The organism is Streptomyces sp. NPDC079141 (assembly GCF_040686775.1).
Taxonomy (GTDB): domain Bacteria; phylum Actinomycetota; class Actinomycetes; order Streptomycetales; family Streptomycetaceae; genus Streptomyces.
The window spans coordinates 835,102-891,326 of record NZ_JBFBLP010000002.1 but is presented as its reverse complement, the minus strand read 5'-3'; the positions used below and the strand labels follow the sequence as shown (position 1 = coordinate 891,326).

52 protein-coding genes (2 of these 52 only partly in view) are annotated in these 56,225 nt (G+C 70.7%); 22 read left to right on the top strand and 30 right to left on the bottom strand.

What is annotated here, in order from left to right; all coding sequences use genetic code 11:
* The 3 genes in view from ectB to thpD are tightly spaced (at most 19 nt apart) and all read left to right on the top strand, a layout consistent with a single transcriptional unit that may run on beyond the window.
* Positions 1-837: the 3' portion of a diaminobutyrate--2-oxoglutarate transaminase gene (gene ectB / locus AB0Q90_RS09165; RefSeq protein ID WP_363164831.1), read on the top strand. The gene continues 435 nt to the left of window position 1, outside the view; 837 of the gene's 1,272 nt are visible here — the last part of the coding sequence; its start codon lies beyond the left edge, outside the window; its stop codon occupies positions 835-837.
* A 19-nt stretch (positions 838-856) separates the two neighbouring features.
* A complete protein-coding gene (locus AB0Q90_RS09160; RefSeq protein WP_188291488.1) occupies positions 857-1,261 on the top strand; it encodes an ectoine synthase in 405 nt (134 codons plus the stop codon).
* A 6-nt stretch (positions 1,262-1,267) separates the two neighbouring features.
* A complete protein-coding gene (gene thpD, locus AB0Q90_RS09155; protein WP_363164832.1) occupies positions 1,268-2,152 on the top strand; it encodes an ectoine hydroxylase in 885 nt (294 codons plus the stop codon).
* A gap of 3 nt (positions 2,153-2,155) precedes the next feature.
* Here thpD and AB0Q90_RS09150 read toward each other — a convergent pair whose 3' ends face one another.
* From AB0Q90_RS09150 to AB0Q90_RS09130, 5 genes are all read right to left on the bottom strand, one after another.
* Positions 2,156-3,145 (bottom strand): maleylpyruvate isomerase family mycothiol-dependent enzyme, encoded by a 990-nt coding sequence (locus AB0Q90_RS09150; RefSeq protein WP_363164833.1) that lies wholly within the window; start codon positions 3,143-3,145, stop codon positions 2,156-2,158.
* 25 nt (positions 3,146-3,170) lie between these two features.
* Positions 3,171-3,788 (bottom strand): sigma-70 family RNA polymerase sigma factor, encoded by a 618-nt coding sequence (locus AB0Q90_RS09145; protein WP_363164834.1) that lies wholly within the window; start codon positions 3,786-3,788, stop codon positions 3,171-3,173.
* Between the two features lie 63 nt (positions 3,789-3,851).
* Positions 3,852-4,904 (bottom strand): aminotransferase class V-fold PLP-dependent enzyme, encoded by a 1,053-nt coding sequence (locus AB0Q90_RS09140; protein WP_363164835.1) that lies wholly within the window; start codon positions 4,902-4,904, stop codon positions 3,852-3,854.
* 97 nt (positions 4,905-5,001) lie between these two features.
* Positions 5,002-5,718 carry a DsbA family oxidoreductase gene (locus AB0Q90_RS09135; protein ID WP_363164836.1) on the bottom strand — a complete coding sequence of 239 codons (717 nt, stop codon included), beginning with the start codon at positions 5,716-5,718 and terminating at the stop codon, positions 5,002-5,004.
* 62 nt (positions 5,719-5,780) lie between these two features.
* Positions 5,781-6,752 (bottom strand): helix-turn-helix domain-containing protein, encoded by a 972-nt coding sequence (locus AB0Q90_RS09130; RefSeq protein ID WP_363164837.1) that lies wholly within the window; start codon positions 6,750-6,752, stop codon positions 5,781-5,783.
* A 70-nt stretch (positions 6,753-6,822) separates the two neighbouring features.
* On the opposite strand from AB0Q90_RS09130, the gene AB0Q90_RS09125 reads away from it, so the two are divergent.
* Complete coding sequence (locus tag AB0Q90_RS09125) at positions 6,823-8,202, top strand: MFS transporter (RefSeq protein WP_363164838.1); 1,380 nt, start codon at positions 6,823-6,825, stop codon at positions 8,200-8,202.
* Here the strand turns inward: AB0Q90_RS09125 and AB0Q90_RS09120 are convergent.
* Both AB0Q90_RS09120 and AB0Q90_RS09115 read right to left on the bottom strand, forming a co-directional pair.
* A complete protein-coding gene (locus AB0Q90_RS09120) occupies positions 8,162-8,770 on the bottom strand; it encodes a DUF1349 domain-containing protein (protein WP_363164839.1) in 609 nt (202 codons plus the stop codon). The two genes, AB0Q90_RS09125 and AB0Q90_RS09120, sit on opposite strands and share 41 nt — an antisense overlap.
* A gap of 12 nt (positions 8,771-8,782) precedes the next feature.
* Complete coding sequence (locus tag AB0Q90_RS09115) at positions 8,783-10,321, bottom strand: aldehyde dehydrogenase (NADP(+)) (RefSeq protein ID WP_363164840.1); 1,539 nt, start codon at positions 10,319-10,321, stop codon at positions 8,783-8,785.
* Positions 10,322-10,454: 133 nt separating this feature from the next.
* On the opposite strand from AB0Q90_RS09115, the gene AB0Q90_RS09110 reads away from it, so the two are divergent.
* The 6 genes from AB0Q90_RS09110 to AB0Q90_RS09085 all read left to right on the top strand — a co-directional run bounded on the left by AB0Q90_RS09110 (position 10,455) and on the right by AB0Q90_RS09085 (position 16,272).
* Positions 10,455-11,228 carry an IclR family transcriptional regulator gene (locus tag AB0Q90_RS09110; protein WP_037743746.1) on the top strand — a complete coding sequence of 258 codons (774 nt, stop codon included), beginning with the start codon at positions 10,455-10,457 and terminating at the stop codon, positions 11,226-11,228.
* A 3-nt stretch (positions 11,229-11,231) separates the two neighbouring features.
* Entirely contained in the window at positions 11,232-11,702 is a 471-nt protein-coding gene (locus tag AB0Q90_RS09105; protein ID WP_363164841.1) for a GNAT family N-acetyltransferase, read from the top strand.
* A gap of 81 nt (positions 11,703-11,783) precedes the next feature.
* Positions 11,784-12,782 (top strand): hypothetical protein, encoded by a 999-nt coding sequence (locus tag AB0Q90_RS09100; protein ID WP_363164842.1) that lies wholly within the window; start codon positions 11,784-11,786, stop codon positions 12,780-12,782.
* The gene (locus AB0Q90_RS09095; protein WP_363164843.1) at positions 12,779-14,101 is read left to right on the top strand and encodes a histidine kinase; all 1,323 of its coding nucleotides are present in this window, start codon (positions 12,779-12,781) and stop codon (positions 14,099-14,101) included. The genes AB0Q90_RS09100 and AB0Q90_RS09095 overlap by 4 nt, the downstream gene beginning before the upstream one ends.
* A complete protein-coding gene (locus AB0Q90_RS09090) occupies positions 14,098-14,760 on the top strand; it encodes a response regulator transcription factor (protein WP_363164844.1) in 663 nt (220 codons plus the stop codon). Before AB0Q90_RS09095 ends, AB0Q90_RS09090 begins: the two co-directional genes overlap by 4 nt.
* A gap of 54 nt (positions 14,761-14,814) precedes the next feature.
* The gene (locus AB0Q90_RS09085) at positions 14,815-16,272 is read left to right on the top strand and encodes a penicillin-binding transpeptidase domain-containing protein (protein ID WP_363164845.1); all 1,458 of its coding nucleotides are present in this window, start codon (positions 14,815-14,817) and stop codon (positions 16,270-16,272) included.
* Positions 16,273-16,308: 36 nt separating this feature from the next.
* On the opposite strand, the gene AB0Q90_RS09080 is transcribed toward AB0Q90_RS09085, so the two are convergent.
* The gene (locus AB0Q90_RS09080; RefSeq protein WP_363164846.1) at positions 16,309-17,760 is read right to left on the bottom strand and encodes an NCS2 family permease; all 1,452 of its coding nucleotides are present in this window, start codon (positions 17,758-17,760) and stop codon (positions 16,309-16,311) included.
* A 259-nt stretch (positions 17,761-18,019) separates the two neighbouring features.
* On the opposite strand from AB0Q90_RS09080, the gene AB0Q90_RS09075 reads away from it, so the two are divergent.
* From AB0Q90_RS09075 to AB0Q90_RS09065, 3 genes are all read left to right on the top strand, one after another.
* Positions 18,020-18,580: a SigE family RNA polymerase sigma factor gene (locus AB0Q90_RS09075; protein WP_363164847.1), complete on the top strand. Its 561-nt coding sequence runs from the start codon at positions 18,020-18,022 to the stop codon at positions 18,578-18,580.
* Positions 18,577-19,440, top strand: a complete 864-nt coding sequence (locus AB0Q90_RS09070; protein ID WP_363164848.1) for a hypothetical protein — start codon at positions 18,577-18,579, stop codon at positions 19,438-19,440. Before AB0Q90_RS09075 ends, AB0Q90_RS09070 begins: the two co-directional genes overlap by 4 nt.
* An 84-nt stretch (positions 19,441-19,524) precedes the next feature.
* Positions 19,525-20,355, top strand: a complete 831-nt coding sequence (locus AB0Q90_RS09065) for a pectate lyase (RefSeq protein WP_363164849.1) — start codon at positions 19,525-19,527, stop codon at positions 20,353-20,355.
* 142 nt (positions 20,356-20,497) lie between these two features.
* On the opposite strand, the gene AB0Q90_RS09060 is transcribed toward AB0Q90_RS09065, so the two are convergent.
* Positions 20,498-21,652 (bottom strand): right-handed parallel beta-helix repeat-containing protein, encoded by a 1,155-nt coding sequence (locus AB0Q90_RS09060; protein WP_363164850.1) that lies wholly within the window; start codon positions 21,650-21,652, stop codon positions 20,498-20,500.
* Between the two features lie 200 nt (positions 21,653-21,852).
* Between AB0Q90_RS09060 and AB0Q90_RS09055 the strand changes: the two genes are divergently transcribed.
* Positions 21,853-24,051 (top strand): family 43 glycosylhydrolase, encoded by a 2,199-nt coding sequence (locus AB0Q90_RS09055; RefSeq protein WP_363164851.1) that lies wholly within the window; start codon positions 21,853-21,855, stop codon positions 24,049-24,051.
* A 1-nt stretch (position 24,052) separates the two neighbouring features.
* Here AB0Q90_RS09055 and AB0Q90_RS09050 read toward each other — a convergent pair whose 3' ends face one another.
* From AB0Q90_RS09050 to AB0Q90_RS08965, 18 genes are all read right to left on the bottom strand, one after another.
* On the bottom strand, positions 24,053-25,165 hold the full coding sequence (locus AB0Q90_RS09050; protein WP_363164852.1) for a chondroitinase-B domain-containing protein: 1,113 nt from the start codon (positions 25,163-25,165) through the stop codon (positions 24,053-24,055).
* Between the two features lie 62 nt (positions 25,166-25,227).
* A complete protein-coding gene (locus AB0Q90_RS09045; protein WP_363164853.1) occupies positions 25,228-26,253 on the bottom strand; it encodes a pectinesterase family protein in 1,026 nt (341 codons plus the stop codon).
* 1 nt (position 26,254) lies between these two features.
* Positions 26,255-27,382: a pectinesterase family protein gene (locus tag AB0Q90_RS09040; RefSeq protein WP_363164854.1), complete on the bottom strand. Its 1,128-nt coding sequence runs from the start codon at positions 27,380-27,382 to the stop codon at positions 26,255-26,257.
* Between the two features lie 99 nt (positions 27,383-27,481).
* On the bottom strand, positions 27,482-28,792 hold the full coding sequence (locus AB0Q90_RS09035; RefSeq protein ID WP_363165652.1) for a pectate lyase: 1,311 nt from the start codon (positions 28,790-28,792) through the stop codon (positions 27,482-27,484).
* Positions 28,793-28,824: 32 nt separating this feature from the next.
* Positions 28,825-29,622: a rhamnogalacturonan acetylesterase gene (locus AB0Q90_RS09030; RefSeq protein ID WP_363165651.1), complete on the bottom strand. Its 798-nt coding sequence runs from the start codon at positions 29,620-29,622 to the stop codon at positions 28,825-28,827.
* Positions 29,623-29,727: 105 nt separating this feature from the next.
* Positions 29,728-31,074: a sugar ABC transporter substrate-binding protein gene (locus AB0Q90_RS09025; RefSeq protein WP_363165650.1), complete on the bottom strand. Its 1,347-nt coding sequence runs from the start codon at positions 31,072-31,074 to the stop codon at positions 29,728-29,730.
* A gap of 48 nt (positions 31,075-31,122) precedes the next feature.
* Entirely contained in the window at positions 31,123-33,081 is a 1,959-nt protein-coding gene (locus AB0Q90_RS09020) for a pectinesterase family protein (RefSeq protein WP_363165648.1), read from the bottom strand.
* A gap of 36 nt (positions 33,082-33,117) precedes the next feature.
* Entirely contained in the window at positions 33,118-34,620 is a 1,503-nt protein-coding gene (locus AB0Q90_RS09015) for a glycoside hydrolase 43 family protein (protein ID WP_363165646.1), read from the bottom strand.
* A complete protein-coding gene (locus AB0Q90_RS09010; protein WP_363165656.1) occupies positions 34,617-35,462 on the bottom strand; it encodes a PmoA family protein in 846 nt (281 codons plus the stop codon). The genes AB0Q90_RS09015 and AB0Q90_RS09010 overlap by 4 nt, the downstream gene beginning before the upstream one ends.
* A complete protein-coding gene (locus AB0Q90_RS09005) occupies positions 35,462-36,616 on the bottom strand; it encodes a Gfo/Idh/MocA family oxidoreductase (protein ID WP_363165645.1) in 1,155 nt (384 codons plus the stop codon). Before AB0Q90_RS09005 ends, AB0Q90_RS09010 begins: the two co-directional genes overlap by 1 nt.
* Positions 36,613-37,893, bottom strand: a complete 1,281-nt coding sequence (locus AB0Q90_RS09000; RefSeq protein ID WP_363165644.1) for a pectate lyase — start codon at positions 37,891-37,893, stop codon at positions 36,613-36,615. Before AB0Q90_RS09000 ends, AB0Q90_RS09005 begins: the two co-directional genes overlap by 4 nt.
* The gene (locus AB0Q90_RS08995) at positions 37,890-38,756 is read right to left on the bottom strand and encodes a carbohydrate ABC transporter permease (RefSeq protein WP_363165655.1); all 867 of its coding nucleotides are present in this window, start codon (positions 38,754-38,756) and stop codon (positions 37,890-37,892) included. Before AB0Q90_RS08995 ends, AB0Q90_RS09000 begins: the two co-directional genes overlap by 4 nt.
* A 23-nt stretch (positions 38,757-38,779) precedes the next feature.
* Positions 38,780-39,715: a sugar ABC transporter permease gene (locus tag AB0Q90_RS08990; RefSeq protein ID WP_363165643.1), complete on the bottom strand. Its 936-nt coding sequence runs from the start codon at positions 39,713-39,715 to the stop codon at positions 38,780-38,782.
* An 88-nt stretch (positions 39,716-39,803) separates the two neighbouring features.
* Entirely contained in the window at positions 39,804-41,534 is a 1,731-nt protein-coding gene (araD, locus tag AB0Q90_RS08985) for an L-arabinonate dehydratase (protein WP_363165642.1), read from the bottom strand.
* Entirely contained in the window at positions 41,531-42,439 is a 909-nt protein-coding gene (locus AB0Q90_RS08980) for a dihydrodipicolinate synthase family protein (protein ID WP_363165640.1), read from the bottom strand. The genes araD and AB0Q90_RS08980 overlap by 4 nt, the downstream gene beginning before the upstream one ends.
* Positions 42,436-43,104, bottom strand: a complete 669-nt coding sequence (locus AB0Q90_RS08975; RefSeq protein WP_363165639.1) for a GntR family transcriptional regulator — start codon at positions 43,102-43,104, stop codon at positions 42,436-42,438. The genes AB0Q90_RS08980 and AB0Q90_RS08975 overlap by 4 nt, the downstream gene beginning before the upstream one ends.
* Before the next feature lie 140 nt (positions 43,105-43,244).
* Entirely contained in the window at positions 43,245-43,997 is a 753-nt protein-coding gene (locus tag AB0Q90_RS08970; RefSeq protein WP_363165638.1) for an MBL fold metallo-hydrolase, read from the bottom strand.
* A 40-nt stretch (positions 43,998-44,037) separates the two neighbouring features.
* The gene (locus AB0Q90_RS08965; RefSeq protein WP_363165637.1) at positions 44,038-44,628 is read right to left on the bottom strand and encodes a TIGR03086 family metal-binding protein; all 591 of its coding nucleotides are present in this window, start codon (positions 44,626-44,628) and stop codon (positions 44,038-44,040) included.
* Between the two features lie 144 nt (positions 44,629-44,772).
* Here AB0Q90_RS08965 and AB0Q90_RS08960 point away from each other — a divergent pair, with 144 nt between their 5' ends.
* Positions 44,773-45,978, top strand: a complete 1,206-nt coding sequence (locus tag AB0Q90_RS08960; RefSeq protein ID WP_363165636.1) for an MFS transporter — start codon at positions 44,773-44,775, stop codon at positions 45,976-45,978.
* Here the strand turns inward: AB0Q90_RS08960 and AB0Q90_RS08955 are convergent.
* Both AB0Q90_RS08955 and AB0Q90_RS08950 read right to left on the bottom strand, forming a co-directional pair.
* Positions 45,924-47,072, bottom strand: a complete 1,149-nt coding sequence (locus AB0Q90_RS08955; protein ID WP_363165635.1) for a hypothetical protein — start codon at positions 47,070-47,072, stop codon at positions 45,924-45,926. The genes AB0Q90_RS08960 and AB0Q90_RS08955 overlap by 55 nt on opposite strands.
* Positions 47,069-48,013 (bottom strand): 5-dehydro-4-deoxyglucarate dehydratase, encoded by a 945-nt coding sequence (locus tag AB0Q90_RS08950; RefSeq protein ID WP_363165634.1) that lies wholly within the window; start codon positions 48,011-48,013, stop codon positions 47,069-47,071. The genes AB0Q90_RS08955 and AB0Q90_RS08950 overlap by 4 nt, the downstream gene beginning before the upstream one ends.
* Before the next feature lie 175 nt (positions 48,014-48,188).
* Here AB0Q90_RS08950 and AB0Q90_RS08945 point away from each other — a divergent pair, with 175 nt between their 5' ends.
* The 7 genes from AB0Q90_RS08945 (at position 48,189) to AB0Q90_RS08915 (ending at position 55,733) form a co-directional block, all read left to right on the top strand.
* The gene (locus AB0Q90_RS08945) at positions 48,189-48,998 is read left to right on the top strand and encodes an NAD(P)-dependent oxidoreductase (protein ID WP_363165633.1); all 810 of its coding nucleotides are present in this window, start codon (positions 48,189-48,191) and stop codon (positions 48,996-48,998) included.
* Positions 48,999-49,311: 313 nt separating this feature from the next.
* Positions 49,312-50,094 carry a DeoR/GlpR family DNA-binding transcription regulator gene (locus tag AB0Q90_RS08940; protein WP_363165632.1) on the top strand — a complete coding sequence of 261 codons (783 nt, stop codon included), beginning with the start codon at positions 49,312-49,314 and terminating at the stop codon, positions 50,092-50,094.
* A gap of 77 nt (positions 50,095-50,171) precedes the next feature.
* On the top strand, positions 50,172-51,533 hold the full coding sequence (locus AB0Q90_RS08935) for a sugar ABC transporter substrate-binding protein (protein ID WP_363165631.1): 1,362 nt from the start codon (positions 50,172-50,174) through the stop codon (positions 51,531-51,533).
* Between the two features lie 2 nt (positions 51,534-51,535).
* On the top strand, positions 51,536-52,483 hold the full coding sequence (locus tag AB0Q90_RS08930) for a sugar ABC transporter permease (RefSeq protein WP_363165630.1): 948 nt from the start codon (positions 51,536-51,538) through the stop codon (positions 52,481-52,483).
* Positions 52,483-53,337, top strand: a complete 855-nt coding sequence (locus AB0Q90_RS08925) for a carbohydrate ABC transporter permease (protein WP_363165629.1) — start codon at positions 52,483-52,485, stop codon at positions 53,335-53,337. Before AB0Q90_RS08930 ends, AB0Q90_RS08925 begins: the two co-directional genes overlap by 1 nt.
* Positions 53,334-54,323: a zinc-dependent alcohol dehydrogenase family protein gene (locus tag AB0Q90_RS08920; protein WP_363165628.1), complete on the top strand. Its 990-nt coding sequence runs from the start codon at positions 53,334-53,336 to the stop codon at positions 54,321-54,323. The genes AB0Q90_RS08925 and AB0Q90_RS08920 overlap by 4 nt, the downstream gene beginning before the upstream one ends.
* Positions 54,324-54,533: 210 nt before the next feature.
* Positions 54,534-55,733, top strand: coding sequence for a TerD family protein (locus AB0Q90_RS08915; RefSeq protein ID WP_363165654.1), 1,200 nt, complete (start codon positions 54,534-54,536; stop codon positions 55,731-55,733).
* Between the two features lie 59 nt (positions 55,734-55,792).
* On the opposite strand, the gene AB0Q90_RS08910 is transcribed toward AB0Q90_RS08915, so the two are convergent.
* Positions 55,793-56,225, bottom strand: the 3' end of a protein-coding gene (locus AB0Q90_RS08910) for a TROVE domain-containing protein (RefSeq protein WP_363165627.1). 1,151 nt of this gene lie beyond the right edge of the window; only the last 433 of its 1,584 coding nucleotides appear in the window; its start codon lies beyond the right edge, outside the window; it ends in the stop codon at positions 55,793-55,795.

Here is a 56,225-nt window from a genome sequence, read left to right as displayed (position 1 = left end):
ATGTCGCTGGGCTCGCTCGCCGTGACCGGCAACGCCTTCAAGCGGGCCGGGGCCGGAATCCCGCTGGTGCACGGCACGCCGATGCCGTTCGACAACTACTTCGACGGGACCGTGCCGGACTTCCTGTGGTTCGAGCGGCTGCTCGAAGACCAGGGGTCCGGGCTCAACAAGCCCGCCGCCGTGATCGTGGAGACCGTGCAGGGCGAGGGCGGCATCAACGTGGCCCGGCCCGAGTGGCTGCGCGCGCTCGCCGAACTGTGCGAGCGGCAGGACATGCTGCTCATCGTCGACGACATCCAGATGGGCTGCGGGCGGACGGGCGCGTTCTTCTCCTTCGAGGAGGCCGGCATCACCCCGGACATCGTCACCGTGTCCAAGTCCATCAGCGGCTACGGACTGCCCATGTCGCTGTGCCTGTTCAAGCCCGAGCTGGACATCTGGGAGCCGGGCGAGCACAACGGCACCTTCCGCGGCAACAACCCCGCCTTCGTCACGGCCACCGCGGCCCTGGAGACGTACTGGGCCGACGGTTCCGCGATGGAGAAGCAGACCCGGGCGCGCGGCGAACAGGTCGAGCAGGCGCTGATCTCCATCACGGAGGAGAACCTCGCCGATGTGAAGGAGTACCGCGGCCGCGGGCTGGTGTGGGGCCTTGAGTTCCACGACAAGGACCGCGCGGACCGGGTCGCGAAGCGCGCCTTCGAACTCGGGCTGCTCATCGAGACGTCCGGCCCCGAGAGCGAGGTCGTCAAGCTGCTGCCCGCGCTCACCATCACCCCCGAAGAGCTGGACGAGGGCCTCAGCGTCCTCGCCCGCGCCGTACGAGAAACCATCTGAGCAGGAGGCGTCCCCAACCGTGATCGTCCGTTCGTTCAAGGACATCGAAGGCACCGACCGCCATGTGAAGGCCGCATCCGGCACGTGGGAGAGCAAACGCATCGTCCTCGCCAAGGAGCGGGTCGGCTTCTCGCTGCACGAGACGATCCTGTACGCGGGTACGGAGACGTCGATGTGGTACGCGAACCACATCGAGGCCGTCGTCTGTGTCGAGGGCGAGGCCGAGCTGACCGACCACGAGACCGGGCTGACCCACACGATCACACCCGGGACCATGTATCTGCTGGACGGTCACGAGCGGCACACGCTGCGGGTCAAGGAGGACTTCCGCTGCATCTGCGTGTTCAACCCGCCCGTCACCGGCCGGGAGGACCACGACGAGAACGGCGTCTACCCGCTGCTCACCGAGCCCGAGGAGGTGTGAGGCATCATGACGATGACTGATCTGTACCCCAGCCGCGGCGCCACCGAGGTGTCGACCCCGCGCCAGGACCCGGTGGTGTGGTCCCCGCCGGGCGCGCCCGGCCCGATCTCCGTCCCCGAGCTGGGGTCGTACGAGCGCGACGGCTTCCTCGCCGTCGACCAGCTGATCACCGACGACGAGGTGGCCGTCTACCGGCAGGAGCTGGAGCGGCTCGTCGCCGATCCGGCGATCCGTGCCGACGAGCGGTCGATCGTCGAGCCGAAGTCGAAGGAGATCCGGTCCGTCTTCGAAGTGCACCGGATCAGCGAGGTGTTCGCCGCGCTGGTGCGCGACGAGCGGGTCGTCGGGCGGGCCCGGCAGCTCCTCGGCTCGGACGTGTACGTCCACCAGTCGCGGATCAACGTCAAGCCGGGCTTCGGTGCCAGCGGCTTCTACTGGCACTCGGACTTCGAGACCTGGCACGCCGAGGACGGCCTGCCCAACATGCGCACGGTGTCCGTCTCGATCGCGCTGACCGAGAGCTACGACACCAACGGCGGGCTCATGATCATGCCGGGCTCGCACCGGACGTTCCTGGGCTGTGCGGGGGCCACCCCGAAGGACAACTACAAGCAGTCCCTGCAGATGCAGGACGCGGGGACGCCGTCCGACGAGGCGCTGACGGCGATGGCCTCGCAGTACGGCATCAAGTTGTTCACCGGCCGGGCCGGTTCGGCGACCTGGTTCGACTGCAACTGCATGCACGGGTCGGGCGACAACATCACGCCGTTCCCGCGCAGCAACGTCTTCATCGTGTTCAACAGTGTGGAGAACGCCGCCGTGGAGCCGTTCGCTGCTCCGGTACGACGGCCCGAGTTCATCGGGGCACGTGACTTCACCCCGGTGAAGTAGCCCTCACAGCCACGCCAGCGACGCGGCCCGCTCCAGTACGTTCCGTACGGCGGCCGCGTCGCCCGTGGCGCCCCGCGGCACCTCCTCGGGTGCGTACCGTCCGCCCACCAGCAGGCAGAAGTCGACGGGATCCAGGGCGAGTTCGGCCCGTACGGGATCGTCGGTCGAACCCAGCACCCACCGCTCGCCGCCGGTGACCTCGAACAGCACGGGCGGCGCGGCCGGACCGAGCGCCAGGCCCAGGATGCGCACGGCGAGCCGGACCAGCTGCTCCAAGTGCGCCTCGGGCGGCGGCGGTACGGCCAGGCCCAGGGCGCGGCCGATGTCGTCGGTGTGGATCCACGCCTCGAAGGCGCGCACCACGAAGTGGTCGGCGACCGGCAGCCGCACCCCCATCAACGTCTCGGCGCGCGCGGCGAGTTCGGCGTCACGGGCCTCGGGCGCGGCGAGCAGCGCGTCCGCCTGCGCCGCCCAGTCGGCGACCGTCTCCTCCGGCGTACGGCCGTGTTCGTGGGCGATCACTTCGGCGGTGCGCCGGCTCCAGGCGTCCTCCCAGCGGGTGCCCTCGGCGATCCGGGAGGGCGGCACCCGGGCGCCGATCCCGAGCAGCCCGGCGAGCGCCTCGTCGGCGGCGAGGAGGTGGGCGACCGTAGCGTGCACGTCCCAGTCGTGCACCACCGGGGTGGCCCAGCGGCCCTCCGCCTCGGGCAGCAGCGCCTTCAGGCCGCGGACGGCCGCGGCGTAGGGGGCGGCGTGCGCGGCGGTGCGGGGTACGGCGGACAGGCCGCGCAGGAAGCCGGGGGGCGGCACGGCGGGCAGGCCGCCGAGCGGCGGGCCGTCGAGCAGCCGTACCGTCTCGCGCAGCCGGTGTGCCTCGGCCGCGCAGCTGTCGCAGCCGGCCAGGTGCAGCGCGGTCCGCTGCTCTTCGGCCGGTTCCAGGGCGCCGAAGGCCCAGGCGGCCAGCAGGTCGCGCATCTCCTCGTGCTCGGTCACCGGAGGCCTCCTTCCCCTACCGTCATCATGCGCCTCTTTCCAGCGCGGGGTCCGGTGGGTCGGCCAGGGATTCGGCGAGGGTGCGCAGCGCGGTGCGCAGCCTGGTCTTGGCGGTGCCCTCGGGAATGCCGAGTTCGATCGCGGCCTGTCGGTAGGTGCGGCCGGCGAAGTAGGCCAGGTGCACGACCTCCCGCTGCGGCTGCGGGAGCTCGGCGAGCGCGCTGTGCAGCAGCAGGGAGCGCTCCCGGTCGACGACCGTCTCGTCGGGGCCGGGTCCGGGCTCGGGGATGGCGTGCAGCGCCGAGTCGTCGGCGCGGGCGGCCTTGCGGTGCCGGGCCTCGCTGCGCACCCAGTCCACGGCCCGCCGGTGGGCGAGCATCGACAGCCAGGTGCGCAGCGTGCCGCGGCCCGCGTCGAAGGCGTACGGCCGGCTCCACAGGTGGGCGAAGACCTCCTGCGCCACCTCCTCGGCCGCGCCGGGGCTGCGGGTGACCCGTACGGCCACCCGGTGCACCAGAGCGCCGTACGCCGCATAGGCCTCGGCCAGCGCGGACTCGTCTCCGTACACCAGCCGCCGGTGCAACTCCGCGTCGGCGGGCGGCTGTACGGACGTATCGCCCGTGAACTCCACCGGCACCACCACCCCTGGTGCCCTTCCTAGCGTCCCGGCCGGGCCTGCGCCAGTGGTTCAGGAAGACAGGGCCCTTCAGGAAGACAGGGCCTTCAGCAGACGGTCGACATCGGCCGCCGTGTTGTACAGGTGGAAGGACGCCCGCAGGTTGCCCGCGCGGTCGGAGACCTCGATGCCCGCCTCGCTCAACTCGGGCTGGCGGTGGCCCAGTCCGGGGACGGAGACGATGGCCGAGCCGGGTGACGGGACGGGTTCGTGGCCGAGGTCGGCGAGCCCGGCGCGGAAGCGGTCGGCGAGCGCGAGGTCGTGGGCGTGCACGGCGTCCACGCCGAGTTCCTCGACGAGGGAGAGGGAGGCGCGCAGTCCGGTGAGGGTGAACAGGGCGGGGCTGACGTCGAACCGCCGGGCGGAGTGGGCGAGTTCCTCGACGGGGCCGTAGCAGCTGTCCCAGGGCGCCTCTCCGGCGACCCAGCCGGCGAACAGCGGGATGAGCCCGCCGAAGTCACGCGGGACGACGAAGAAGGCGGTGCCGTGCGGGCCGAGGAGCCACTTGAAGCCCACGGTGGCGACGAAATCGTGGGCGTCGGCCGCCAGGGGCAGCCAGCCGGCCGACTGGGAGGCGTCGATGTAGGTCCGGGCGCCGTGCCTGCGGGCCGCCTCGCGCACCGCGGGCAGGTCGGCGACGCGGCCGTCGGCCGACTGGACTGCACTGACCGCGACGAGCGCGGTGCCGGGGCGGACGGACTCGGCGATCCGCTCCAGTGGGACGGCCCGCACCTTGAGGTCGCCGCGCATGTGGAAGGGGTTCACCAGCGAGGCGAAGTCGGCCTCCGCGGTGAGGACTTCGGCTCCGGCGGGCAGCGAGGCGGCGATCAGCCCGCCCAGCTCGGCGACCGAGGCGCCGGCCGCGACCCGCTCGACCGGCACCCCTGCCAACCGGGCGAAGACGGCCCGGGCGGCCTCGATGTCCTCGTACAGGGACCCGATCGGACGCCCTTCGGCCCGCATCCGCACCGCGCGCTGTACGGCGGTCACGGTGCGGGCCGGGAGCAGGCTGTTGCTCGCGGTGTTGAGGTAGGTGTTCTCCGGGGCGAACTCGGCTCGGACGAGGGTCTCGAAGGTCTCCATGGGACCACTCTGCGACCCCGTGGAACTCCCCGTCCATTGCGAATTTTTACGTGGTTTCGCTAAGCAGCCCTTATAGATCCGCCCCGACCTGCGGCTTTCAGCTCTGCTGGGGTACCGCGCACCCGTCGGGACCGCAGGCGTCCGCCTCGCCCTGGTCGATCAGCGTGAGCGGGGAGCGCTCGCCCCACGCCTGGGCCAGGGCCTGGGTGAAGACGTCGGCGGGCTGGGCGCCGGAGACGCCGTACTTGCGGTCGATGACGAAGAAGGGCACGCCGGTCGCGCCGAGCTGGGCGGCCTCGCGCTCGTCGGCGCGGACGTCGTCGGCGTAGGCGGTGGGGTCGGCGAGCACCTTGCGGGCGGCGGCCTCGTCCAGGCCGACGGCGACGGCCAGCCGCACGAGCCGCTCGTCGTCCTCGAAGACGGAGGCCTCCTCGGCGAAGTTCGCCTCGTACAGGGCCTGGATCAGCTCGCCCTGGCGGCCCTGCTCCTTGGCGAAGTGCAGCAGGCGGTGCATGTCGAAGGTGTTGCCGTGGTCGCGGCCGTGGGTGCGGTACGTGAGGCCCTCGGCGGCGGCCTGGGTGCCGAGGTTGTCCTCGGCGGCCTGGGCCTGCGCCTCGCTCATGCCGTACTTCTTGGCGAGCATCGGGACGACGGGGCCGGTGTCGCCCTTGGCGCGGCCGGGGTCCAGCTCGAAGGAGCGGTGCACCACCTCGACCTTGTCGTGGTGCGGGAAGGCCGCGAGCGCCTTCTCGAAGCGGGCCTTGCCCACGTAGCACCAGGGGCAGGCGATGTCGCTCCAGATCTCGACGCGCATGTTCTCGGCTCTCTCCAGGTCGGACGGATACGGAGACTGCCTCCGCAAAGGTAGGTGAACGTTCAAGCTGCCGGGTTCATTCCCTGGAGGCCCCCGAGGCGGCTGAACTGCGTCCGGTAGGCGCTCGGGGTCAGCCCGGTGCGCCGGACCAGGTGGACCCGGAGCGAGTCGGCGGTGCCCAGACCGCTGGCGCGGGCCACCTGGTCCATGGGGAGCGCGGTGGTCTCCAGCAGCTCCCTGGCCCGCTCGATGCGCTGGTGGAGCAGCCACTGCAGCGGGCTCACCCCGCTCTCGGCGTGGAAGCGGCGGGTGAGGGTGCGCACGCTCACCCCCGCGTGCCGGGCCAGGTCGGTGAGGGTGAGCGGCTTGTCGAGGTTGCGCATGGCCCAGCCGCGGGTGTCGGCGCAGGCGGTGCCGCGCTCGGGCGGCAGCGGGGTGTGGGCGAACTGGGTCTGGCCGCCGGGCCGCACCGGGGCGACCAGGGCGAGCCGGGCCACCTCGTTGGCCACGGCGGCGCCGTAGTCGGTGCGGATGATGTGCAGGCACATGTCGATGCCGGCGGCGTAGCCGGAGGCGGTGAGGATCTGGCCGTCCTGCACGTAGAGGACGTCGCCCTGGACGTCGAGCGCCGGGTACCGCTCGCGCAGCTCCTGGGTGAGCTGCCAGTACGTGGTGGCGCTGCGGCCGTCGAGCAGGCCCGCCTCGGCGAGCACGAAGGCGCCACTGCAGATGGAGGCGACGCGCTTGCCGGCCGCCGCGGCCTCACGGACGGCCACGACGGTGCGCGGCTCCGGCTCGTACCGCTCGCCGGTGCCCGCGACGAGCACGGTGTCGGCCTCGTCGAGGATCTCCAGCCCCTTGCCGACGTGCAGGTCCAGTCCCCCGGTCGTGACGATCACCCCGGGCTCGGGCGTGCAGACGGTCACCTCGTACCCGGGCCGGCCGTCGACGTGCGCCCGCTCGAAGAAGAGCTCCGGGATGGCGAGGTTGAACATCGACACCCGGAAGGGCGCGATGACGGCGACACGGTGCATGGCCAGAACCTCCGGACGTATGGCATTCCGGCCACTACTGTACGCCGGGCCTGATCCGCAGCATGAGGGCATGTCGACGAAACAGGCCTCCCAACTGCCCGGACGTGACCTCCCGTTGGACGTCAGGCAGCCCTCCGCCGCACTCACCCTCACCGCCGCCCTCCTCGGCTTCGGGCTGATCTGCCTCGACGCCTCCGTGGTGAACGTGGCCCTGCCCGCGATCGGCGACTCCCTCGGCAGCGGCATGTCCGGCCTGCAGTGGGTGGTGGACGCCTACACGCTGGCCTTCGCCGCGCTGATGCTGTCCACCGGCGCCTTCTCCGACCGGGTGGGGGCGAGCCGCGCCTACGCGCTCGGCGCCACGGTGTTCACGCTCGCCTCGGTGGCCTGCGGTCTGGCGCCGAACCTGCCGGTCCTGCTGGGCGCGCGGGTGGTGCAGGGCGTGGCGGCGGCCGTCGTACTGCCCGCCTCGCTGGCGCTGGTACGCCAGGCGTACGCCGATCCGGCGCGGCGGGCCCGTGCGGTGGCGCTGTGGGCGGCGGGCGGCTCGGTGGCGGTGGCGCTGGGCCCGGTCGCGGGCGGCGCGCTGACCACGGCCTGGGACTGGCGCGGGATCTTCTTCGTCAATCTGCCGGTCGGGCTGCTGATCCTGGCCCTGCTGCTGCGGGCCCCTCGGTCGCAGCGGCGTCCGGCGCCGCTGGACCTGCCCGGCCAGCTGACGGCGGTGCTCGCGCTGACGGCGCTGGCGTTCGCGGTGATCGAGGGCGGCACGGCGGGCTGGGCGGCGCTGGCGGTGGCGGTCGTCTCCGCGGTGGCTTTCCTGCGGATCGAGGCGCGGCAGCCGCACCCGGTGGTCCCGCTCGGCCTGTTCCGCAACCGGACGGTGACCGTGGCGGTCGCGGCGGGCGCGGCGGTCAGCGTCGCCTTCTACAGCATGGTGTTCGTCTTCTCGCTGTTCTTCCAGCAGGTCCAGGGCCTGTCCGCGCTGCGCGCGGGGCTGATGTTCCTGCCGATGACCGGCCTGATCGCGGTGACGAACGTGATCGCGGGCAAGCTCGCGAGCCGCCACGGCGTACGGCTGCCCATGCTGCTGGGCCAGGGCCTGGCCGTGGCGGGACTGCTTCTGCTGCTGGTCGTGGACGCCGACACGCCCCCGGCCCTGCTGGCGGTGCTCCTCGTCCCCATGGCGCTGGGCTGCGCGCTGACGGTGCCGCCGCTGACGGCGGCCATGATGGACGCCGTACCGGCGGAGCGGGCGGGCCTGACGGCGGGCATCCTCAACGCGGCGCGTCAGGTGTCCGGGGGGCTCGGGATCGCGGTGTTCGGGGCGCTGGTCTCCGACGGTTTCGTGTCGGGGATGCACGTGTGCGTCGGCATCAGCGCGGCGCTGCTCGCGGTGACCTTCGCGCTCAGCTTCCGTCTCTCAGGTCGTCCGGCCAGCCGGTCCTGAACTCGATGTGGTCGTACGTCACGACGCAGCCCTCCCCCATCGGCGACTGGGCCAGGAAGCCGACGAGGGCCGCGCCGGTCTCCTTCTCGTCGCCCAGGGTGAACAGCCGGACGAAGGTCCAGCGCTGACCGTCGCGGGAGGCGTGGAAGGCGAAGGCACGCCCGGTGCGGCTCACCCGCAGCCACACCGAACTTCCCTCCACGGTCCAGGAGTTGGCGTCGTCGGAGTGTCCCCGGGTGACCACCGTGCAGACGGTGGGCACGTCCGGGGAGTACTCCAGACACAGCTTGGCCCAGGCCCGCTCCCCCACATGGACGTAGAGCACCCCGGCGTCGAAGGCCCCGGCGAACCCGACGGTCACCCGGGCGATGAGCTGGAAGTCCCCCTCGGGCGCCCCGAGCAGACGGGGCGCGTCGGAGGCGGGATCCAGCGCCTCGCCGGTGGGCGGCACGAAGCGGTCCTGCCGGGGACCGGCCCATCCGGTGAGCACACCGTCCTCGTAGGACCAGTGGCCGTCGGGGCCGTAGGTACGCAGGAGGAAGGGCAGTTCGGGGAGTGTTACGTCCATGGTCGAATCGTCTCAGGCCGAGGGGAGTTCCAGGCGCCCGTTGAACCGACGGGGCAGCCCCAGCGGATTCTCGTCCTTCAGCTCCGCCGGAAGCAGCGCCTCGGGCGCACCCTGATACGCGACCGGCCGCAGCCACCGCTCGATGGCCGTACCGCCGACCGACGTGGACGTCGACGTGGTCGCCGGGTACGGGCCTCCGTGGTGCTGGGCCGGAGCCACGGCAACACCCGTCGGCCAGCCGTTCACCAGCACACGCCCCGCCAACGGCGTCAGTTCCGCAAGCAGTTCGGGCCCGCGGCCCTTGCCCGCCGCCTCCTCCGACGACACATGAACCGTCGCCGTCAGGTTGCCCGGAAGCCGCGACAGCACCGTCTTCGCCTCGTCCTCGCTCGCGTAGCGGGCCACGACCGTGACGGGACCGAAGCACTCCTCCAGGAGCAGGTCGTACGCGCCCTCGGCCGCCAGCCTGTCCGCCGCCACCGTCAGGAAGCCCGCGCTCACCGTGTGCTCGCTGCCGGCCCCCGGGGTCACGGGCGTCTCCACGTCGGGCAGCTCGGCGCGCTCGGCAACCCCGGCGACGAAGTTGTCCCGCATGCGGTGGTCGAGCAGGACGCCCGCGTCGGTGTTGCTGACGGCGTCCGTCAGGGACTTGACCAGCTGGTCGCCCGCGTCGCCGGCCGGGGCCAGCACCAGACCGGGCTTCACGCAGAACTGGCCGACGCCCAGCGTCATGGAGCCCGCGAGCCCCGAGCCGATGGCCTCCGCGCGCTCGGCGGCCGCGGCCTCCGTGATGAGCACGGGGTTCAGGGAGCCCAGCTCGCCGTGGAAGGGGATCGGGACCGGGCGGGCGGCCGCCGCGTCGAAGAGGGCACGCCCGCCTCGTACCGAACCGGTGAAGCCGGCCGCCGCGACCAGCGGGTGCTTGATCAGTTCGATGCCGGCCTCGAAGCCGTGGACGAGACCGACGACGCCCGCGGGGATGCCGTGCTCGGCGGCGGCCGTGCGCAGGACCTTGGCGACCAGTTCGGACAGCGCCGGGTGGTCGGGGTGGGCCTTGACGACGACGGGGCAGCCCGCGGCGAGCGCGCTCGCGGTGTCGCCGCCCGCGACGGAGAAGGCGAAGGGGAAGTTCGAGGCCGAGTACACGGCCACGACGCCGAGCGGCACCTTGTAGCGGCGCAGATCCGGGATCGGCGGGGTCGCGGTGTCGTCGGGGTGGTTGATCACGACGTCGAGGAAGGCGCCCTCGTCGACGATGTCGGCGAAGGCCCGCAGCTGGTAGCTGGTGCGGGCGAGTTCGCCGGTGAGCCGGACCGGGCCGAGCGCGGTCTCGGCGTCGGCCGCCTCGACGAGCTGGTCCTTGGCGGTCTGAAGCCGGTCGGCGGCCGTGCGCAGGAAGGCGGCGCGGACCGAACGGTCGGCGAGGGCCGCGCGGGCGTCGTGCGCGGCGCGAACGGCGGCGTCCACCTCCTGGGCTGTGGCCTCCACCGCAACCTGCTCGCGCTGCTTCCCGGTACGGGGGTCGACACTCCAGACTGGTGCTGCTGCCACCGCGGGTCCCTCCACACATGTAATGCCGCAGTACTGGGTCATCCACCAGGGTCGTTCGATATACTGAACGCTGTCTCTGATGGTGAATATGCTGTTGGAGACTATTTCCCGTCGAACGAAGGGGTCAAGGGCGATGTCGGCTGGCGAGACGGGGGGCGGGGCGCAGGTCAAGTCCGCGGTGCGGACGGTTGAACTGCTCGAATACTTCGCCGGCCGCCCCGGCATGCACTCCCTCGCGGCGGTCCAGGAGGCCGTCGGCTACCCCAAGTCCAGCCTGTACATGCTGCTGCGCACCCTGGTGGAACTGGGCTGGGTGGAGACCGACGCCACGGGCACGCGATACGGCATCGGGGTGCGGGCGCTGCTGGTCGGCACCTCGTACATCGACGGCGACGAGGTGGTCGCGGCGGCGCGCCCGACGCTGGACCGCCTGTCGGACGACACCACCGAGACCATCCACCTGGCCCGTCTGGACGGCACGAACGTCGTCTACCTCGCCACCCGCCAGTCGCAGCACTATCTGCGCCCCTTCACCCGGGTCGGCCGCCGCCTCCCGGCGCACTCCACTTCCCTCGGCAAGGCCCTGCTGAGCACGTACACCGACGAGCAGGTCCGCAAGATGCTCCCGGAGACCCTGCCGGCGCTCACGGAGAACACGATCACGGACCGGGAGAAGCTCATCGAGGAGCTGCACCAGGTGCGCGAGCAGGGCTTCGCCGTGGACCGCGAGGAGAACACCCTGGGGCTGCGCTGCTTCGGCGTGGCGATCCCCTACCGCACGCCCGCGCGGGACGCGATCAGCTGCTCGGTGCCGGTGGCGCGGCTGACACCCGCGCACGAGCAGATGGTGAAGGACGCGCTGTTCGACGCGCGGGACCGACTGACACTGGCCACCCGTAGGCTCTGAGGCATGCAGATTGCCCTTCGCGAGGTTCACGACAGCGATCTGCCGGTGTTCTTCCGGCAGATGAACGACCCGGAAGCCCTGCGCATGGCGGCCTTCACCCCGAAGGATCCCGCCGACTGGGACGCCTTCACGGCCCACTGGAAGCGGGTCCGCGCCTCGGACGCCGTCAACCGGACCGTGCTCGTCGACGGTGACGTGGTGGGCAGCGCGGCGGTGTACGGCGAACCGGGCGAGCGCGAGGTCACCTACTGGATCGACCGGGCGTACTGGGGCCGCGGCATCGCGACGGCCGCGCTGCGGGCGCTGCTGGCGGAGGTGCCCGAACGCCCGCTGTACGCACGGGCGGCCGCCGACAACGACGCCTCGCGCCGGGTCCTGGAGAAGTGCGGCTTCCGGCTGTCCGCCCAGGCCCGCGGCTTCGCGGCCGCCCGCGGCGAGGAGATCGACGAGGTCGTGCTGACGCTGGAAGGCTGAGTACCTTCTCCCCCGCGCGGCGGAGAGGGATCATCGCCGTGCAGGAGGTGGGCGCCGGGGCCCCCGCGAGAGCGTTGAGGCATGACGCAGTCACTCGTCGCCGAGCCCGGCGCCCCCGCCCTCCCCCGTCGCGCGCTGCGCGCCGCCGCCATCGTCTCCTGCCTGCCGTACCTCGGGCTCAAGGTGGCCTGGATCGCCGGGAGTCACATCGGGATCCCGGAGGGCAGCTCGCTGCTCGACCACCCGACCGCCATGGCCGTCGCCAACGGGGTCACGCTGCTGATGGACAGCGGTGTGATCGTGCTGGCGCTGGTGCTGACCCAGCCCTGGGGGCTGCGCGTGCCGGCCTGGCTGCTGGCGGTGCCGGTGTGGGTCGCGACCGGGCTGCTCGCGCCGATCATGACGGGGTTCCCGCTCCAGCTGCTGGTGAAGCTGCTCGGCGGGACGGTGAACAACGCCGACGACACCGGCGGCGAACCCTTCCTCCACGACTGGGTGTTCGGGGTCGTCTACGGCGGCTTCATCGTCCAGGGCCTGGCCCTCGGCACGCTCTTCGTGCTCTACGCCCGTGACCGCTGGGGCGACTTGTGGCGCGGCCGGGTCTGGGAGCTGCCGCGCGGTTCGGGCGGTCCCGTCCGGCACGCCGGTGCCGTTGCCGCCGCCGTCGTCGCCCTGTTCCCGCTCGCCTGCCATCTGCTGTGGGCCGGCGGCGCCACCGCCGGTCTGAGCGAGGGCCGGATCGCCGACCGCACCACCGACTTCCACGTCCTGCAGGCCGTGGACGCGCTCTTCCTCCTCGCGGCCGTCGGCGGCGCCTGGCTGCTCGCCTTCCGCAGCGCCCCGGTGCTGCCGGTCAGGGTGCCGCTCGCCCTGGCCTGGGTCGGCTCGGGCGCCGTCGCCTGCTGGGGCGCCTGGCTGTCGCTCGCGTCGCTGACCGGGACGGACGACGTCGGCGACCGCCTCACGCCGGTGATGCACTTCGCCTACGCTGGCCAGATGATCACCGGCATCCTCGTGGCCGCCGTAGGGGCCCACTTCCTCGCGGAGCGGTCCGCCGTCCTCCCCCGGCACCGGACGTGAGGGAGTTCGCCCGGTTCCTGTTCGGGCGACGGACGCGCCGGCGCTGGATCCATCTGATCCTCGGCGGCGCGCTCGCCATGCCGTACGTCTTCGTCGGCGAGATCGTCGTGGGGCCGGCCCTCGACGTGCGCTACGTCTTCCAGGACATCGTCGCCCAACTCCTGTCGTTCGCCGTCGGGTTGCCGCTCGCCGCCCTGACGGCCGCGCTGTTCCCGCTGACCCGCTCGCTGGAGGCCGCCGCCGTGCGCTCGCTGTGCGGTGTCGACGAGCACAGGCTCACCTACGATCCGGCCCGCGGCCGGGCCGCCAAGGGGCGTACGGCGGCCTGGTTCACGCTGCACCTCGGGTTCGGCGGGATCATCGCCGGGATGTCGCTCGCGGTGCCGCCGTTCGCCGCCGTGCTCCTCGCCCTGCCGCCGGTCGCCGCGCTGACCGGCTCCCGGCTCGGCATGCCCGAAGTACTCGACCGCGCCTGGGTGTTGGCGTTGCTGCCGTTCGCGGGCGTGGCCTGTCTGGTCGCGCTCGCCGCCTGCGCGGCCGGCGCGGGCGCGCTGCTCGCCCGCTGGGCGCCCGCCCTGCTCGGCCCCACGCCGGAGGACCGGCTCGCGGCGGCCGAGGCCCGCGCCGCCGATCTCGCCGTGCGCAACCGGCTGGCCCGTGAGCTGCACGACCTGGTCGGGCACGCGCTGAGCGCGGTGACCCTCCAGGCGAGCGCGGCCCGCCGACTCCTCGACAGCGACCCGGAGTTCGTGCGTGAGGCGCTCGAAGCGATCGAGGACACCACCCGGCGCACGGTCGGCGAACTGGACGCGGTCCTCGGGGTGTTGCGGGACGGCGACGGCCCCGGCACGGCCCCGGCGCCCACCCTCGCCGCCGACCTGGACGGGCTGCTGCGCCGCACCCGGGCCGCCGGTCTGCGGGTGACGGCCACGGTCGACGCCGAACCCGGGGACCTGCCGGAGATGCTGTCCCGCGAGGCGTACCGCATCGTGCAGGAGGGGCTGAGCAACGCCCTCAAGCACGCGGGCAGCCAGGATGTAACCCTGCGCATTGAGGCCGCGGGCAAGCATCTGGACATCACCTTGGAGAACCCGCTGCGAGCAGCGCCCCAAAGGGGCGCGGGGAACTGCGCGACCAGCCACGACGGACCCGCAGACGATCAACGGTCCAGCGCCGCATTTCCCGCGGAGCGCAGGGGCGGCCACGGGCTGCGCGGCATCGCCGACCGGGCCCGGCTGCTGGGCGGCACGGCGGAGGCGGGGCCGGCCGGGGACACCTGGCGACTGCACGTACGTCTTCCGACGAAAGGACCCGCATGACCGACCGCCCGCCCGTCCGGATCGTCCTCGCCGACGACGAGCGCATGGTCCGCACCGCCCTGCGCGCGATCCTCTCCGCCGAGCCGGACCTGGAGGTCGTCGGCGAGGCTGCCACCGGCGCCGAGGCCGTGTCCGTCGTACGCGAAGAGCGGCCCGACGTCGTGCTGATGGACGTACGCATGCCGGAGATCGACGGCATCCGCGCCACCGAGCAGATCCTCGCCACGCTCGACGCCCCGCCCCGCGTGGTCGTCGTGACCACCTTCGAGAACGACTCCTACGTGTACGACGCCCTGCGCGCCGGAGCGGCCGGGTTCCTGCTCAAGCGGGCCGACGCGGACGCCCTCGTCCAGGCGGTGCGGCTGGTCGCGCGCAGCGACACCCTGCTGTTCCCGGCCGCCGTGCGCACCCTCGCCGCCGAGCACGCGCGCGCGTACCCCGCGCCCGCGCCCTGGGTGGCGAAGCTCACCGGGCGGGAGAGCGAGGTGCTGCGGCTGATGGCGGCCGGGCTGACCAACGCGGAGATCGCCCGCCGGATGGAGGTCGGCCCCGCCACCGTGAAGTCGCACGTCGCGGCGGTGCTGGCGAAGACGGGCACCCGGGACCGCACCCAGGCCGTGGTCGCCGCGTACGAGGCGGGCTTCATGAACACTCGATGAGAAAAGCCGCGCAAGGGAACGATTCCCCCCGCCCGGCTCGTCCTGACCAGCGCAATGAACAAGACGATCAGGCGCGCCTCGGTCTTCACGCTGCTCATGGTGCTCGCTCTGCTGATCAGGGCGACCTGGGTGCAGTTCTACGAGGGCCAGGCGCTCGCGGACGACAAGGACAACCGGCGGAACGTGATCGCGACGTACGCGGCGCCGCTCGGGAACATCATCGTGGCCGGTGAGGCGATCACCGGTTCCGCGCGGACGAAGGGAAGCGACCTCGCGTACGAGCGCACGTACACCGACGGCGAGCTGTACGCGGCAGTGACGGGCTACGCCTCGCAGGCGTATGCGTCGACCCAGCTGGAGGGCATCTACCAGGACCTGCTCAACGGCACGGACAACCGGCTGAAGACCGCACTGGACACGGTCACCAACAAGCGGGCCGATCCGGGCAACGTGGTCACCACGATCGACCCCGATGTGCAGAAGGCGGCCTACGAGGCGCTCGGCGACAAGAAGGGCGCGGCGGTCGCGATCGACCCGACGACCGGGAAGATCCTGGCGGTCGTGTCGACCCCGTCGTACGACCCGTCGTCGCTGACGAACGCCAATACCGCCGGGACGGCCTGGAAGAAGCTGAACAAGGACTCCGACAAACCGCTGACCAACCGCGCGCTGCGCCAGCCGGTGGCGCCGGGTTCGACGTTCAAGCTGGTCGTGGCGGCGGCCGCGCTGGAGGACGGGCTGTACTCGTCGGTGGACGAGAAGACCGACAGCCCGGACCCGTACACGCTGCCGGGCACGACCACGGTCCTGAAGAACGAGAACACCTCCGCGCCCTGCGAGAACGCCTCGATCCGGGTGGCGCTCCAGTACTCCTGCAACAACGTCTTCGCGAAGATGGCCTACGACCTGGGCCAGGACAAGGTGCGGGAGACGGCGGAGAAGTTCGGCTTCAACGACGACGAGCAGGATGTGCCGGTGCGGGCGTACGAGAGCGTGTACCCGTCCGGCATGGACGAGGCGCAGACCGCACTGACGGGCATCGGCCAGTTCGACGTCACCGCGACACCGCTCCAGATGGCCATGGTGTCGGCGGCCATCTCCAACGGCGGCAAGCAGGTGTCGCCGCACATGGTCTCGCAGATCACCGACAGCGACGGCAGTGTCCTCAAGGACTACGACGACGAGGCCGGCACGACGCGGATCATGAGCTCCGAGACCGCCGAGCAGCTTCAGTCGGCCATGCAGACGGTCGTCGAGGACGGAACGGGCACGAACGCGCGGATCTCGGGCGCGACCGTGGGCGGCAAGACCGGTACGGCGCAGCGCGGTGAGAACAACAGCAAGACGCCGTATGCCTGGTTCACGTCGTATGCGAAGTCCGACTCGAACGGCAAGGAGGTCGCGGTCGCGGTCATGGTCGAGCAGTCGGACGCGGCCCGGTCGGAGGTCAGCGGCAACGGGCTGGCCGCGCCGGTGGCCAAGGCGATGATGGAAGCGGCACTCAAGAGCTAGCGCGAGGGCCCCGGTTCGACGCCGGGGCCCTTTCCCCTACTTCACGCCCAGGATCTGCTCGATGGGATCGATCGCGAAGTACACCAGGAACAGCGCCGAGGTCCCCCACAGCAGCCAGTGGACGTCCTTCGCCTTGCCCAGCACCGTCTTGATGAGGACGTAGGCGACGAAGCCCGCCCCGATGCCGTTGGTGATGGAGTACGTGAACGGCATCACGGCGATGGTGAGGAACGCCGGGATGGCGATCTCGTACTTGTCCCAGTCGATGTGCTTGACCTGGGTCATCATCAGGAAGCCGACGGCGACCAGGGCGGGCGCCGCCGCCTGGAGCGGGACGATGGTGAGCAGCGGGGTGAGGAAGAGCGCGAGGGCGAACAGGCCGCCGGTGACCAGGTTGGAGAAGCCGGTGCGCGAGCCCTCGCCGACACCGGCCGCCGACTCGATGTACGACGTCGCCGAGGAGGAGGACGCGGCCCCGCCCGCGACCGCCGCCGCGCCGTCGATGAGCAGCACCCGGCCGAGGTTCGGGACCTTGCCGTCCTCGTCGAGCAGGTCCGCCTCCGCGCTGACGCCGACGACCGTGCCCATGGTGTCGAAGAAGTCGGACAGGATCAGCGTGAAGACGAGCAGGACGACCGTGATGACGGTGGTCTCGCCGAACGCCCCGAACAGGCTGAACTGACCGAGCAGCCCGAAGTCGGGGGTGTCGACCAGCTCGTCCGGCCACTCGGGCGTGGTCAGGCCCCAGGCCTTGACGTCGGCGATCGAGTTGACGACCAGCGCGACGATCGTCATGGCGACGATGCTGATCAGGATGGCGCCCTTGACCTTGCGGGCGAGCAGTCCGATCGTCAGCAGCACGCCGAGGCAGAAGACGAGGATCGGCCAGCCGGTGAGGGTGCCGGTGCCGCCGAGCTGCACCGGGACCGTGGTGTTCGCGGCGTCGGGGATACGGCTGACGAAGCCGGCGTCGACGAAGCCGATGAAGGCGATGAACAGGCCGATGCCGACACTGATCGCCTGCTTGAGCGGTTGCGGGATGGCGTGCATGACGGCCTCGCGCAGCCCGGTGACCACCAGGACGCAGATCAGCAGGCCTTCGAGGACGATCAGGCCCATCGCGTCGTCCCAGCTCATCAGCGGGGCGATCTGGAAGGCGACGACGGCGTTGAGGCCGAGGCCGGCGGCGAGGGCGAGCGGCAGGTTGCCGCCGACGCCCATGATGATCGTCATGACGGCCGCGACCAAGGCGGTGGCGGTGGTGAGTTGGACGGGGTCGAGCTGCTCGCCGAACTTGTCCTTGGCGCTGCCGAGGATGATGGGATTCAGGACAAGGATGTAGGCCATCGTGAAGAAGGTGGCGAAGCCGCCGCGTATCTCACGACTGAAGGTGGACCCCCGTTCGGAGATCTTGAAGAAGCGGTCGACGCTGTTCACGGGCGGTGGCGCGTCCTCCGGCCGGTCGACGGTCTTCTGCAGTTCGGACATGCGGGTTGCTCCTTGTTGCCTGAATGATCGATGTGCGGATGCTGGCTGGATTGTTCCCGTGTCGAACCCGTTTCAGGTTTTCCCCGTGTTACGGATCGGGCCTGCTCAATGTGCGGGTGGCCACACGTTGTTCGAAGCCCCGTACGAACCGGGTGTTCGATCACTGCTACGCTTCCGGACCTCGACCGGAAGATCGCGGGAAGATCCCCGGACCATCACACGTCATTCACATGCCACTCACAGGCAGGAGAGGTCGCCCGTGGGCACAGTCGTCGACGACGCCGCCTCCGTGGAGTTCCATGCCTTCTTCGAGCGCCACTACGCCGAACTGTCCCGGCTGGCCCATCTGTTGACGGGCGAGGCGGACGCCGCCGACGATCTGGCGGCGGACGCGCTGCTGGCGCTGTGGCACCGCTGGGACCGGGTCCGCGCGGCGGATCATCCGGTCGCCTACGCGCGCGGGGTGGTGGCCAACCTGGCCCGCACCCGGATCCGCAGCGCGGTCCGCGAACGGCGGCGCATCGCCCTGTTCTGGTCGCAGCGCGAGGAGAAGACCGAGAACCCGGACGTGGCGGGCGTCGTCGACGTGCAGGAGGCGTTGCGTAGACTCCCGTTCCGCAAACGCGCCTGCGTGGTGCTGCGGCACGCGTTCGACCTCTCGGAGAAGGACACCGCGCTCGCCCTCGGCGTCTCCGTCGGTACGGTGAAGAGCCAGACCTCGAAGGGAATGGCGGAACTCCAGCGGCTGCTCGGCACGCAGGGGGCACCACTGACGATGCACGCGGCCATGGCGCGCAACGCCGCAGGAAGGGACCGATGAGCATGCAGCGGGACGTGCACGACGAACTGCGCGCCCGGCTGCACCAGGCGGCCGAGGCGCACGAGCCGAACCGCGAGCGCATCCTCGCCCGGATCGAGCGCGGCATGAGCGAACAGACCCGCGCCGACCACCGGGCGACCCGTCCGCCGGTGTTCGGCTGGGTGCGGGTGGTGAGCGCCACGGCCGCGGTCGCGGGCGTGCTCGCGGTCGGCGGCTACGCGGTGGCCTCCGCCGTGAAGGAGGACACCCCGCAGCAGACGGTGGCGACCTCGCCGACGCCCACGCCGTCACCGGACACGACGAGCCGTAAGCCGGTGCCGCCGGCCCCGCCCGCGGACCCGGATCCGGAGAACTCCGAGGAGACCGACGGGGGGCCGAGTTCGTCGCCCACGCAGACGCAGCCGTCGGCGACGGCGCAGCCGCCCGCGGCGGGTGAGGAGGACGGCCCGCTGTGGTCGGACGGCTCGGTGGACCCGCACAGCAACGAGTTCTGGGCGCAGAGCAATGTGACCCTGAAGACGGACCGGGAACTGACCGGGCTCACCGTCGTGCTGAAGGTGGCGCAGACCGGTGGGGTGACCTCGACAGGCGCCTGGCGGTCGCTGCCGGAGGACGACTTCGTGCTCACCGTCGAGGAGCGGGACGGCTTCCTCGTCCACACCTGGACGCTCAAGGAGGGCCGTACGGTCCCCAAGGGCGAGTGGGTGTTCGCGGGGCAGTACAACCATGAGCGCGGCGGCCGGGACGCCCAGGGCGACAGCTACGCGGCGACGGCCCGGGCCGGTGACGAACAGCTGTCCGTGGGGGGCGACTTCGCGCCGCACGAGGGCGACGACGCGGACGCCGAAGGCGATTCCTGAGAGTTTTTCGAAAGAGCGGCAACCCATTCCCGGCCGGTGGCGACCAGGTAGCGCAAGGAACAACTCCCCACGCAAGGAATGGGCATGACTGCACGAGCCGAACAGCGCGTCCGCCACCGCCGCCGGGTCACCAAGCGGCGGGCGTTGATCGCCGGAGCCTCGGCCCTCGGCATCACCGGCGCGGCGATCGTCACCACGACGATGCTGAACTCCGCGGGCGCCGCGTCCTCCTGGCCGACGGCCAAGGGCAACCAGGCCGTGTCGAGCACCATCAAGGTCTCCGGCACCTACGACGGCGGCTACAAGAAGTTCTACGGCAGCGGCGCCCTGGGCGGCGACAGCCAGGACGAGGGCCAGGACCCGGTCTTCCAGCTGGCCGACGGCGCCGTCCTCAAGAACGTGATCATCGGCACCCCGGCCGCGGACGGCGTCCACTGCCTGGGCTCCTGCACCCTGCAGAACGTGTGGTGGCTGGACGTCGGCGAGGACGCGGCGACCTTCAAGGGCAAGTCCGCCTCCTCCGTGTACACCGTCTACGGCGGCGGCGCGAAGAACGGCTCGGACAAGGTCCTGCAGTTCAACGGCGCCGGCAAGCTGGTCGTCAGCAAGTTCCAGGTGGCCAACTCCGGCAAGCTGGTGCGCACTTGTGGCAACTGCTCCACGCAGTACAAGCGCACGGTCATCATCAACGACGTGGATGTCACCGCGCCGATGAACTCGATCGTGGGCATCAACTCCAACTACGGGGACACCGCCGCGCTGCGCAAGGTCCGTATCCACGGCGACAGCGGCAAGAAGATCAAGACGTGCGTCCGCTTCAAGGGCAACAACACCGGCGCGGAGCCGACCCAGCTCGGTGTGGGCCCGGACGGAACGTCCTGCCGCTTCACCGCGTCTGACATCACGTACCAGTAACCCCACAGACCTGCTGACCTGAGCCCCCCTCGGTCAGCAGAAGAAGCGCCCCCTGCCGGTGACGACCGACAGGGGGCGCTTTGCGCCCCAAAGGGGCGCGGGGAACTGCGCGACCAGCCACGGACGACCCGCAGCCGACGACTCAGTTCATGGTCGCCCCAATAGTCGTGGAGCCGGTGGTGAGAAACGACGTGGTCGGCAGCGATCCGTCAGCCCGGCGGGAGCCGTACGCCGTCGCCGCGTCCACCGACTTGAAGCCCGGCGCGGAGACCCCGCTGTTCCAGTTGTTCGCGGCGGACACCGTGGACGAGCCGAGCTTGGACAGCCCGCCCTTGTTGCTCACCGCGAGGTTCCTGGCGAGCCGCGCCTTACCCGTGGCGAAGTAGAAGCCCGCCTCCGTGTTCGCGTACGCGGTGTTGCGGTTCAGGATGATCGCGCCGGGGTTGGAGTTCTCGGTGAACCCGTTCAGCGTGTTGTCCCAGGCGGCGTTGTTGTTGACGACGTGCGCGACGGTGACCCCGCCGCCGCCGAGCTTGTAGCCGTTGCCGTTGCCCTCGAAGGCCGTGTCGCCCCACCGGTTCTTGCCGTTGCCGAAGGCCCAGGAGTGGTCGATCGTGATCGGCGAGGAGAACTGCCAGAGGTCGAGACCGTCGTCCGAATTGTTGTACAGGCGCGCGCCGGTGATCCGGTTGCCGGCGCCGGAGCCGAACTTCACCGCGATGCCGTCGGCGTTCTGGCCGTGCGCTGCGGGGTCGTAGTTGCCGTAACTGTCCAGGTTCTGCACGAGGTTGTTCGTCGTGCCGTCGCCGCGCAGGGTGAACCCGGAGTCGCCGTTGTTCGCGGTCACGAGGTTCTTGAAGACGCCTCCGACGGACGAGGTGGCGACGAAACCCTGGGCCGGGGAGTTCTGAAAGGTGATCCCGGAGACGGTCCAGTAGTCGCCGTAGATCCCGGCCAGCCAGGAGCCGTCGGGCAGCTTGGAGCCGTCGATCTTCACCTTCTCGCTGCCGTGGGCCTTCAGCGTGATCCGCGCCGAACTGGTGCCGTTCGCGGTGGACTTGAGGGTGGCGGCCGGGGTGTAGGTGCCGCCGCGGACCTGGATGGTGGTGCCGGAGGTGGCGTTCTTGACGGCCGCTTCCAGATCGGCGGTGGAGGAGACGGTGACCGTCGTCGAGGCGGCCTCGGCACCGCCGTTCGAGAGGCCGAGGTAGACGCCGCCCGCCCCTGCCGCGACGGCCACGGCCGCGGCGATGGAGAGGGTGCGGGTCCTGCGGTGGCGTCCGGTGCTCTGACGCACGGAGCGTTCCTTTCCTTGGGGATGGGGACGCTCTGCAGTCGTCACCAGGACCCGGGAGGTTGCCGCACCTCAACGAAAACAAGCGAAACTTTCGCTCCCTGAGATCCCGCCTCTACCGATTGACGTGCTGTTTCCGGCTGGTGACACTCCGAAGGCGCGCACCACCCAACAGAAACCCCCACACTCACACAGGGACTGACATGCGCCCACGCCTTCTGCTCGTCGCCTGTCTCTCGCTCCTCCTCACCCTTCTCACCGCACCGCCCGGTTCCGCCCACTCAGGAGCACCACCCGTGAAGCAGCCCAAGTACGCCGGTTATCTCTTCGCCTATTTCACCGGCGAGGGCACCGCCGACGGCGAGCAGATCCGCTACGCCCTCAGCCGGGGCAACGACGCCCTGCACTGGCGCGAGCTGAACGCCGGCAAGCCGGTTCTGACCTCCACCATCGGGGAGAAGGGCCTGCGCGACCCGTTCGTGATCCGCTCCCCCGAGGGCGACAAGTTCTACATGATCGCCACCGACCTGCGCATGTACCGCAGTTCCAGCGGCAGTTGGGACTACGTCCAGCGGCACGGCAGCAAGTCCATCATGGTCTGGGAGTCCACCGACCTGGTGAACTGGACCGACCAGCGCCTGGTGAAGGTCTCGCCCGACAGCGCGGGCAACACCTGGGCACCGGAGGCCTACTGGGACGAGACGCTCGGCGAGTACGTCGTCTTCTGGGCGTCGAAGCTGTACGCCGACGACGACCCCGAGCACACCGGCTCGACGTACAACAAGATGCTGTACGCGACCACGAAGGACTTCCGCACCTTCAGCGAGCCCAAGGTCTGGAACGACCCCGGCTACTCGGTCATCGACTCCACGGTCGTCGAGCACGAGGGCACCTACTACCGCTACACCAAGGACGAGCGGGACCCCGGCTCCGCCAACCCCTGCTCGAAGTTCATCACCGGGGAGAAGTCGACCTCGCTGACCGACACGTCGTACGACTTCGTCTCCGACTGCATCGGCAGCGGGGCGATGGACCGCGGTGAGGGGCCGACGGTGTTCAAGTCGAACACCGAGGAGAAGTGGTACCTGTTCATCGACGAGTACGGCGGCCGCGGCTATCTCCCCTTCGAGACCACCGACCTCGACTCCGGGCAGTGGACCCCGTCGACGGACTACCAACTGCCCGCAAGCCCGCGGCACGGCACGGTCATCCCCGTGACGCAGGAGGAGTACGACCGGCTGCTGTCCGCGTACCCGGCGAGCCCCGCCTCCGTGGTGGACGCGACGGCACGCGGCCAGAAGGGGTACGCGATCGTCACCGAGGCGGCGAACAAGGTCGTGCTGCCGATGGAGCCGGACGCCGATCTCCGGCACCTCGCCCCCAAGCTGTGGGCGGGTGAGGGCGCGACGGTCAGCCCGAGGTCCGGCACGCACCGCGACTTCCGCACCCCGCAGACGTACACCGTCACGGCGGCGGACGGCACGAGCCGCACCTGGACGGTGGAGGCGGTGCCGACCCGAAGTCCCGTCCTGCCCGGGCTGAACGCCGATCCGGACGTGCAGTATCTCGACGGCGAGTACTGGATCTACCCGACGACCGACGGCTTCCGCGGCTGGGGCGGGACACAGTTCAAGGCGTACTCCTCGAAGGACCTGGTCCACTGGAAGGACCACGGCGTCATCCTCGACCTCGGCCCGGACGTGAGCTGGGCGGACAAATACGCCTGGGCGCCGGCGATCGCCGAGCGCGACGGCAAGTACTACTTCTACTTCTGCGCCGAGCAGCAGATCGGCGTGGCGGTGGCCGACTCCCCCGCCGGCCCCTTCAAGGACGCGCTGGGCGAGCCTCTGGTGGCGAAGGGAGGCGCCTGGAGCGGCCAGATGATCGACCCCGCCGTCTTCACGGACGACGACGGCACCTCGTATCTCTACTGGGGCAACGGCCGCGGCTATGTCGTCCCGCTGAACGACGACATGGTGTCGTTCGACCCCGCCCAGGTGAAGGACATCACCCCGGCGAACTTCCGCGAGGGTTCCTTCGTGATCAAGCGGAACGGCACGTACTACTTCATGTGGTCCGAGGACGACACCCGCAGCGAGAACTACCACGTCGCCTGCGCCACCGGCCCGTCCCCGCTCGGCCCGTGGACCAAGCAGGGCACGATCCTGTCCAAGCGGCCCGAGTACGGCATCAAGGGCACCGGCCACCACTCGGTGGTGAACGCCCCCGGCACCGACGACTGGTACATCGTCTACCACCGGTTCGCGCTGAACGGCCCCGGCAAGCCGGGCGGGGACGGCACGCACCGGGAGACGACGATCGACCGGCTGCGCTTCGCGCAGGACGGGACGATCCTGCCGGTGGTGCCGACCCTGGAGTCCATCAGGCCCGTGCGGCCCTAGCTCAGTCCATCGTCGCGCCGATGGTCGTGCTGCCCGTGGTCAGGAAGGTGGTCACGGGCAGCGCGCCATTGGACTGGCGGGCGTTGTAGGTGCTGGACGCGTCCGTCGAACGGAACGCCGGTGTGGCGACGCCGGAGTCCCAGTTGTTCATGTACGAGGTGACCGAGGAGCCCTTGCTGACCGCGCCGCTGCCGTTGGACACGGCCAGGTTGCGGCCGAGCTTGGCCGCGCCGGTGGCGAAGTAGTACCCCCACTTGCCGTTGGCGTAGGCGGTGGTGCGGTTGATGACGATCGCGCCGGTGTTGCTGTTCTCGGTGAAGCCGTTGCCCGCGTTGTCCCAGGCGGCCGAGTTGTTGACGACGTGCGCGACGACCTCGCCGTCGCCGCCCAGCTTGTAGCCGTTGCCGTCGCCCGCGAACGCGGAGTCGGACCAGCGGTTCCTGCCGTTGCCGAAGGCCCAGGTGTGCTCGACGGTGACGGGCGAGGAGAAGGACCAGAAGTCCAGCCCGTCGTCCGAGTTGTTGTAGAGGCGCGCGCCGGTGATCAGATTGCCGGTGCCGGAGCCGTACTTCACGGCGATGCCGTCGGCGTTCTCGCCGTGGTTGGCGGGGTCGTAGTGACCGTAACTGTCGATGTTCCTCACGGTGTTGTTGACCGTGCCGTCCCCGGTGAGCGTGAAGCCGGAGTCGCCGCCGTTGATGGTCTTGATGTTGCTCCAGACCGTGCCCGTGCAGGACTGGCAGACGACCGCGCTGTCCGGGGCGTTCTGGAAGGTCATGTTGGAGACGTTCCAGTAGTCCGCGGTCAGCTTGAAGATCCAGTCGCCGTCGGGCAGCGACGACCCGTCGATCTTCACGGTCTCCGAGCCGTACGCGGTGAGCGTGACCGGCGAGGACGAGGTGCCGTTGGCGGTGGACTGGAGGGTGGCGGTCGGGTAGTAGGTGCCGCCGCGGACCTGGATGACGGTGCCGGCGGTGGCGCCGGAGATGGCGCTGGTCAGCTCGGCGGTCGTGTCGACGACCACGGTCGCGGCCTGGGCCTGGGTGGGGAGGACGGCGAGGCCGCTGCCCAGGGCGAGGGCGGCGACGGCCGTCAGAGCGGTACGACGAGACATGGAGTGCGGGTCCTTTCTCGTGCAATGGGGGGATGGGGATGACGTGCAGGGCGGCCGCTGCTCTACGCAACGGGCCGCCAGTCACCGAGGTACGCCCGCTTGGTGTGCAACTCGGCTTCCTCGGCGGTGAGTTGCGGCCGGTTCTCGGGGACCGTGATCTCCGCCCCCGGCCCGGTGTTGCCGTACTCCCTGAACCGCATGGTCTGCCAGGGGTAGGCCTCCCGCATGTTCGTGTACGGCGTCACCGCGTCGATGCCGGGCCCGATCCGGGTGTCCCGCACGACGAGCGACGGCCAGGCGGTCGTCTCGTACGACGGCACCCACGGCCGGGCCAGCTTGTACGCCCCGTCCTCGGCGCCGGAGGTGATCCGGCAGCGCAGGGCGAGGATGCCGTAGGGGTTGGCGCGGGCGGTGGAGGGCGCGAAGACCATGCCCTTCGGGGTGAAGGTCACGTCCCGTTGCAGGGTGCGGAAGTGGCAGTCCTCGAAGACGGCCGTGGCCCGGCCGAAGACGAAGTCGACGTCGCCCTCGATGTAGCAGTGGTGGAAGTACTGCCGGTCGAAGGCGGTGAGCGCGGTCGTGTCGACGAAGAGGGTGTCCTGGTGGGCGAGGAGGCGGACGTTCTCGAAGTACGACCGGTCTCCCGTCACGTACGCGGCCACCGCCTGGGTGCCGGTGATCTCGGGGTGGTCGGCGCGCAGCCAGTCGTTGGCGAGTGTGAGGTCGCGGACGGTCAGTCCGGGGGCGGCGGAGGTGAAGGTGGCGGAGCCCGCGGTGCCGTAGGTACCCGAACCGTCCGGCTTCTGGGTGCCGTTGGCGTTGTCGTGGACGATGACGGCGTCACTCGGGTCGCGGGTGGCCCCGCGAATGGTCAACTCCGCTGCGGCGGCCGGGACGTTGACGACCTCGCGGTAGGTGCCGGGGTGCACGACGATCGTCCAGCCCGGTCCGCCGACCGCGTCCACGGCGGCCTGGACGGAGTCGCCGGGGCGGACGTGCAGGACACGGCGGCCGGCGGCGAGAGCGGAGCCCCCGCCCGTGACCGCGAGTCCGGCGGTGAGGCCCGCGAGAAGGGTGCGTCGGCGCATGTCAGCAGTCCTCCTTCCACGGCTCCCAGTCGCCGAGGAGGGCGGCGCGGGTCTGCGACTCGGCCTGCTCGTCGGTGAGTTGGGGACGGTTGTCGGGGACGGTGGCCTCGGCGCCCGGTCCGGTGTTGCGGTACTCGGCGAACCGCTGGTTCTGCCAGGGGTAGGCGTCCGACATGTTGGCGTAGGGCGCGACGGCGTCGATCCCGGCGCCGAGCCAGGTCTCGCGGACGGTGAGCATCGGGCGGGCGGTGCGGCCGGAGCTGGGCACCCAGGGGCGGGCCAGCTTGTAGAAGGCGTCCGGGGCCTCGCTGGTCACCCGGCTCTTCGTGACGAGGTAGCCGTTCGGGTTGGCGCCCGCCGTCGAGGGCGCGAAGACGAAGCCGTAGGGGGCGCCTGCCAGGTCGGTGCGGGTCAGGGTGCGCAAGTGGCAGTGCTCGAAGACGGCCGTGGCCCGGCCGAAGACGAAGTCGACGTCACCCTCGGCGTAGCAGTGGGAGAAGTACTGCCGGGCCAAGAGGGTGAGCGCGTTCGTGTCGGCGTAGAGGGTGTCCTGGTGGCCGAGGAAGCGGCAGTGGTGGAAGGCGGAGCGGTCGCCCATCACCTTGATGGCGACGGCCTGGGTGCCGGTGATCTCGGGGTGGTCGGCGCGCAGCCAGTCGTTGGCGAAGGTGATCCGGCGGGCGGTGAAGCCGTCGGCGCGTACGGTCGTGGTGGCCGATCCGGTGGTGCCGTAGGTGCCGGAGCCGTCGGGCTTGGGGGTGCCGGCGGCGTTGTCGTACACGATGACGACCTCGCGCGGATCGTAGCCGGCGCCGAGCCACGTCATCTCGGTGCGGGTGAGGTCGACGGAGACGGTCTCGCGGTAGGTGCCGGGCGCGAGGACGAGCGTCCAGCCGCTGCCATTGGCGGCGTTCACCGCGGACTGGACCGTGGTGTGGTCGCCGCTGCCGTGGGGGTCGACGTAGAGGGTGGTCGGGGTGAGTCGGGCGGCGGGTGAGCCGTAGCGGCCGAAGGGCCTCGTGGACGCCTCGGCGGGGCCGGAGGCGAGGCCGATCGCGGCGGCCGCGCCGGCGCTCGCCATGAGGAATCCCCTTCTGGACAGGGGCAGTTCGAGGTGGGGCGAGGGCATGCGGGTGCTCCTTGGAAGTGCGGGTGGAGTGCGGGGGACTTCCTCGCCGTGGGGGGGTGGGAGGGGCCGGGGCGGTGACCCGCCCCGGCCCGTTGGGGATCAGCAGCCGCCGGCGCCGGCCCGGTGGTCGACGATCGCCGGGACGACCAGCGGCGAGTGGACCTTGGTGCGCAGGGTCGGGGTCCAGCCCGCGTCGGGCTGGAGGGTCTCGGCGGGGATCTCCGCGTTGTGCACGGCGATCAGGTCGGTGAGCTCGCCGTTGACGTAGTTGTTCGCGGCGGTCAGCGGGGCCTCGCTCCACTTCTTCAGCGTCTTGGCGACGCTCACGCCGTCGGCCAGCGAGAAGGCGTTGTCCGTGGCGTACAGCCGCGAGTCCTTGCCGATGCCGAAGACGTAGCCGAAGGACTGGTCCGCGGTGACCACGAAGTGGTTGTTGTACGAGTCGACCTGCCCGAACCGCACCCGCGGGGCGCGCTCCACGATGCCCTCGAAGCGGTTGTGGTGGAGGGTGACCTTGAGCTTGCCCGCGTCGGTGGCGGTCGCGCTGTCGCTGTTGCCGATCAGCATGGTCTTGTCGTGGTCGTTGAAGGAATTCCAGGACACGGTCACGTAGTTGGCGCCGCGCACCACGTCCACCAGGCCGTCGTGCTGCTGGTACACCTTGCCGAAGTGGGCCGGCAGGGTGCTGTCCGGGTAGCGGCCGTCGGTGAGCGTGTTGTGGTCGATCCACACATGGGTGGAGCCGTAGACGACGAGGGCGTCGTACTCGGAGTTCCAGGCGCCGGTCTTGTTGTCGTCGGTCGGGTCCCACTGCGGGAAGCAGTCGAGGGGGGCCTCGATGGTGAGGTTGCGGACGATGACGTTGTCCACGCCCTTGATCTGGAGGCTGCCGCCGAGGATCCCGGAGCCCTTCCCCACGCCCACGATGGTGGTGTTGGCCGGGACGTTGGCCTTGATGGCCTTGTCCTGGCTCGCGGCGGACGCGGCCCGCAGGGTCTCCTGCTCGCCGCTGACCGGGGTGTCGTGGCCCCAGACCGCGGGGTCGTAGTCGGCGAGGTACTGCTGGAAGTCGTAGCCCTCGGCGGCGAAGGCCTCGCAGCCCTCGGACACGGCGTCGATCATGCCCTTGACCTTGATGATCCTGGGCGCGGTGCCTTCGACGGCGAGCGCGGCCCTGAACTCGGCCCAGGTGCTGACCGTGTACACGTGCTCGGCGTCGGCGGCCGAGCCGCCAGTGGTGCCGGTGCCCTCCGAGGCCCAGCCGTCACCGGCGGCGAGGACCTCCCGGCCCAGGTCGCGGGAGCCGGCCTGGGCGACACCGGTACCGGTGACCCCGAGGACGAGCGCGGTGCAGCCGATCAGCGCGGCCGCCTTCACTGTGGCATGCCCATGCCATTTCTGTGCGTTCATGGTGCGGCTCATTTCTCTCGCGTACGGGTGGGTTAGGCGGCTGCCTCGGGCCAGGTGATCCAGGACTCCGGGATCTCCTCGTCGAGCCTGCGCACGTCCTGCGGGCGCAGCACCCGCGTGCGCAGCAGCTCCTGGACCACGAGCCGCGCGACGGCGATCGCGCCGGGCGGGTTGAAGTGCGTGTTGTCCTGCTCGGTCGCGGTCCAGTTGAAGTACTTCTTGGTCTCCTCGACGCCCAGCTCCTGCCACAGGGCGAGCGACAGCGCCTGGATGTCGAGCAGCGCCACGTCCTCCTCCGCGGCGAGCGCACGCATCGCCGCCGGGTAGTCGCCGTGGCTGGGCTGCGCGTTGCCGCCCGCGTCGAACCTGCGGCGCTCCACCGCGGTGGCGAGCACGGGCCTGGCCCCACGGGCCCGGGCGCCGTCGATGTACAGCCGCAGATGGTCCTGGTACGTCGTCCAGGGCTCGGTGTACCGAGCGGGGTCCGTGACCTTCTCGTCGTTGTGCGCGAACTGGACCAGCAGAAAGTCACCCGGCCGAATGGCGCCCAGAATGACATCGAGCCGGCCTTCGTCGACAAAGCTCTTCGAACTCCGCCCGTTCACCGCGTGATTGGCAACGGGCAGGTCCTTGTGCAGCAGAAAGGGAAGCGCCATCCCCCACCCGGTCTCGGGCGCGGCATCGGCGTACTTCTGCGCGGCAGTGGAGTCACCGGCAATGAAAAGGGTGCGGGGACGGCGGGAAGAGGCCTGCGCGGTCCCGCTCGCGGCCAGGCCGAGGGGTACGGCGGCAAAGGCCGCCGAGGCAATCTGTCTACGCGTGAGCGACACGTGGGTGAGCCTTTCGACGAGGGGGATGTGCAACTCCCAGGGGCGCGGGGAACTGCGCGACCAGCCACAACGGACCCGCAGCTCCCCACAGCCGAAGAGGACGACTCAGCCCTTCTGCTCAACCCACTCGGCCTGCGCGGCATTCAGCTGCTCGGCCAACGTGTCCAGGAAGTCCTTCGCGGACATCTTCCCGAGCAGCACCTTCTGGAAGTTCGGCTCGTTGTCCGCCTTGGAAACCGTGTTCCAGTCGGGCAGGTAGTAAGGCAGCTGCACGATCGTCGTGGACCCGTCGTTCAGCGCGGCAGCAGCCAGCTTCGTAGGCTCCGCCTCATTGATCCACGCGTCCTTCGCCGCCTCCGTGTTGGACGGAATCGCACCCGCCGACTCGTTCCACTTCGAGTTCGCCTCGTGCGAGGCGGCGAACTCGATGAACTTCCAGGCCGCTTCCTTGTTCTTGGAGCTCTTGAACAGGCCCAGACCGTCGACCGGGTTGGACACCTGCACCCGCTTGCCACCGGCCCCGATCGGCTGCGGAATGCCCCGGAACTTCTCGGTGCCGAACGCCTTCACGTGGTCCTGGTACGAGCCCAGGTTGTGGTTCAGCATGCCGATGGTGCCCGAGTCCCACTGGGCGACCATCTTGGTGAAGTCATTGTTGAGGTCGGCGGCCGGGGTGACCTCCTTGTAGAGGGCGGCGTACTTCTCCAGCGCCTCGACGTTCTTCGGGTCGTTGACGGTGGTCTTCTCACCGCTCGCGTCCCAGAACGACGTCAGGCCGGACTGCCCGTACATCGCGTCCAGGGCCTGCGCGATCGAGCCCGCGCCGCCGCGGATGGTGTAACCGAACTCGTTCTTGCCGGAGTCGGTCAGCTTCTCGGCGGCCTTGTAGAAGGCCTCCCACGTCGTGGGCTCCTCAAGCCCCGCCTTGTCGAACAGGTCGGTGCGGTAGTAGAGGACACCGTTGTTGGCGGAGGTGGGGATCGAGTACATGTGCTCGGAGCCGCCGGCGACCTTCACCGACTCGACCATGTCCTCGTTGAGCTTGCCGTTGAGGGAGGACCCGGCGAGCCGCTCCTCCACGGGCTCCAGCGCGTTCTGCGCGGCGATCCCGGAGAGCATCGCCGCGCCGACACCGCCGACGTCCGGCAGTCCGCCGCCCTGGATGGCGGTGTCGTACTTGGACTGCACCTCGGTGGCGGGGATGCCGACGTACTCGACCTTGATGTCCGGGTTCGCCTTCTCGAAGTCGGCGATGATCTCCTTCCAGATGTCCGTGCGGACACCGCCGTTGTTGTCCCAGAAGACGATCTCGCCCTTGCCGGAGCCCTCGGATCCCTTGTCCCCGCCCCCGCCGCTGCCGTCGTCGCCGCAGGCGGTGGCGGTCAGGGCGAGCACGGAGCCCAGGGCGACGGCTGTGGCAGCGCGCCTGCTTCTACGGATGCTGATCTTCATTGGTCGGCTCTCTTCTTCTGGATCCATGGCGATATGAAGTTGTGGGGGTCAGTGACGGCGGGCGTACGGAGCCCAGCCGTCCGCACCTGCGAGGTAGTCGGCGACGGTGTGCGACCGCGCCTCCTCGTCACTCATCTGCGGCCGGTCCGCGGTCACTTCCGCGCCCGGCCCGGAGTTCCGGTACTCGGTGAACCGCGCGTCCTTCCACGAGAACCCGCTCATGTCGGTCCACGGCGAGGCCTTGACCGCCGCCGGCAGTTCGGTGTTCCGGATCAGCACCTGGGCGACGGCGTCCGGCTCGCCGCCGGGGTGCCAGGGCCGGCCGAGGTGGAAGGACCCGGCCGGTGCGTCGCTGACCACCTTCGAGTCCGTGATCAGGAACCCGTAGGGGTTGTCCTTCCAGGTCGAGGCGGCGGTGATGTAGCCGTTGTTCGTGGTGGAGCCCCGGCTGAGCGCCTTGATCACGGACCGTTCGATGACGGTGGTCGCCCGCCCGTAGATGAAGTCGACGTCGCCCTCGATGTAGGAGTCGCGGACGTAGACCCGGCTGATGGCGGTCAGCTTGGGGCTGTCGGTCATCAGGGTGTCCTGGTTGCCCAGGAAGGCGGTGTCCTCGAAGACGATCCGGTCACCGGTCGTCTTCATCGCCAGCGCCTGCTCGCCGTTGAGCTCGTGCGCGGCCTCGTCGAAGTCGTTGCTGAAGGTGAGGTTCCGCGCCGTGACGTCGTTCGCGGCGATCCGTACGGTCGCGCTCCCGGTGGAGCCGCCGTACGCGGCGGGCGTGTCGTAGACGATGACGGTGTCCGACCGATCTTGTCCAGTCCCCTGCAGCAGGATGTTCGGCTTCGTCGCGGGGACGAAGACCTTCGCGCGGTAGGTGCCCGGCGCGACGGCGATGGTCACGGGCACGGTGTTGCCGTCGGGCACGGCGTCCACGGCGGCCTGCACGGTCGGATAGTCGGCCGGGACGTGCAGCACGACGCCGATCCGCTCCTGCGGCCCGGAGAACCGCTGGACGAGCGCGGGCACGGCAGCGGCCGGGTCGAGCCGGTAGTCGTAGAACTCCCGCGGGTCGAAGGCGGCGCCCCAGGCGTCGTGGCGGCCCGTGGTGTTCTTCAGGATCGACCCGCGCTGCACCAACTCGGCGGTGGCGTCGGCCTGGTAGGGGTGCTGGACGTCCTCGTAGTAGCTGTTCTCGATGACCATCTTCGTCCGGCCGCGCGACCAGTTCCCGTACGTCCACACGGGGTCGCCCGGATCCGCCTGCGCGGTCAGGTAGTTGTTGTACAGGTGCGCGTAGGCGGCGTTGTCGACCGAGGGGTTGCGCTGTTTGGTGTTGCGGAACCAGTTGTGGTCGATGGTGATCTGCGTCCGGACGTTCGTCGTCCAGCCCAGCCCGAACGTCTTGTTGTTGTTCTCGAACCGGTTGTAGGAGACGGTCACGTACTCGCTGTCCTTGCGGATGTCGAGCTGCCCGTCGCAGATGTTCGAGAAGCGGTTGTGGTCGATCCAGACGTGGTGGACGGTGTCCATCTGGATGCCGTCGAAGTCGGTGTCCTTGCAGTCCCAGTTGCCCTCGACCGCCGAGTCACGGATCGTCAGATTGCGGATGATCACGTTGTGGGTGCCGGGGCTGAGATGGAACTCGCCCTGCACCAGCTCCCCGCCGGTGCCGACCCCGACGATCGTCTTGTCCGAGGCGACCTCGATGTTCGCACCGAACGGCTCGGCGGTGACGGCACCCTGGACGCGGATGACGTACGGCTCGGGCGCCGCCGCGTACTTCGCCAGCGAGGCCTGGTCGGTGACCGTGACGACCTTGCCGCCGGCGCCGCCGGCGGTGCCCCCGGCCAGGGAGGCGAATCCATGGGGTGCGCCGGAGAACCGGTCGACGGCCGGCGCGGCATCGGCCTCCCCGACCGCGCCCAGTCCCAGGGCTGCGACCAGGCCGGCGACGGCGGCCAGGGTTCTGCCCGCTCCGGGCAAGCGCTTGCTACGGAAGTGCATCTTTGCGGCTCCCAACAGGCGTACGGCTCAAGCGAGTTACAGAGGGCTGATCCTGAAGTGCGTGAACGTGGCGGCGCCGGCGTGTCCCTGACCGGCGGGCGCGAGGGCGAACAGTCCGAGCAGGGCGCCGACCCAGCGCCAGGGGGTGGCGGCGAAGACCTGGCCGGACGGCGTCCAGCCCTCGCCGAGGTCGTAGGAGAAGCGGCAGCGGGCCCCGGCGGCGATCTCGATCCGCAGCCGGACCCGGTTCTCCGGTGCCGGGCGCGGGTGGCCGGCGTCCCGTTCCCTCTCGGCCACGGCCTCCGCGAACCGGTGCACGAGATGGACCGAACCGTCCGCCCCCCGCTGCAACCCGATCCAGCCGAACGCGTCCCCGAGCACCGCGAGCCCGGCCCGCGCGCCGGGCTCCTCGCTGTCCAGGCGCAGTTCGACCTCGACCGCCGAGGGGATGCCGGGCAGCCGCTGGGTGAGCACATTCGGCAGTCTGCGCAGGTCGTGCGCGTCGGCCGAGCGGACGCAGGTCAGCCGGAGGCCGTCCGCCGAGTGCTGGGTGGCCCAGCCGTCGCGCGGATTGGCCGTCCACTGCCACTGCCGGCCGAACCGTCCGCCGGGGAAGTCGTCGTCGGTGGCGGGCGCGGCGGGCGGCTGCGGGGGCAGGTCGGGGGTGCGGTGCACGGCGACGGGGGCGCCGTCGTCGCCGAGCACCGGCCAGCCGCCGTCGTCCCAGCGCATCGGCTGGAGGTGGACGACCCTGCCGTAGGCGCCGCGCTGCTGGAAGTGCAGGAACCAGTCCTCGCCGGACGGGGTGCGCACCCAGCCGCCCTGGTGGGGGCCGTTGACGTCGGTGTCCCGCTGCTCCAGGACGACCTTCTCGTCGTAGGGGCCGAAGAACCCGCGGGAGCGGAAGGCGCCCTGCCAGCCGGTCTCCACTCCCCCGGCGGGGGCGAGGATCCAGAACCAGCCGTCGTGCTGGTACAGCTTGGGGCCCTCCAGGGTGAACCAGCCGGGGATGCGGTCGCCGTCGACGATCACCTTGCCCTCGTCGAGGAGTTCGGTGCCGTCGGGGTTCATCCGGTGGCCGGTGAGGCGGTTCTTCACCCCTGACCGGGACCTGGCCCAGGCGTGCACGAGGAAGGCCTCGCCGGTCTCCTCGTCCCACAGGGGGCAGGGGTCGATCAGGCCCTTGCCCGCCTTCAGCAGGTGCGGGCGGCTCCAAGGGCCTCTGATCTCGGGGGCGTTGACCTGGTAGATGCCCTGGTCGGGGTCGCCCCAGAAGATCCAGAAGCGGTCGTTGTGATGGCGCAGGGAGGGGGCCCAGACCCCGCAGTCGTGGCGCGGGGTGCGGAACTCGGCGGCGGGTTCCAGGCGTTCGAGGGCGTGGCCGACCAGGGTCCAGTTGACCAGGTCCCGGGAGTGCAGCAGGGGCAGGCCGGGCACGCGGCCGAAGCTGGAGGCGGTGAGGTAGAAGTCGTCGCCGACGCGGACGACGTCCGGGTCGGACCAGTCGGCGTTCAGTACGGGGTTGGCGTAGCTGGTCACGGGCTCACCGCCTTGCGGACCAGGGCGGCGGCCTCGTCCCGGTCGAGCCTGCCGTCGGCGACCACGGTCACGATCCGTCGTACGGCCGTGTCGCCGGGCTCGATCGGCAGCCGCTCGGTGTGGGCCAACGACGAGCCCACGCCCGGGTATTCGGCGGTGCGCACGAACCACGGGTCCTGCCGGGTCCGTTCGGTGGCACCGGCGAAGACCAGCGTCCAGGTGGAACCGGCCAGCGCGAGCCAGTCGGCGGGCCTGCCGTGCACCTGCGTCTCGCCCTCGGTGTCGGCGCTGAAGACCTCCGGTGCCGTCGCCTCCTTGCGGGCCCGCCAGAAGAAGCCGCCGTAGGCGGCGCCGGGGCGCCCGTTGGTGGCCGGGCTGCCGATGGACAGCGGGCCGGAGGTGACGTTGGTCAGCGAGAAGGTGAAGTCCAGCGCCCAGGCCGTGTCGGTCAGTTCGGTGACCGCGACCGTGCGGCGCTCGCGCAGCAGCTCACCGCCGGCGGCCACCCAGCGCAGCTCCTCCACGAAGCCGTCGGGGTCGCGCAGCTGGAAGCCGGCGTGGCGCTGGGCGCCGTGGTTGGCCAGCTCGGTGGGGCCCCGGTCGCGGACGAAGGTGCGCCCGCCCCAGAAGTTGTGTCCCTCGACGTCGGGAACGGCGACACCGACGCCGAGGTGGTGTGCGTGGTCGGCGGGGCTCAGCTCGGTGACCGCCGTACCGGCCAGGGTGGTCACGGGGTGCAGGTACGGGCGGGGGGAGAGCCGCTCCGGCAGTTCGGGACGGGTGATGTACCGGGCGACCGGGCGGGCCGCGATCCTGAGGACCGGGGCGTCGTTGGCCGTCATCATGTGCTCACCTCTTTTCTGAGAGCGCCGGGGAGTGCCCAGGGGGCGCCCAGCTCGGAGTAGAGGGCGAGGGTGTCGGCGGCGGCCGCGACCAGGCCGTCGATGCCGGGCACGACCCGGCGCTGTTCGCCGGGCAGCAGCTGCCAGGAACCGGCGGGCAGCGGGGCGGGGTCGGGGGCCACCCGGATCGCCTCGACGACCTTCATGAAGGCGCCGGTCTCCTCCGGCACGACGAGCAGGTCGGTGCCGTCGGTGAGATGCGCGACGAGGTTCTCCAGCAGGTCGGTACGGCCGTACTCGTGCTCCTCGGGGCCGTGGTCGGCGCGCTGGAGCAGGACGCGGTCCTGCTTGTACCAGAAGGTGATCCGGCCGCGGCTGCCGTGCACGACGACGTACGGCTCGTCCGGGTGCTCGGCGCACAGGGTGGCGGCGACCGTGACGGGGTGGCCCTGTGCGGTGGAGACGCGGACGCAGGAGGTGTCGTCGGTCTCGATGTCGTTGGCGCGCAGCAGCTCGGTCTCGACCTCGGTGACGTCCTCGGCGCGGGTGGAGCCGCCGAGGGCGAGGGCGGTGGCGACGGCGTGTGCGAGCGGGTTGGTCAGCGCGCCGTCGATGACGTCGACGCCGTTCAGCCGGCGTCTGCCCGCCCAGGGTGCCCGCCGGTAGTAGGCCTCGGGGCGCGCCCAGGCGCCGGCGCCGCCGATGCCGACGACCTCGCCGACGGCGCCCTCGGCCATCAGGGTCCGGATCGCGGGCAGCGCGTGCGAGCCGAGCGACTGGAAGCCGATCTGGCAGGCGACCCCGGCCGCGGCGACCCCGTCGGCCATCCGGCGGAACTCGGCGTAGGAGGGCGCGGGCGGCTTCTCCAGCAGCAGGTGCACTCCCCTGGCGGCGGCCGTCAGGGCGAGGTCGGTGTGGGTGGGGATGGGGGTGCAGATCACCGCGATCCGCGCGCCGGTGGCGTCGAGCAGGGCGCCGAAGTCCGCGGACTGCTCGGGCGCACCGAGACCTTCGGGCAGCTCGTCGGCGGTCAGCGGGGTGAGCTCGCAGATGCCGGCCAGCCGCAGGACCCCCTTGTTCTGGAGGCGGCTGATGTTGTCCAGGTGCCAGCGGCCGTGGCCGCGTGCGCCCGCGAGAACGATGGGTACGGTCATGGGATCCTCCCTGCGCCCGCGCCGTGTGCCACCGCTCGGTCGGCGGTCTCGGCGCTGTCGATCTTCGTGTGCAGGGTAGGTGTCCAGCCGACGTCCGCCGTGAGATCGCGTTCGCTGCCGGAGTTGTAGGCGTTGTAGATGGTCAGCAGGTCGACGGGGTAGCCGTTGAAGACGTTGCCGCTCGTGTGCAGGGCGCTGCCGTTCCAGCTCTTGACCAGGTCGGCGGCCTCGATGTGGCCGGGGGTGGTGAAGGCGTTGTTCTCGGCGCGCAGGGCGGACTCGGTCGACACGCCGATCGAGTAGCGGTGGCCGTCGGTGACCTCGTAGCGGTTGTTGTAGAGGTGCACCTGGCCGAAGCGGACCCTCGGTGTGCGCTGGACGACGGACTCGAACTCGTTGTGGTGCAGGGTGACCCGGAGCCTGCCGCGGTCGCCGGTGGCCGAGTCGCTGTTGCCGATGAGCATCGCCTTGTCGTGGTCGGCGAACCAGCTCCAGGAGACGGTGACCAGGTCGGAGCCGCCTGTGATGTCGAGCAGCCCGTCGTGGCGCAGGTAGTTGCGGCCGAAGTAGGTGGGTTCCTTCTCGTCCGGGTGGCCCTTGTCGCTGACGGTGACGTGGTCGACCCAGACGTGGGTGGCGCCGCGCAGCCAGATGTTGTCGTAGGCGGTCTTCCAGTCGCCGAGGCCGCCGGTGTTGGGCTGCCAGACGGGGAAGCAGTCGTAGGCGTCGCGCAGTTCGAGGTTGCGGACGATGACGTTGGTCGCGTCCTTGACCTGGAGGCTCGCGCCCTTCAGGACGGCGCCGTCGAGGCCGACGATCGTGGTGTTGGAGCCGACGGCGAGCTCGACGCGTTCGGCCTGGCGGGCGGCCGAGGCCTGGCGGGCCTGCTCCTGGGGGCCGCTGGGCCTGGCCGAGCCCCAGGTGCGGGGGTCGTAGGCGGCCAGGTACTGCTTCAGGTCGTAGCCGTCGGTGGCGTAGTCGGCGCAGGACAGGTGGTCGCCGTCGGCGTCGGTGTTGGCGTCGATCGTCCCGGCGATCCTGATGATCTTCGGGGTGTCGCTGCCGCCGTCGAGGGCGCGGACCAGGCCGGCCCGGTCGGTGACCGTGAAGACATGGGCGTCGTCGGCGGCCGAGCCTCCGGTGGTGCCGGAGCCGTACGCCGCCCAGCCGTCGTACGCGGGCAGGGTGTCGCGGCTGATGTCGCGGTCCTCGGCGTGGGCGGGGACGCCGAGCGTCACCAGCACGGCGAGAGGCACGATCAAGGAATGCCTTCTCATCCCTTCACCGCCCCCGCGCTGAAGCCCGTGATCAGCCACTTCTGGATGAAGGCGAAGACGATGACCACGGGCACGGCCGCGATGATGCCGCCCGCGGCGAGCGCGCCGAGGTCGACGCTGTCCGCGCTCATCAGGGTGTTGAGGCCGACCGGGATGGTCTGCTTCTCCTGGTTGTTCAGGAACATCAGGGCGAACAGGAAGTGGTTCCAGGAGTGCACGAAGGCGAAGGAGCCGACGGCGATCAACCCCGGTCGCAGCAGCGGGAGTACGACGATGCGGAAGGCGGTGAACCGCCCGCAGCCGTCGACCCAGGCGGCCTCCTCCAGCGAGTAGGGCACGTTCTTGATGAAGTTGCTGATCAGGATGATCGACAGCGGCAGCTGGAACACGGTCTCCGCGAGGATGACACTGCCCAGCGAGTTGATCATCTGGAGCTCGGCGAAGATCTCGAACAGCGGCACCAGCAGCAGCGCGCCCGGTACGAACTGGGAGCAGAGCAGCCCCAGCATGAACGCCTTCTTGACCTTGAAGTCGAAGCGGGCGAGGGCGTAGCCGCCGGCCAGGGCGACGATCGTCGTCATGACCAGGGTGGCCACGCCGACGAGGACGCTGTTCTGGAAGTAGGTGCCGAAGCTCCGCTCGTTCCAGACCTTCTCGAAGTGGTCGAAGGTCATCGGCCAGGGCAGGAGCGAGGTCGAGCCGGCCGGGCGGAGCGCGAAGAGCAGGATCCAGTAGAACGGGATCAGGGTGAAGAGCAGATAGATGCCGAGCGGCAGATAGATCTGCCAGCGCGGGACCTCGTCCCAGGCGCGGTGCCTGCTCTTCGGGCCAGGGGGCGGTGGGGTCTTCCGGGCAGCGGGCACGAGGGGGGTGGCTTCCTTGACGCTCACTTGCTGTCACCTCCGAACTTGCTCAGCCGCAGATAGACCATCGAGCAGAAGAGCAGGATCACGAACGCGACGGTGGTCAGGGCCGACGCATAGCCGAAGTTGTGGGCGTCGACGCTGGTGTTGGCGATGTACAACGGGAGTGTGGTCGTCTCGCCCGCGGGTCCGCCGCCGGTGAGGGTGTAGAGCAGGTCGACGTTGTTGAACTCCCACACCGCGCGCAGCAGCGTGGACAGGATGATGGCGTCCTTCAAATGGGGCAGCGTGATGTGCCAGAACTGCTTGAGCTTGCTCGCCCCGTCGACCTCGGCCGCCTCGTACAGGTCCTTGGAGACGGACTGGAGGTCGGCGAGGATGAGGATCGCGAAGAAGGGGACACCGCGCCACAGGTCGGCGACGATCGCCGCCGGGAACACGGTGGAGGTGTCCGACAGCCAGCTGGTGCCGTAGGTGCCGATGCCCATGTCCGCGAGGTAACGGGTGATACCCGTCTGGGAGTTGTAGAGCAGCACCCAGATCGCGGAGGTCAGTACGCCGGAGACGGCCCACGGGGAGAAGACCAGGGCGCGGCCCAGCGCCCGGCCGGCGAAGGTCTGGTTGACGATGAGGGCCAGGGCGAGACCGAACAGCAGCTGCAGTCCGACCTCGACGAAGACCCACTTGGCGCTGAAGACCAGCGTGTCCCAGAACAGCGGGTCGTCGGTGAAGGCGTGGACGAAGTTGTCGAAGCCCGCGTAGCCGTTCCGCCACGGCTTGGTGGGGTTGTAGTTCTGCAGGCTGTAGTAGAAGACGCTGATGACCGGGTAGGCGATGAAGCCCAGCATGAGCAGGGCGGCGGGAGCGATCAGCAGGTACGGGAGCCTGCGGGGCGTGGCGGAGGTTCGGCGCCGCCTCGGTGGCGCGGGCGGTTTCGCCACGGCTGCGGCTTGGGCCATGACTGTTCTCCGATCTAGTGCGGGTGAAGCGCTTGCCGGTTGCTGTTCGGTATCTCGGCCAAAAAGTTGGGCTTCGGCCGAGCGTTGTTCAGCCCGCGTACGGGTCCTGCACCTTGCCCGGCCGGGCGAGGAACTCGAAGTCGCAGCCGGTGTCGGCCTGGGTGATCTGCTCGTTGTAGAGGGCGCCGTAGCCGCGCTCGTAACGCACGGGCGGCGGCGTCCACTCGGCCCTGCGCCGCTCCAACTCCTCGTCGTCCACGTGGAGTTGAAGGCTGCGCGCCTCGACGTCCAGGGTGATCTGGTCACCGGTGCGGACGAGGGCGAGCGGTCCGCCGATGTACGACTCCGGCGCCACGTGCAGCGCGCAGGCGCCGTAACTGGTGCCGCTCATCCGGGCGTCGGAGATCCGCACCATGTCCCGCACGCCCTGCTTCAGCAGGTGGTCGGGGATGGGCAGCATCCCGTACTCGGGCATGCCGGGGCCGCCCTTGGGTCCGGAGTTGCGCAGCACCAGCACGGAGTCGGCGGTGATGTTCAACTCCGGGTCGTTGATGGTGCGTTGCATCGTCCTGTAGTCGTCGAAGACGACCGCCGGGCCGGTGTGCTTGAGCAGGTGCGGTTCGGCGGAGATGTGCTTGATGACGGCGCCGTCCGGGCAGAGGTTGCCGCGCAGGACGGCGACCCCGCCCTCGCTCGCGACCGGGTTCTCGCGGGTGCGGATGACGTCGTCGTCGTGCACGACGGCGTCCGCGATCTGCCCGCCCAGGGTGCCGTTGACCGTCGGCCGGTCCAGGTGCAGCAGGTCGGTGATCCGCGAGAGGAAGGCGGGCAGGCCGCCGGCGAAGTGGAAGTCCTCCATGAGGTACGTCTGGCCGCCGGGCCGGACGTTGGCCAGGACCGGGACCGTGCGGGCGATGCGGTCGAAGTCGTCGAGAGTGAGCTTGATGCCCGCGCGCCCCGCCATCGCGATCAGATGGATGACCGCGTTGGTGGAGCCGCCGAGCCCGAGCACCGTGGTGACGGCGTCCTCGAAGGCCTCGCGGGTGAGGATCTCGGAGGGCCCCAGCCCGGTCCAGGCGAGCTCCACGGCGCGGCGCCCGGAGGCGGCGGCCATCCGCTCGTGCGCGGAGTCGACGGCCGGGATCGAGGAGGCGCCCGGCAGCGTCATGCCGAGGGTCTCCGCCGCCGCGGTCATCGTGGAGGCGGTCCCCATGGTCATGCAGTGACCGGGAGAGCGCGCCAACCCGCCTTGCAGCTCGCGCAGTTCACAGTCCGTCAGATTGCCCGCGCGGTGCTCGTCCCAGTACTTCCACATGTCGGTGCCGGACCCGAGGGTCTCGCCGCGCCAGTGCCCGGGGAGCATCGGCCCGGCGGGCACGAAGATCGACGGTACGTCGGCGGAGGCGGCGCCCATGAGCAGCGCCGGGGTCGACTTGTCGCAGCCCCCGAGCAGCACCGCCGCGTCGACCGGATACGACCGCAGCAGCTCCTCCGTCTCCATCGCGAGGAGGTTGCGGTAGAGCATCGGGGTCGGCTTCTGGTACGTCTCCGAGAGTGTGGAGACCGGGAATTCGAGCGGGAAGCCCCCGGCCTGCCACACCCCCCGCTTGACCGCCTCGGCGCGCTCGCGCAGATGGACATGGCAGGGGTTGATGTCGGACCAGGTGTTGAGGACGGCGATCACCGGGCGGCCCCGGTACTCCTCCGCCTCGTATCCGAGCTGGCGCATACGGGCGTTGTGCGACCAGGTGCGCAACTGGCCCTCGGTGCCGTACCACTGGTGGCTTCTGAGCTCCTCCGGGCGCTTGTGGCCGGTCATATCGACCACCCGGCGGCTATCGCGGCGACCTCCGCGCGCTCGCTCTCGGGCAGCGGCCTGCTGGGCGGGCGGACCTCGCGGCGGCACAGGCCGAGGGAGGCGAGGGCCTCCTTGACGACGGTGACGTTGTTGGCGGAGGCGTTGGCGGCGCGCAGCTCCTCGAAGCGGCGGATCTGCTCCCAGACCTTCATGGCGGCCGGGTAGTCGCCGGAGCGAAGCGCTTCAATCATGTTCAGCGAAACGGCCGGGGCGACGTTCACCAGGCCGGAGGTGAAGCCGGTGGCGCCGGCCGAGAAGTAGGAGGGGGCGTACGGCTCGGCGAGCCCGGCCACCCAGACGAAGCGCTCCAGACCCGCGTCCCGGGCGAAGCCGGCGAACCGGGCCGCGTCCGGTACGGCGTACTTCACGCCGATGACGTTCGGGCAGTCGTCGGCGAGTTCGGCGAGCCGGGCGCCGTCGAGCTGCGCGTTGCGGATGTACGGCACGACACCGAGCTCGGGCACCGACTCGGCGATGGCGCGGTGGTAGTCGACCCAGCCGCTCTGCGAGACGTAGGGGTGAACGGGCTGGTGGACCATCACCATCGCCGCGCCCAGCTCACGGGCGTGCCGTGCGGAGGCGACGGCGGTCGGCACGTCGTGGCCGACGCCGACCAGGATCACGGCCCGGTCGCCGACCTCGTCGATCGTCATCTCGGTGACGAGCTGCCGCTCCTGCGGGGTGAGGGCGTAGAACTCGCCGGTGTTCCCGTTGGGGGTGAGGGTCCTGATCCCTCCGTCGAGGAGACGACGCAGCAGGGCCCGGTGGGCGTCCTGGTCGATGCTGCCGTCCTCGGCGAACGGGGTCACCGGGATCGACACCACGTCGGCCAGGGCCGCCCGCTGGGTCTCGAACGTCGTTGTCATGCCTGACCGTCCTCTCCCTGGGCCTCGGACTCCGCTTCCGGGAAGGCCCGTTGCACGAACGACGCGATATGGGCGTGGAGGGCGCGTGCCGCGCCGTCCGCGTCGCCGTCGAGGGCGAGCCGCAGGATCTCGCGGTGCTCACCGGCCTCCCGCTCCCAGGAGGGCGAGGCGGCCCAGGCGACGGCGGAGACCAGGGCGGCCTGATCGCGGACCTCGTCGAGCATGCGGCCGAGCAGCGGGTTGCCGCAGGGCAGGTACAGGGCGCGGTGGAACTCCCGGTTGGCCAGGGAGCGTTCGGCGGTGTCGGTGGCGGCGTCGGCCCGGGTCAGCGCGTCCCGGGCGGCGTCGAGGGAGGCCCCTCGGCGCACGGCCCGCTTCAGCGCCTCCGGCTCCAGGAGCAGCCGCACGTCGTAGACCTCGCGCGCCATGTCCGCGTCCACCATGCGCACCGTGACGCCCTTGTACTGGCTCATCATGACGAGCCCGGTGCCGGCCAGGGTCTTCAGCGCCTCGCGCACCGGGGTCTTGGACACCCCGAACTGCGCGGCCAGCTCGGTCTCGACCAGGGCCTGCCCGGGCGTCAACTGCCCGGTGAGGATACGGCGTTTGATCTCCTCCAGCACATACTGCGTGCGGGAGGGGATCGGCGTGGGCACAGAGGTCATGCGCGCCTCTCGGATCTCGCGATTCGGGTCGAATCGCGTATCGGATCTCACGTATCGCGTCTCATATATGACGTACGAAGTACGACGCGATGAAGGTAGGAGCGCCTCCGTGTTTCGTCAATGCTTCTGACAAAGGAAGTTCAGACGGCGTGCACCTCGCCCACCCGTGCGGTGGCGGTGGGTCCGCCGAAGGCCGAGGCGGCGCGGGCGGTGGCGTCCTCGGGGGTGAGGGTGGGCCCGACGTGCGTGACGAGCAGCTGCCGAACGCCCGCCGCACGGGCGGTGGTTCCGGCCTCCTCGGGCGTCAGATGCACCTGTTCGCCTTCGCGATGTACGTCGATGTCGGCCTCGCACAGGAACAGGTCGGCGGAGTCGGCGAGTCCGGCCAGCGCGGCGCAGGGGCCGGAGTCCCCGGAGTAGGCGAGTACGCGCCCGCCGGACTCGGCGCGCAGCCCGAAGGCCTCGACGTCGTGCACGACTTCGCGTGCGGTGAGCGACAGATCGCCATGCCGGACGAGGTAGCCGTCGTAGAGGGGCCGGAACTCAAAAACAGCGTCAAGGAATTGGGCATCCGGCCGTCCGAAGAACCCGGCGAGGCGCTGGGCGCAGCCGCGCGGCGCGTACACCGGGATCGGCGCGGGCGGGGTGAGCCCGCCGTAGGCGAAGGCGTAGAAGGCGGCGCCGAGATCGGCCATGTGATCCGCGTGCAGATGGGAGATCCAGATGGCGTCGAGCCGTGCCGGATCGGTGTGCCGCTGCAACTCCGCGAAGGTTCCGGTACCGGCGTCCACCCACGCCTCGGCGCCCCCGCCGCGCAGCAGATGGCCGGAGCAGGGGCGGTCGGGGGCGGGGTGCGGGGAGGCGGTACCGAGGACGGTCAGCGTGAGAGACATGCGGGGAGGCTAGATCGCGGCCCCCCGCACTCGCCTCTGCTTATGGCCGCGCTGTCCACCCCGGTTCCCGTCCGCTGAGCCCCACCGCCCGGTCGAGCAGCGGCGCGTCCTCCGGCACCGGCACGACCGGGCCGAAGATGGCGCCCCGGCCGGGGTCGTCGACGGCGGCGAGGAGGAAGTCGTACGTCGCCTGGAGCGCGGCCGGGTCGGGCTCGTACGCCTGGCCGGTGGCGCGGGCCAGGTCCCAGCCGTGGATGACGAGTTCGTCGACGCAGACGGCACCGGCGATCGCGCCGGGCAGGTCCACGCCGCCGGCCCGGGTCATGCCGGTCCAGGCGTCCGGGTCCTTCCATGCCTCGGCGAGCTCGTCCAGCACCTTGGGCAGCTCCTCGCGCCAGCCGGGGCCGATGTCGGGGACGGCGTCGGTGGGGCTGGTGTCGGTGGTGACGCCGAGATCCTTGCGGGCGGCGTCACGGAAGGCGACGGACAGGCCCAGCAGATGTCCCAGCAGGTTGCGCAGCCGCATCTCCGGACACGGAGTGGCGCCCGTCAACTGCTCGTCGGTCACGCCTTCGGCCAGGCGCGCCAGGACTCGGGTCTGGGGTCCGAGGTCGATGATCCGATCCGTCATGCGGTGCTCCTCAGAGTTCCGGGGTGGTCGTGAAGGGTGGACTGTCCCCACCCCGAAAACTCATCGCCCACGCCCCGGGGAACCTCGGATCTACGGCACCTGCCCCATCCCCGCCCCAGGTCCTTAGCCGCACGATGACCAGGCATGAAGACAACTTGGACCGTCCTGCGCGACCGCACCGCCGGGCTCTCTCTCGCCGGCGTCGTGATCTCCGGCTTCGGCACCTCGGCGCTGTGGCTGGTGTCGGGCGTGTGGGTCAAGGACCTCACCGGTTCGGACGGGCTCGCCGCGCTGTGCATGCTGGCGATGTGGGCGCCCACCCTGGCGGGCCCCCTGCTGGGCACGCTCGCCGACCGCACCCGCCGCCGGCCGCTGCTCATCGGAGTGAACCTGCTGCTGGCCGCCCTGCTGCTCACCCTCCTCACCGTCGGCTCCCGCGACGGCCTCTGGCTCCTCTTCGCGGTGCTGTTCGTGTACGGCGCGGCGGGCGTCGTCCATGACGCGGCCGAGTCCGCGCTCGTCGCCTCCGCCGTGCCCAAGCCGCTGCTCGGCGACTTCAACGGACTGTGCATGACGGCCGGCGAGGGCATGAAGATCCTTGCCCCACCGGCCGGCGCCGCCCTCTACGCGGCGTACGGCGGCCCGAGCGTGGCCCTCCTGGACGCGGTCACCTTCGTGGCGGCCGCCGCGCTGTACTCCTGCCTGCGCGTGCGGGAGAACAGGCCCGAGCCGTCCACGGTCCACTGGCGCGCGCAGACCGCCGAGGGCGTCGGTTACCTGTGGTCGAGCCCGCCCACCCGGCGGCTGGTCCTGGCGGGCGGCACCACCATGCTCCTCGCGGGCCTCAACGGCACGATGATCTACGCCGTCGTCGACGCCCTCGGCCACTCCCCCGCGTACGTGGGCGTGCTGTACGCCGTCCAGGGCGCCGGCTCGGTGGCCGTCGGGCTGCTCTCCGGGCCCGCCCTGCGCCGGCTCGGCGCGCACCGGTTCGCGGCGTACGGCATCGCTCTGCTGGGCGTCGCCGTGGCCCTGCGGGCGGTGCCGTCCGATGCGGTGGCCCTGGTGTGCAGCGCGGCGATCGGCGCGGGGCTGCCCTGTGTGCTGATCGCCGCGCTGACGCACGTACAGGGCGAGACGCCCGCCGCGCTGCTGGGCCGGGTCACCGCCACCGCCCACACGCTGATCTTCACCCCGAACGTCGTCGGGCTGGCCGTGGGCGCGGTACTCGTCGAACTGGTCGACCACCGGCCGCTGTTGGCGGTGGCGGGGGCGGCGCTCCTGGTGACGGCGTTTCAGAGCGCGGCGCGCACCAGCTCCAGGTCCCCGTCCGAGGCCAGCCCGGCGTGATACAGCCGCAGCTCCGTCGCCCCGAGGTCACGCGCGCGTGCCGCGTCCGCGGCCAGCGTGGCCGGGCTGCCGCCCATTCCGGAGACCACGGCGAAGTTGGCGGCGAGGACCCCGCGGCCCTGCTGCGCGAACGGCGTCAGCAGGCCGGGGCCGCCCGTGCACGGTACGACCACACCGTCCGCGACGGACAGGATGTGCGCGGGGTCCACCCCGGCGTTCGCCCCGCAGTGGTACGGCACCGGGTCGGCGTGCAGCAGCACCTGGAAGCCGGCCGGCGCGGCGGCACGGACCGCGGCGACGGCCGCCTCCTGGAGCGCACGGGCGGTGCCGTCGCGCCACGCGCGCGTGGCGGCCGCGTTGCCCGCCCCGAGCAGCTTCTCGACGTCCGCCCAGCCGTCGTCGGCGGCCGCCCCCTGCCACAGCGGCTCCAGCGCGGCCCGTACGACCGCCGCCAACTCGTCGGCGTCCAGGCCCTGTTCGCCGTAGCCCGCCCGGCAGGCGGGGCAGAAGCAGAGCGACATCAGGTACTGCCCGGCCTCGCCGAGCCCGACCCCGCCGGTCTTGTCGTGGGCGTGCAGATGGGCGAGTCCGTACCAGCCGAGGGACTCCAGCTCGGTGCCGTGCGCGCCGGGCCGTACGGCGGCCTCGGCGGCGAGGTCGATCAGGTACGCGCGCGTGGCGGGCTGTGCGATGCAGGGGGCCCACGGGTAGCGGTCGCCGTAGGCGTTGACGACGGAGGTCCCCGGATGTTCGGCGCCCAGGCGGGAGTTGTGCGCGAGCACGACCCAGGTGTGCACCTCCAGGCCCGCGTCGGTCAGGGCCTCCGCCGCCTCGCCGAAGGCGTCGCCGGGCGCCCAGTCGCCGGCCGGGTACGGGCGCAGCTCCCGGCCCTGCCAGCGGTCGTCCGTGGGGTAGAGCACGGCGGCGTGCTCGGCGGTGACGATGCGGTGGCGCGGGTGGCGGGGGGTCAGGGCGCGGGTGGAGTGGTAGGCGGCGGCCAGCGTCACCTGCCGCACGCCGAGGGCGGCGATCCGCCCGGCCGCCTCCGGGTCCGCGTTGATGTCCCAGGGGTAGACGAATGCCGACGCCTTCACTTTCCGTCCTCCTCAAGCAGCGCGTATCCGCGCTCGATCACCAGGGCGAGCTGCTTGACATGATCCTCGGTCGGCTCGTGCAGCGGGGGCCGGACCTCCCCGACGTCCAGCCCGCGCAGCCGCACCCCGGCCTTGACCAGGGCGACGGCGTATCCGCGTCCCTGGGCGCGCAGTTCGACGAACGGCCGGTAGAAGCCGTCGAGCAGGCGGCGGACGGTGGTGTCGTCGCCGGACCCGAGTGCCGTGTGGAAGGCGAGGGCGATCTCGGGGGCGAAGCAGAACACGGCCGAGGAGTAGAGCGTGATGCCGAGGGCGCGATAGGCGAGCTGGGTCTGCTCGGCGGTCGGCAGTCCGTTGAAGTAGAGGAAGTCTCCCGGCACTTCGGTGCGGACGGCGCTGACGATCCGCTGCATGAGGTCCAGGTCGCCGAGGCCGTCCTTGAGCCCGACGATCCCGTCCGTGCGGGCCAGTTCGACCACGGTCTGCGGGGTGAACACGGCGTTGTCGCGCTGGTAGACGATCACGGGGAGCGCGGTGGCTGCGGCCAGCTCCCGGTAGTGCCGCAGCAGCCCCTCCTGCCCGGCGAGCACGAGGTAGGGCGGCAGGGCGAGCAGTCCGTCGGCGCCGGCCTCCTCGGCGAGGCGCGCGTAGCGCACGGCGAGGGCGGTGCCGTAGCCGGCCCCGGCGACGACCGGCACCCGGCCCGCGGCCTCCTCGACGGCGGCCCGTACGCATTCCTGGAACTCCTCCGGCGTCAGCGCGTGGAACTCGCCGGTGCCGCAGCAGGCGAAGACGGCGGCGGCGCCGGCCTCCACCCCGCGGCGCACATGCGCGCGGTAGACGTCGAGGTCGACCGCGCCGTCGGGGGCGTAGGCGGTGACGGGGAAGAACAGCGGCCCGCTGGGGATGCCGAGTCGAGCGGCGAGGTCGGCAGGCGTCACAGGCTCTCCCTAGAACGGGGCGGTCAAGGATCCGGACGTGCAGGTTTCTGATCGGAGTTTATATTTATGAACGACACCCGCGCCACCCTTGACGGGGCGTGGCGATGATCCTTAGCTTGTCCATGAATGTGAATACCGTGCGCTCATACGGCCGTCGACTCAAGGAGAACCGAGGATGCCAGCGCCTCGCACCGTTCTGCTCACCGGCGCCGCCGGCGGACTCGGCACCCTGATGCGGGACCTGCTCCCGGCCTACGGCTACCAGCTGCGCCTGCTCGACCTGCTGCCCGTCGAGGGCGAGCCGGACGCCGTCGTGGCGGACCTGGCCGACAAGGAGGCGCTGCGCGAGGCCGTCCGGGGCGTGGACGCGATCATCCACCTCGCGGGCATCTCCCTGGAAGCCCCCTTCGAGAAGATCCTCAAGGCCAACATCGAGGGCACCTACAACCTGTACGAGGCCGCGCGCGAGGAGGGCGTGGCACGCATCGTCTTCGCCTCCTCCAACCACGCGGTGGGCTTCACCCCGCGCCCCCAGGGCGACGACCCCCTGATCCCGATCGACACCCCGCACCGCCCGGACACCTTCTACGGCCTGTCCAAGTCCTTCGGCGAGGACCTCGCGCAGTTCTACTGGGACAAGTACGGCCTGGAGACCGTCTCGGTGCGCATCGGCTCGTGCTTCGCCGAGCCGACCAGCGTCCGCATGCTCTCGGTGTGGATGAGCCCGGCCGACGGCGCCCGCCTCTTCCACGCCTCCCTGACCGCGGAGAACGTCGGCCACACCGTCGTATACGGCTCCTCGGCCAACACCCGCCTGTGGTGGGACCTGACCACCGCCCGCTCCCTCGGCTACGACCCGCAGGACGACTCCGAGCCCTACGCCGAGAAGCTCATCGCCGAGCAGGGCGAACTGGACCCGGAGAACATCGCGCACGCCCACCTGGGCGGCCACTTCGTGAGCGACCCGCCGATCTGGCCGTACTGAGCCGTCGGCACGGCGGAAAACGAGCGTCCGGAGAGCGGGCGGGCACGGAACGGGCCCGCCCGCTTCCGCATTCGGGCATCCGCCCTGCCCGTTCTCACGTCCGCGATCTACGGCCGTGCAGGTCCGAGACGGGCAGCCGCCGAGCCAAACGGGCACAAGCGGGCAGTTTCGACTCCGCAACAGACCTGTTCAGACCCCAAACCCGGCTGTAGAAATTCCCCCATGGGCCGCACCGGGCCCGAACGGGCAACGTGACCCGACCGCCCCCGACGCGATCGGGTCACGCAGCACAGCACGGAAGCGGGTGTCGACGATGACGACGGCGAATACGGCGAAGACCGCCGAGGAACGCCAGCGTGAGATCGTGCGCCTCGCACGGGTCACCGGCTCGGTCGACGTCACCGCGCTCGCCACCGAACTGGGCGTCGCCAAGGAGACCGTACGCCGGGACCTGCGCGTCCTGGAGGACCACGGCCTGCTCCGCCGCACCCACGGCGGCGCCTACCCCGTGGAGAGCGCCGGCTTCGAGACGACGCTCGCCTTCCGTGCCACCAGCCATGTACCCGAGAAGCGCCGGATCGCGGCCGCTGCGGCCGGTCTGCTCGGGGACGCCGAGACGGTCTTCGTCGACGAGGGCTTCACCCCGCAGCTCGTCGCCGAGGCCCTGCCCAGGGACCGGCCGCTGACCGTGGTCACCGCGTCCCTGCCGGTCGCGGGCTCGCTCGCCGAGGCCGAGAACGTCTCGGTCCTGCTGCTCGGCGGCCGGGTGCGGTCCGGCACGCTGGCGACCGTCGACCACTGGACGACGAAGATGCTCGCCGGCTTCGTCATCGACCTGGCGTTCATCGGCGCCAACGGCATCTCCCGCGACCACGGCCTCACCACCCCCGACCCCTCGGTCAGCGAGGTCAAGGCGCAGGCGATCCGGTCCGCGCGGCGCACGGTGTTCGCCGGCGTGCACACCAAGTTCGGAGCGGTCAGCTTCTGCCGGTTCGCCGAGGTCGGCGCCCTGGAGGCGATCGTGACGAGCACGCTGCTCCCCGCGGCCGAGGCCCACCGCTACTCCCTGCTGGGACCCCAGGTCATCCGCGTCTGACAGACCCGCTCCCGCCCCCGCAGGGCACCCCCATACCCACCGCCGCCCCCTTTCCCCCTAAATGTCCAGGAGCACCCATGCGAACCCAGAGCCGAAGCGCGCCACGCTCCCTCCTCCTCGTGGCCGCCGTAGGGACGCTGATCACTCCGCTCGCCGCCTGCGCGGGCGCCGGCGGATCCGGATCCTCCGGCGGCGACTCCATCAACGTCCTGATGGTGAACAACCCGCAGATGGTGGAGCTCCAGAAGCTCACCGCGGACAACTTCACCAAGGACACCGGGATCAAGGTGAACTTCACCGTCCTGCCCGAGAACGACGTCCGCGACAAGATCAGCCAGGACTTCGCCAACCAGGCCGGCCAGTACGACGTCGCCACCCTGAGCAACTACGAGATACCGATCTACGCCAAGAACGGCTGGCTCCATTCCCTGGACTCGTACGTCAAGGACGACACCGCCTTCGACCAGGACGACGTCCTCACCCCGATGACCCAGGCCCTCACCGCGGAGGACGGCAAGCTCTACGGCGAGCCCTTCTACGGCGAGTCCTCCTTCCTGATGTACCGCAAGGACGTCCTGGAGAAGGCCGGCCTGACCATGCCCGCCAAGCCCACCTGGCAGCAGGTCGCCGACCTCGCCGCGAAGGTGGACGAGGCCGAGTCCGACATGAAGGGCATCTGCCTGCGCGGCCTGCCCGGCTGGGGCGAGGTCATGGCACCGCTCACCACGGTCGTCAACACCTTCGGCGGCACCTGGTTCGACCAGGACTGGAACGCACAACTGGACTCCAAGGAGTTCAAGGAAGCCACCCGGTTCTACGTCGACCTGGTCCGCGAGCACGGCGAGTCCGGCGCCGCCCAGTCCGGCTACGCCGAGTGCCTGAACAACATGACCCAGGGCAAGACGGCCATGTGGTACGACGCCACCGCCGGCGCCGGCTCCCTGGAGGCCTCCGGCTCCCCGGTCAAGGGCAAGATCGGCTACGTCCCGGCGCCGGTCGAGAAGACCGAGAGCTCGGGCTGGCTCTACACCTGGGCCTGGGGCATCCAGAAGTCCTCCAAGAACGCCGAGAACGCCTGGAAGTTCATCTCCTGGGCCTCCGGCAAGGACTACGAGCGGCTCGTCGGCGAGAAGATCGGCTGGGCCAACGTGCCCGGCGGCAAGCGGACATCGACGTACGACATCCCCGAGTACCGCAAGGACGCGGCCGCCTTCGCCGACGTCACCCGCGACGCCATCGCGAACGCCGAGCCCGAGGACCCGGGCGTACAGCCCCGGCCCGCACCCGGCATCCAGTTCGTCGGCATCCCCGAGTTCACCGACCTGGGCACCAAGGTCTCCCAGGAGATCAGCGCCGCCATCGCCGGCCGGCAGTCCGTGGACAGCGCCCTGAGCAAGTCGCAGCGGCTCGCCGAGGCCGTAGGAAAGAAGTACCAGTAGTCATGACCGTCACGACTTCCCCGACCCGGGTCGCCGCCGCTCCCCGGCGGCCGGCGGCCCGACGGCCGAACCGTATGCGTGCCTGGGCCACCCGGGCACCCCTGCTGCCCGCGCTGGTCTTCATGATCCTCGTGACGCAGCTGCCCTTCGTGGCCACCCTGGTGATCTCGTTCTTCGACTGGAACGCCCTCTACCCGGACGACCGCCACTTCGCCGGCTTCGCCAACTACTCGGAAGTCCTCAGCACGCCCGAACTGCGCAAGTCGGTGTGGACCACGGTCCTGCTGACCGCCACGGTCGTCCTCGTCAGCCTGCTGCTCGGCCTGCTGCTGGCACTGCTTCTGGACCGGAAGTTCCGTGGCCGGGCAGCGGTCCGCACCATGCTCATCGCCCCGTTCCTGCTGGTGCCGATCGCCGCCGCGCTGCTGTGGAAGCACGTCCTCTTCAACCCCGAGTACGGCCTCTTCAACGGCATCCTGCACTGGATCGGAGGCGACGGCGCACCCCAGCCCGACTGGATCTCCGAGATGCCGCTGATGGCGGTCGAAGCGTCCCTGATCTGGCAGTGGACGCCGTTCATGACGCTGATCCTGCTCGCCGGACTGCAGAGCCGCGACCCGCAGCTGATCGAGGCGGCCCGGGTGGACGGCGCGAGCGACTGGCAGGTGTTCGTCCATATGACGCTGCCGCACATCCGCCGCTACATCGAACTGAGCGTGCTGCTCGGCTCGATCTACATCGTGCAGAACTTCGACGCGGTGTACACCATCACCTCCGGCGGCCTGGGCACCGCGAACCTGCCGTACACCATCTACCAGACCTTCTACCAGGCGCACGAGAACGGCCTCGCCTCGGCGGCCGGCGTCATCGTCGTCATCGGCTCGATCATCCTCGCGACCTTCGCCCTGCGCGTCGTGTCGTCCCTGTTCCGCGCGGAGGTGTCCCGCTGATGACCACCGCAGCCATCCGGTCGCACGGCCGGTTCCGTTTCCAGGGCGCGGCCCTCGGGGTAGCGGCCTGGCTGGCCGGCCTCCTGTTCGTGCTCCCCATCCTCTGGATGGTCTTGACCTCCTTCCACTCCGAGGCGGACGCGGCGACCAACCCGCCCTCCGTCGCCGCCTCCCTCACCCTCGACAGCTACCGCGAGTTCTTCGGCATCGACGGCGGCGCGAGCCCCTGGCCCTCGCTGATCAACTCGATGACGGCATCGCTGGCCTCGACGTTGCTGACCCTTGCCCTGGCGCTGCCCGCCGCGTACGCGCTGTCGATCCGCCCGGTGAAGAAGTGGACGGACGTCCTGTTCTTCTTCCTGTCGACGAAGATGCTGCCGCTGGTGGCAGGCCTGCTGCCGATCTACCTCTTCGCGAAGAACACCGGTCTGCTCGACAACATCTGGGCGCTGGTCATCCTCTACACGGCCATGAACCTGCCGATCGCGGTGTGGATGATGCAGTCCTTCCTCGCCGAGGTGCCGGTCGCGATCATCGAGGCGGCACAGATCGACGGCGCGCGTCTGCCGACGATCCTCGGGCGGGTGGTGGCCCCCATAGCCCTGCCGGGCATCGCCGCAACATCCCTGATCTGCTTCATCTTCAGCTGGAACGAGCTGCTGTTCGCCCGAGTGCTGACGGGTGTCGTGGCCGAGACCGCCCCCGTCTTCCTGACCGGCTTCATCACCAGCCAGGGCCTGTTCCTGGCGAAGGTGTGCGCCGCCTCGCTCGTCATCTCCCTGCCGGTGCTCGCCGCGGGGTTCGCCGCCCAGGACAAGCTGGTCCAGGGCCTGTCGTTGGGAGCCGTGAAATGAAGGCCGCCGTCATCGAGTCCGTGGGCCGCGCCGTCGTCGCCGAGGTGCCCGACCCGACTCCGGGCCCGCGCGAGGTCGTCGTGGAGGTGGCGGCCTGCGGCCTGTGCGGCACCGATCTCCACATCCTCCAGGGCGAGTTCGCACCGAAGCTGCCGATCGTGCCGGGGCACGAGTTCGCGGGCACGGTGGTCGGAGTGGGCACACAGGTCACGGAGCTGTCGCCGGGCGACAGGGTGGCGGTGGACCCGTCGTTGTACTGCCACGAGTGCCGCTACTGCCGTACGGGCCACAACAACCTCTGCGAACGCTGGGCGGCGATAGGCGTGACGACGGCGGGCGGCGCGGCCCAGTACGCCGTCGCCCCCGTCGCGAACTGCGTGAAGCTCCCGGAACACGTCCGCACGCAGGACGCCGCGCTGGTGGAGCCGCTGTCCTGCGCGGTACGCGGCTACGACGTCCTCCAGTCCCGCCTGGGCGCCCACGTCCTGATCTACGGCTCGGGCACGATGGGCCTGATGATGCTGGAGCTGGCCAAGCGGACGGGCGCGGCGAGCGTCGACATGGTCGACGTGAACCCCACCCGCCTGGAAACGGCCCGCCGCCTCGGCGTCTCGGCCTCGGCGGCGACCCCGGACGAACTGGACCGCCCGCAGGGCTGGGACCTGGTGGTCGACGCCACGGGAAACGCTGCCGCAATCCAGGACGGCTTGGACCGGGTGGCGAAGGCGGGCACGTTCCTGCAGTTCGGGGTGGCGGACTATGCGACCCGGGTGACGATCGACCCGTACCGCATCTACAACCAAGAGATCACGATCACCGGCTCCATGGCAGTCCTCCACAGCTTCGAACGCGCGGCGGAACTCTTCGCGACCGGCGTCCTCGACCCGGACATCTTCATCAGCGACCGCATCCCCCTGGACCGCTACCCCCAGGCCCTGGAGCAGTTCGCGGCGGGCGTGGGCCGAAAGATCGTGGTGGTGCCGTAGAGGTTTGTCTCGACGCCGGTCGGCATCATTCAGCCCGTCCGGCGTTTGAGGACGAGGCCCGTTCAGGGCCGAAGCGGGGGTCTGGGGGCGGCAGCCCCCAGGGACGGGACGGGTAGGGGCGGCGGGGGCGAAAAAAAACTCGGCCCAGCCGATTGGCCCCGGGTAAGGGAACGGCAAAGCCACCCCGCTCGTTCACCGGGCATGACAGCTATGACCCCCGGCTCGAACATTCCTCTCTCCGCCGCGCGCGTGACGGTGGACGTCGCCGCCCCGGTGCGGCTCGACGTATCGGGCCTGCTGCTCACCGCCGACGGCAAGGTGCGCTCCGACGACGACTTCATCTTCTACAACCAGCCCACCGGCCCGGGCGTGACGTACCGCTCGGGCGGCGGCACCGCCCCCGACGCGATCACCGTCGACACCTCCACCGTCCCCCCGGGCATCGAGAAGATCGTCGTCACCGCCAGCCCGGACGCCGCCGGCCAGACCTTCCAGGGCATCGAACCCACGGCCACCATCCGCAACGCCGACGACAACTCCGTCCTGGCGACCTTCACACCCCCGCAGCTCGGCTCCGAAACGGCCTTGGTGATCGTGGAGATCTACCTGCGCAACGGCGCCTGGAAGGCCCGCGCCGTCGGCCAGGGCTACGCCAACGGCCTCGCCGGCATCGCCACCGACTTCGGCGTGACCGTGGAGGAACCGGCCCCGGCCCCCGCGGCCGCGCCCGTAGCCCCGCCCCAGCCCACCATGCAGCCCCCGGTCACCCCGCCGGCCCCGCCGATGACCACCCCGGCCACCCCTCCCCCGCCGGCCCACGCCCCCGGCACCGGAAAGATCAACCTCGACAAGGGCCGGGTCAGCCTCCAGAAGAACCAGACCGTCTCCCTGGTCAAGGGCGGCCGCCCCCTGCTCTCCCAGGTCAAGATGGGCCTCGGCTGGGAGCCGGCCTACCGCGGCAAGGACATCGACCTGGACGCCTCGGTCATCGCCTACGGACCCCAGCGCAACCACATCGACAGCTGCTACTTCGGCAAGCTCCAGATCGTGAACGGCGCGATCCGCCACTCCGGCGACAACCTCACCGGCGAGGGCGGCGGCGACGACGAGGTCATCACCGTGGACCTGGGCCGCCTGCCCCAGGAGGTCAGCGGGCTCGTCTTCACCGTCAACTCCTTCTCCGGCCAGAAGTTCACCGAGGTCGCCAAGGCCTACTGCCGGCTGATGGACGCCACGACCGGCGAGGAGCTCGTCCGCTTCGACCTCACCAGCGCCGAGCCCCAGACCGGCGTGATGATGGCCAAGCTCATCCGCCAGTTCTCCGGCGAATGGGAGATGACGGCCATGGGCGACTTCGTGAAGTCCCGCACGGTCCGCGGCATGGTGAAGCCGGCGGCCCAGGCGCTGTAGCCGGCGCGACGACCACCGACGAGTGGCCCGTACCCCCAGGGGTACGGGCCACCGTCACATCACGCCACGGCCCACGGCCAGTCCGCGTCCCGCGCCGCCTCCAGCAGCGGAACCATCCGGAACGCGGCGTCCGAAAGGCCGCCGAACACATGCCGGTTCGCCTTCCCCGACGGACCGTGCCCCGCCCGGTACCCCGCGAGGTTCCAGGTGTACACCGGCACGTCCGCCGGGACCTGCGAGGTCGGGTCGCCGTGGCGGCTGTGCGTGTACTGCTCGTCGGTGACGATCAGCACCCGGTCGTGCTTGCGGTAGTGCCGCCGCACGGCCTCGGTGGTGTCGGTGCCGCCCAGGTCGCCGAAGCGGTCCAGGATCTTCAGCACCGACTCACCCTTGCGGTACTTCACCGGCGCGCTCGTCGACCCGAACTCCACCAGGTCCGCGTCCTTCGCCCGCAGCGCGAGCGCCGTACCGAAGATCGCCGCCGCGTCCGCC

Excerpts from the sequence above, each read along its gene's own strand:
- AB0Q90_RS09100 (WP_363164842.1), top strand. The coding sequence starts at position 11,784 with ATGACGCAGTCACTCGTCGCCGAGCCCGGCGCCCCCGCCCTCCCCCGT.
- AB0Q90_RS08970 (WP_363165638.1), bottom strand. The coding sequence starts at position 43,997 with ATGTCTCTCACGCTGACCGTCCTCGGTACCGCCTCCCCGCACCCCGCC.
- AB0Q90_RS08930 (WP_363165630.1), top strand. The coding sequence starts at position 51,536 with ATGACCGTCACGACTTCCCCGACCCGGGTCGCCGCCGCTCCCCGGCGG.
- AB0Q90_RS08935 (WP_363165631.1), top strand. The coding sequence starts at position 50,172 with ATGCGAACCCAGAGCCGAAGCGCGCCACGCTCCCTCCTCCTCGTGGCC.
- AB0Q90_RS08925 (WP_363165629.1), top strand. The coding sequence starts at position 52,483 with ATGACCACCGCAGCCATCCGGTCGCACGGCCGGTTCCGTTTCCAGGGC.
- AB0Q90_RS08920 (WP_363165628.1), top strand. The coding sequence starts at position 53,334 with ATGAAGGCCGCCGTCATCGAGTCCGTGGGCCGCGCCGTCGTCGCCGAG.
- AB0Q90_RS09135 (WP_363164836.1), bottom strand. The coding sequence starts at position 5,718 with ATGCGCGTCGAGATCTGGAGCGACATCGCCTGCCCCTGGTGCTACGTG.
- AB0Q90_RS09000 (WP_363165644.1), bottom strand. The coding sequence starts at position 37,893 with ATGAGAAGGCATTCCTTGATCGTGCCTCTCGCCGTGCTGGTGACGCTC.
- AB0Q90_RS09090 (WP_363164844.1), top strand. The coding sequence starts at position 14,098 with ATGACCGACCGCCCGCCCGTCCGGATCGTCCTCGCCGACGACGAGCGC.
- AB0Q90_RS09065 (WP_363164849.1), top strand. The coding sequence starts at position 19,525 with ATGACTGCACGAGCCGAACAGCGCGTCCGCCACCGCCGCCGGGTCACC.
- AB0Q90_RS09070 (WP_363164848.1), top strand. The coding sequence starts at position 18,577 with ATGAGCATGCAGCGGGACGTGCACGACGAACTGCGCGCCCGGCTGCAC.
- AB0Q90_RS08945 (WP_363165633.1), top strand. The coding sequence starts at position 48,189 with ATGCCAGCGCCTCGCACCGTTCTGCTCACCGGCGCCGCCGGCGGACTC.
- AB0Q90_RS08990 (WP_363165643.1), bottom strand. The coding sequence starts at position 39,715 with ATGGCCCAAGCCGCAGCCGTGGCGAAACCGCCCGCGCCACCGAGGCGG.
- AB0Q90_RS09040 (WP_363164854.1), bottom strand. The coding sequence starts at position 27,382 with ATGCCCTCGCCCCACCTCGAACTGCCCCTGTCCAGAAGGGGATTCCTC.
- AB0Q90_RS08960 (WP_363165636.1), top strand. The coding sequence starts at position 44,773 with ATGAAGACAACTTGGACCGTCCTGCGCGACCGCACCGCCGGGCTCTCT.
- AB0Q90_RS09045 (WP_363164853.1), bottom strand. The coding sequence starts at position 26,253 with ATGCGCCGACGCACCCTTCTCGCGGGCCTCACCGCCGGACTCGCGGTC.
- AB0Q90_RS09050 (WP_363164852.1), bottom strand. The coding sequence starts at position 25,165 with ATGTCTCGTCGTACCGCTCTGACGGCCGTCGCCGCCCTCGCCCTGGGC.
- AB0Q90_RS09025 (WP_363165650.1), bottom strand. The coding sequence starts at position 31,074 with ATGAAGATCAGCATCCGTAGAAGCAGGCGCGCTGCCACAGCCGTCGCC.
- AB0Q90_RS09010 (WP_363165656.1), bottom strand. The coding sequence starts at position 35,462 with ATGACGGCCAACGACGCCCCGGTCCTCAGGATCGCGGCCCGCCCGGTC.
- AB0Q90_RS09080 (WP_363164846.1), bottom strand. The coding sequence starts at position 17,760 with ATGTCCGAACTGCAGAAGACCGTCGACCGGCCGGAGGACGCGCCACCG.
- AB0Q90_RS09120 (WP_363164839.1), bottom strand. The coding sequence starts at position 8,770 with ATGGACGTAACACTCCCCGAACTGCCCTTCCTCCTGCGTACCTACGGC.
- AB0Q90_RS09140 (WP_363164835.1), bottom strand. The coding sequence starts at position 4,904 with ATGGAGACCTTCGAGACCCTCGTCCGAGCCGAGTTCGCCCCGGAGAAC.
- AB0Q90_RS09085 (WP_363164845.1), top strand. The coding sequence starts at position 14,815 with ATGAACAAGACGATCAGGCGCGCCTCGGTCTTCACGCTGCTCATGGTG.
- AB0Q90_RS09020 (WP_363165648.1), bottom strand. The coding sequence starts at position 33,081 with ATGCACTTCCGTAGCAAGCGCTTGCCCGGAGCGGGCAGAACCCTGGCC.
- AB0Q90_RS09105 (WP_363164841.1), top strand. The coding sequence starts at position 11,232 with ATGCAGATTGCCCTTCGCGAGGTTCACGACAGCGATCTGCCGGTGTTC.
- AB0Q90_RS09055 (WP_363164851.1), top strand. The coding sequence starts at position 21,853 with ATGCGCCCACGCCTTCTGCTCGTCGCCTGTCTCTCGCTCCTCCTCACC.
- AB0Q90_RS09035 (WP_363165652.1), bottom strand. The coding sequence starts at position 28,792 with ATGAACGCACAGAAATGGCATGGGCATGCCACAGTGAAGGCGGCCGCG.
- AB0Q90_RS08980 (WP_363165640.1), bottom strand. The coding sequence starts at position 42,439 with ATGACAACGACGTTCGAGACCCAGCGGGCGGCCCTGGCCGACGTGGTG.
- AB0Q90_RS09130 (WP_363164837.1), bottom strand. The coding sequence starts at position 6,752 with ATGCACCGTGTCGCCGTCATCGCGCCCTTCCGGGTGTCGATGTTCAAC.
- AB0Q90_RS08965 (WP_363165637.1), bottom strand. The coding sequence starts at position 44,628 with ATGACGGATCGGATCATCGACCTCGGACCCCAGACCCGAGTCCTGGCG.
- AB0Q90_RS08975 (WP_363165639.1), bottom strand. The coding sequence starts at position 43,104 with ATGACCTCTGTGCCCACGCCGATCCCCTCCCGCACGCAGTATGTGCTG.
- AB0Q90_RS09125 (WP_363164838.1), top strand. The coding sequence starts at position 6,823 with ATGTCGACGAAACAGGCCTCCCAACTGCCCGGACGTGACCTCCCGTTG.
- AB0Q90_RS08940 (WP_363165632.1), top strand. The coding sequence starts at position 49,312 with ATGACGACGGCGAATACGGCGAAGACCGCCGAGGAACGCCAGCGTGAG.
- thpD (WP_363164832.1), top strand. The coding sequence starts at position 1,268 with ATGACGATGACTGATCTGTACCCCAGCCGCGGCGCCACCGAGGTGTCG.
- AB0Q90_RS09005 (WP_363165645.1), bottom strand. The coding sequence starts at position 36,616 with ATGACCGTACCCATCGTTCTCGCGGGCGCACGCGGCCACGGCCGCTGG.
- araD (WP_363165642.1), bottom strand. The coding sequence starts at position 41,534 with ATGACCGGCCACAAGCGCCCGGAGGAGCTCAGAAGCCACCAGTGGTAC.
- AB0Q90_RS09110 (WP_037743746.1), top strand. The coding sequence starts at position 10,455 with ATGTCGGCTGGCGAGACGGGGGGCGGGGCGCAGGTCAAGTCCGCGGTG.
- AB0Q90_RS08915 (WP_363165654.1), top strand. The coding sequence starts at position 54,534 with ATGACCCCCGGCTCGAACATTCCTCTCTCCGCCGCGCGCGTGACGGTG.